Source organism: Hafnia paralvei ATCC 29927, from assembly GCF_001655005.1.
Taxonomy (GTDB): domain Bacteria; phylum Pseudomonadota; class Gammaproteobacteria; order Enterobacterales; family Enterobacteriaceae; genus Hafnia; species Hafnia paralvei.
This window is the reverse complement of record NZ_LXET01000051.1, coordinates 1-57,671: the sequence shown is the minus strand read 5'-3', so window position 1 is coordinate 57,671 and position 57,671 is coordinate 1. Positions and strand designations below refer to the sequence as shown.

50 protein-coding genes, 5 tRNA genes and 1 other annotated feature (1 of these 56 running past the window's edge) are annotated in these 57,671 nt (G+C 48.3%); of the genes, 42 read left to right on the top strand and 13 right to left on the bottom strand.

The window, feature by feature from the left end:
• Positions 1 to 621, top strand: the 3' end of a protein-coding gene (gene aas / locus M988_RS16295; protein ID WP_064574991.1) for a bifunctional acyl-ACP--phospholipid O-acyltransferase/long-chain-fatty-acid--ACP ligase. 1,548 nt of this gene lie to the left of the window's left edge; the window shows 621 of its 2,169 coding nt (coding positions 1,549–2,169); its start codon lies beyond the left edge, outside the window; the stop codon is at positions 619 to 621.
• Entirely contained in the window at positions 618 to 1,826 is a 1,209-nt protein-coding gene (gene lplT / locus M988_RS16290) for a lysophospholipid transporter LplT (protein ID WP_039185542.1), read from the top strand. The genes aas and lplT overlap by 4 nt, the downstream gene beginning before the upstream one ends.
• 49 nt (positions 1,827 to 1,875) lie before the next feature.
• On the opposite strand, the gene M988_RS16285 is transcribed toward lplT, so the two are convergent.
• Positions 1,876 to 2,916 (bottom strand): NADP(H)-dependent aldo-keto reductase, encoded by a 1,041-nt coding sequence (locus M988_RS16285; protein WP_008815135.1) that lies wholly within the window; start codon positions 2,914 to 2,916, stop codon positions 1,876 to 1,878.
• Positions 2,917 to 3,383: 467 nt separating this feature from the next.
• Here M988_RS16285 and phoA point away from each other — a divergent pair, with 467 nt between their 5' ends.
• Together phoA and M988_RS16275 are read left to right on the top strand one after the other, a co-directional pair.
• A complete protein-coding gene (gene phoA / locus M988_RS16280) occupies positions 3,384 to 4,763 on the top strand; it encodes an alkaline phosphatase (protein WP_051146189.1) in 1,380 nt (459 codons plus the stop codon).
• 209 nt (positions 4,764 to 4,972) lie between these two features.
• Positions 4,973 to 5,803 carry a hypothetical protein gene (locus M988_RS16275; protein WP_008815137.1) on the top strand — a complete coding sequence of 277 codons (831 nt, stop codon included), beginning with the start codon at positions 4,973 to 4,975 and terminating at the stop codon, positions 5,801 to 5,803.
• Between the two features lie 63 nt (positions 5,804 to 5,866).
• Here the strand turns inward: M988_RS16275 and M988_RS16270 are convergent, their stop codons facing one another.
• Together M988_RS16270 and mutH are read right to left on the bottom strand one after the other, a co-directional pair.
• Positions 5,867 to 6,583: a TerC family protein gene (locus M988_RS16270; RefSeq protein ID WP_008815138.1), complete on the bottom strand. Its 717-nt coding sequence runs from the start codon at positions 6,581 to 6,583 to the stop codon at positions 5,867 to 5,869.
• A gap of 101 nt (positions 6,584 to 6,684) precedes the next feature.
• Positions 6,685 to 7,371 (bottom strand): DNA mismatch repair endonuclease MutH, encoded by a 687-nt coding sequence (gene mutH / locus M988_RS16265; protein ID WP_105375310.1) that lies wholly within the window; start codon positions 7,369 to 7,371, stop codon positions 6,685 to 6,687.
• Positions 7,372 to 8,083: 712 nt separating this feature from the next.
• Here mutH and rppH point away from each other — a divergent pair.
• The 10 genes from rppH to rpoS all read left to right on the top strand — a co-directional run bounded on the left by rppH (position 8,084) and on the right by rpoS (position 17,712).
• Positions 8,084 to 8,617, top strand: coding sequence for an RNA pyrophosphohydrolase (gene rppH, locus M988_RS16260; RefSeq protein WP_004091644.1), 534 nt, complete (start codon positions 8,084 to 8,086; stop codon positions 8,615 to 8,617).
• Positions 8,618 to 8,629: 12 nt separating this feature from the next.
• Entirely contained in the window at positions 8,630 to 10,876 is a 2,247-nt protein-coding gene (gene ptsP, locus M988_RS16255) for a phosphoenolpyruvate--protein phosphotransferase (protein ID WP_008815140.1), read from the top strand.
• A gap of 176 nt (positions 10,877 to 11,052) precedes the next feature.
• Positions 11,053 to 11,397, top strand: coding sequence for a cell division protein FtsB (gene ftsB / locus M988_RS16250; RefSeq protein ID WP_004091640.1), 345 nt, complete (start codon positions 11,053 to 11,055; stop codon positions 11,395 to 11,397).
• A 129-nt stretch (positions 11,398 to 11,526) separates the two neighbouring features.
• Complete coding sequence (ispD, locus tag M988_RS16245; RefSeq protein WP_008815141.1) at positions 11,527 to 12,234, top strand: 2-C-methyl-D-erythritol 4-phosphate cytidylyltransferase; 708 nt, start codon at positions 11,527 to 11,529, stop codon at positions 12,232 to 12,234.
• 73 nt (positions 12,235 to 12,307) lie between these two features.
• Complete coding sequence (gene ispF / locus M988_RS16240) at positions 12,308 to 12,781, top strand: 2-C-methyl-D-erythritol 2,4-cyclodiphosphate synthase (RefSeq protein ID WP_008815142.1); 474 nt, start codon at positions 12,308 to 12,310, stop codon at positions 12,779 to 12,781.
• A gap of 3 nt (positions 12,782 to 12,784) precedes the next feature.
• The gene (gene truD, locus M988_RS16235) at positions 12,785 to 13,831 is read left to right on the top strand and encodes a tRNA pseudouridine(13) synthase TruD (protein WP_064574990.1); all 1,047 of its coding nucleotides are present in this window, start codon (positions 12,785 to 12,787) and stop codon (positions 13,829 to 13,831) included.
• Complete coding sequence (gene surE / locus M988_RS16230) at positions 13,812 to 14,573, top strand: 5'/3'-nucleotidase SurE (RefSeq protein ID WP_039185551.1); 762 nt, start codon at positions 13,812 to 13,814, stop codon at positions 14,571 to 14,573. The genes truD and surE overlap by 20 nt, the downstream gene beginning before the upstream one ends.
• Complete coding sequence (locus M988_RS16225) at positions 14,567 to 15,199, top strand: protein-L-isoaspartate(D-aspartate) O-methyltransferase (protein WP_039185553.1); 633 nt, start codon at positions 14,567 to 14,569, stop codon at positions 15,197 to 15,199. Before surE ends, M988_RS16225 begins: the two co-directional genes overlap by 7 nt.
• 496 nt (positions 15,200 to 15,695) lie before the next feature.
• Entirely contained in the window at positions 15,696 to 16,673 is a 978-nt protein-coding gene (gene nlpD / locus M988_RS16220) for a murein hydrolase activator NlpD (RefSeq protein ID WP_071603111.1), read from the top strand.
• Positions 16,674 to 16,725: 52 nt separating this feature from the next.
• Positions 16,726 to 17,712, top strand: a complete 987-nt coding sequence (rpoS, locus tag M988_RS16215; protein WP_008815147.1) for an RNA polymerase sigma factor RpoS — start codon at positions 16,726 to 16,728, stop codon at positions 17,710 to 17,712.
• A 104-nt stretch (positions 17,713 to 17,816) separates the two neighbouring features.
• Here rpoS and mutS read toward each other — a convergent pair whose 3' ends face one another.
• The gene (gene mutS, locus M988_RS16210) at positions 17,817 to 20,375 is read right to left on the bottom strand and encodes a DNA mismatch repair protein MutS (RefSeq protein ID WP_064574988.1); all 2,559 of its coding nucleotides are present in this window, start codon (positions 20,373 to 20,375) and stop codon (positions 17,817 to 17,819) included.
• A 321-nt stretch (positions 20,376 to 20,696) separates the two neighbouring features.
• Here mutS and mltB point away from each other — a divergent pair, with 321 nt between their 5' ends.
• The 18 genes from mltB to luxS all read left to right on the top strand — a co-directional run bounded on the left by mltB (position 20,697) and on the right by luxS (position 37,799).
• The gene (mltB, locus tag M988_RS16205) at positions 20,697 to 21,794 is read left to right on the top strand and encodes a lytic murein transglycosylase B (protein ID WP_008815149.1); all 1,098 of its coding nucleotides are present in this window, start codon (positions 20,697 to 20,699) and stop codon (positions 21,792 to 21,794) included.
• Positions 21,795 to 22,067: 273 nt separating this feature from the next.
• On the top strand, positions 22,068 to 22,829 hold the full coding sequence (locus M988_RS16200; RefSeq protein ID WP_039188295.1) for an AraC family transcriptional regulator: 762 nt from the start codon (positions 22,068 to 22,070) through the stop codon (positions 22,827 to 22,829).
• Positions 22,830 to 23,119: 290 nt separating this feature from the next.
• On the top strand, positions 23,120 to 24,307 hold the full coding sequence (locus M988_RS16195; RefSeq protein ID WP_064574987.1) for an efflux RND transporter periplasmic adaptor subunit: 1,188 nt from the start codon (positions 23,120 to 23,122) through the stop codon (positions 24,305 to 24,307).
• Between the two features lie 66 nt (positions 24,308 to 24,373).
• Complete coding sequence (locus M988_RS16190) at positions 24,374 to 27,484, top strand: efflux RND transporter permease subunit (RefSeq protein ID WP_064574986.1); 3,111 nt, start codon at positions 24,374 to 24,376, stop codon at positions 27,482 to 27,484.
• A gap of 188 nt (positions 27,485 to 27,672) precedes the next feature.
• Positions 27,673 to 28,161, top strand: coding sequence for a nicotinamide-nucleotide amidase (gene pncC, locus M988_RS16185; RefSeq protein WP_008815153.1), 489 nt, complete (start codon positions 27,673 to 27,675; stop codon positions 28,159 to 28,161).
• Between the two features lie 72 nt (positions 28,162 to 28,233).
• On the top strand, positions 28,234 to 29,286 hold the full coding sequence (recA, locus tag M988_RS16180) for a recombinase RecA (RefSeq protein WP_004091607.1): 1,053 nt from the start codon (positions 28,234 to 28,236) through the stop codon (positions 29,284 to 29,286).
• Between the two features lie 66 nt (positions 29,287 to 29,352).
• Positions 29,353 to 29,793: a recombination regulator RecX gene (gene recX / locus M988_RS16175; protein ID WP_008815154.1), complete on the top strand. Its 441-nt coding sequence runs from the start codon at positions 29,353 to 29,355 to the stop codon at positions 29,791 to 29,793.
• Between the two features lie 134 nt (positions 29,794 to 29,927).
• The gene (gene alaS, locus M988_RS16170; RefSeq protein ID WP_008815155.1) at positions 29,928 to 32,555 is read left to right on the top strand and encodes an alanine--tRNA ligase; all 2,628 of its coding nucleotides are present in this window, start codon (positions 29,928 to 29,930) and stop codon (positions 32,553 to 32,555) included.
• A gap of 253 nt (positions 32,556 to 32,808) precedes the next feature.
• The gene (gene csrA / locus M988_RS16165) at positions 32,809 to 32,994 is read left to right on the top strand and encodes a carbon storage regulator CsrA (RefSeq protein ID WP_004091602.1); all 186 of its coding nucleotides are present in this window, start codon (positions 32,809 to 32,811) and stop codon (positions 32,992 to 32,994) included.
• A gap of 361 nt (positions 32,995 to 33,355) precedes the next feature.
• Positions 33,356 to 33,448: transfer RNA gene (locus M988_RS16160), tRNA-Ser, on the top strand.
• A gap of 4 nt (positions 33,449 to 33,452) precedes the next feature.
• Positions 33,453 to 33,529, top strand: a tRNA-Arg gene (locus tag M988_RS16155).
• A gap of 54 nt (positions 33,530 to 33,583) precedes the next feature.
• Positions 33,584 to 33,660 (top strand) — tRNA-Arg (locus M988_RS16150).
• A 54-nt stretch (positions 33,661 to 33,714) separates the two neighbouring features.
• Positions 33,715 to 33,791: transfer RNA gene (locus M988_RS16145), tRNA-Arg, on the top strand.
• A 190-nt stretch (positions 33,792 to 33,981) separates the two neighbouring features.
• A tRNA-Arg gene (locus M988_RS16140) sits at positions 33,982 to 34,058 on the top strand.
• 432 nt (positions 34,059 to 34,490) lie between these two features.
• The gene (gene yqaB, locus M988_RS16135; RefSeq protein WP_064574984.1) at positions 34,491 to 35,057 is read left to right on the top strand and encodes a fructose-1-phosphate/6-phosphogluconate phosphatase; all 567 of its coding nucleotides are present in this window, start codon (positions 34,491 to 34,493) and stop codon (positions 35,055 to 35,057) included.
• Positions 35,057 to 35,485: a YqaA family protein gene (locus M988_RS16130; protein ID WP_008815157.1), complete on the top strand. Its 429-nt coding sequence runs from the start codon at positions 35,057 to 35,059 to the stop codon at positions 35,483 to 35,485. Before yqaB ends, M988_RS16130 begins: the two co-directional genes overlap by 1 nt.
• A 70-nt stretch (positions 35,486 to 35,555) precedes the next feature.
• Positions 35,556 to 37,127: a glutamate--cysteine ligase gene (gene gshA / locus M988_RS16125; protein WP_008815158.1), complete on the top strand. Its 1,572-nt coding sequence runs from the start codon at positions 35,556 to 35,558 to the stop codon at positions 37,125 to 37,127.
• A 156-nt stretch (positions 37,128 to 37,283) separates the two neighbouring features.
• Complete coding sequence (gene luxS / locus M988_RS16120; RefSeq protein WP_064574982.1) at positions 37,284 to 37,799, top strand: S-ribosylhomocysteine lyase; 516 nt, start codon at positions 37,284 to 37,286, stop codon at positions 37,797 to 37,799.
• Positions 37,800 to 37,865: 66 nt separating this feature from the next.
• On the opposite strand, the gene M988_RS16115 is transcribed toward luxS, so the two are convergent.
• Together M988_RS16115 and M988_RS16110 are read right to left on the bottom strand one after the other, a co-directional pair.
• On the bottom strand, positions 37,866 to 39,167 hold the full coding sequence (locus M988_RS16115; RefSeq protein ID WP_008815159.1) for an HlyC/CorC family transporter: 1,302 nt from the start codon (positions 39,165 to 39,167) through the stop codon (positions 37,866 to 37,868).
• Between the two features lie 69 nt (positions 39,168 to 39,236).
• On the bottom strand, positions 39,237 to 40,028 hold the full coding sequence (locus tag M988_RS16110; RefSeq protein ID WP_004090624.1) for a cytochrome C assembly family protein: 792 nt from the start codon (positions 40,026 to 40,028) through the stop codon (positions 39,237 to 39,239).
• 167 nt (positions 40,029 to 40,195) lie between these two features.
• Here M988_RS16110 and ffh point away from each other — a divergent pair, with 167 nt between their 5' ends.
• The 5 genes from ffh (at position 40,196) to rplS (ending at position 43,782) form a co-directional block, all read left to right on the top strand.
• A complete protein-coding gene (gene ffh / locus M988_RS16105; RefSeq protein WP_008815160.1) occupies positions 40,196 to 41,557 on the top strand; it encodes a signal recognition particle protein in 1,362 nt (453 codons plus the stop codon).
• 170 nt (positions 41,558 to 41,727) lie between these two features.
• The gene (gene rpsP, locus M988_RS16100) at positions 41,728 to 41,976 is read left to right on the top strand and encodes a 30S ribosomal protein S16 (RefSeq protein WP_008815161.1); all 249 of its coding nucleotides are present in this window, start codon (positions 41,728 to 41,730) and stop codon (positions 41,974 to 41,976) included.
• Between the two features lie 18 nt (positions 41,977 to 41,994).
• Complete coding sequence (gene rimM / locus M988_RS16095) at positions 41,995 to 42,528, top strand: ribosome maturation factor RimM (RefSeq protein WP_020303496.1); 534 nt, start codon at positions 41,995 to 41,997, stop codon at positions 42,526 to 42,528.
• A 66-nt stretch (positions 42,529 to 42,594) separates the two neighbouring features.
• Positions 42,595 to 43,362: a tRNA (guanosine(37)-N1)-methyltransferase TrmD gene (gene trmD / locus M988_RS16090; RefSeq protein ID WP_008815163.1), complete on the top strand. Its 768-nt coding sequence runs from the start codon at positions 42,595 to 42,597 to the stop codon at positions 43,360 to 43,362.
• Positions 43,363 to 43,425: 63 nt separating this feature from the next.
• Positions 43,426 to 43,782 carry a 50S ribosomal protein L19 gene (gene rplS, locus M988_RS16085; protein ID WP_004090612.1) on the top strand — a complete coding sequence of 119 codons (357 nt, stop codon included), beginning with the start codon at positions 43,426 to 43,428 and terminating at the stop codon, positions 43,780 to 43,782.
• Between the two features lie 131 nt (positions 43,783 to 43,913).
• Here the strand turns inward: rplS and M988_RS16080 are convergent, their stop codons facing one another.
• From M988_RS16080 to btsR, 4 genes are all read right to left on the bottom strand, one after another.
• A complete protein-coding gene (locus tag M988_RS16080) occupies positions 43,914 to 44,678 on the bottom strand; it encodes a DUF481 domain-containing protein (RefSeq protein ID WP_008815164.1) in 765 nt (254 codons plus the stop codon).
• A 194-nt stretch (positions 44,679 to 44,872) separates the two neighbouring features.
• Positions 44,873 to 46,216 carry an anaerobic C4-dicarboxylate transporter gene (locus tag M988_RS16075; protein ID WP_008815165.1) on the bottom strand — a complete coding sequence of 448 codons (1,344 nt, stop codon included), beginning with the start codon at positions 46,214 to 46,216 and terminating at the stop codon, positions 44,873 to 44,875.
• A 180-nt stretch (positions 46,217 to 46,396) separates the two neighbouring features.
• Positions 46,397 to 46,747 (bottom strand): DUF2799 domain-containing protein, encoded by a 351-nt coding sequence (locus M988_RS16070; RefSeq protein WP_008815166.1) that lies wholly within the window; start codon positions 46,745 to 46,747, stop codon positions 46,397 to 46,399.
• A 61-nt stretch (positions 46,748 to 46,808) separates the two neighbouring features.
• Positions 46,809 to 47,525 (bottom strand): two-component system response regulator BtsR, encoded by a 717-nt coding sequence (gene btsR, locus M988_RS16065; RefSeq protein WP_008815167.1) that lies wholly within the window; start codon positions 47,523 to 47,525, stop codon positions 46,809 to 46,811.
• A gap of 253 nt (positions 47,526 to 47,778) precedes the next feature.
• Here btsR and M988_RS16060 point away from each other — a divergent pair, with 253 nt between their 5' ends.
• Positions 47,779 to 48,855 carry a 3-deoxy-7-phosphoheptulonate synthase gene (locus M988_RS16060; protein ID WP_035502516.1) on the top strand — a complete coding sequence of 359 codons (1,077 nt, stop codon included), beginning with the start codon at positions 47,779 to 47,781 and terminating at the stop codon, positions 48,853 to 48,855.
• 5 nt (positions 48,856 to 48,860) lie between these two features.
• Positions 48,861 to 49,982: a bifunctional chorismate mutase/prephenate dehydrogenase gene (gene tyrA / locus M988_RS16055; protein WP_008815168.1), complete on the top strand. Its 1,122-nt coding sequence runs from the start codon at positions 48,861 to 48,863 to the stop codon at positions 49,980 to 49,982.
• Between the two features lie 65 nt (positions 49,983 to 50,047).
• Here the strand turns inward: tyrA and pheA are convergent, their stop codons facing one another.
• The 3 genes from pheA to bamD all read right to left on the bottom strand — a co-directional run bounded on the left by pheA (position 50,048) and on the right by bamD (position 52,907).
• On the bottom strand, positions 50,048 to 51,199 hold the full coding sequence (pheA, locus tag M988_RS16050) for a bifunctional chorismate mutase/prephenate dehydratase (RefSeq protein WP_039188320.1): 1,152 nt from the start codon (positions 51,197 to 51,199) through the stop codon (positions 50,048 to 50,050).
• A gap of 49 nt (positions 51,200 to 51,248) precedes the next feature.
• Positions 51,249 to 51,374 (bottom strand) — a sequence feature (Phe leader region).
• Positions 51,375 to 51,490: 116 nt separating this feature from the next.
• On the bottom strand, positions 51,491 to 51,844 hold the full coding sequence (gene raiA / locus M988_RS16045; protein ID WP_008815170.1) for a ribosome-associated translation inhibitor RaiA: 354 nt from the start codon (positions 51,842 to 51,844) through the stop codon (positions 51,491 to 51,493).
• A 325-nt stretch (positions 51,845 to 52,169) separates the two neighbouring features.
• Complete coding sequence (gene bamD, locus M988_RS16040) at positions 52,170 to 52,907, bottom strand: outer membrane protein assembly factor BamD (RefSeq protein ID WP_008815171.1); 738 nt, start codon at positions 52,905 to 52,907, stop codon at positions 52,170 to 52,172.
• Between the two features lie 131 nt (positions 52,908 to 53,038).
• Here bamD and rluD point away from each other — a divergent pair, with 131 nt between their 5' ends.
• From rluD to clpB, 3 genes are all read left to right on the top strand, one after another.
• Complete coding sequence (gene rluD / locus M988_RS16035) at positions 53,039 to 54,019, top strand: 23S rRNA pseudouridine(1911/1915/1917) synthase RluD (RefSeq protein ID WP_004090568.1); 981 nt, start codon at positions 53,039 to 53,041, stop codon at positions 54,017 to 54,019.
• On the top strand, positions 54,016 to 54,750 hold the full coding sequence (yfiH, locus tag M988_RS16030) for a purine nucleoside phosphorylase YfiH (RefSeq protein ID WP_008815172.1): 735 nt from the start codon (positions 54,016 to 54,018) through the stop codon (positions 54,748 to 54,750). The genes rluD and yfiH overlap by 4 nt, the downstream gene beginning before the upstream one ends.
• 176 nt (positions 54,751 to 54,926) lie before the next feature.
• Positions 54,927 to 57,500 (top strand): ATP-dependent chaperone ClpB, encoded by a 2,574-nt coding sequence (gene clpB / locus M988_RS16025; protein WP_008815173.1) that lies wholly within the window; start codon positions 54,927 to 54,929, stop codon positions 57,498 to 57,500.
• Positions 57,501 to 57,671: the final 171 nt, after the last annotated feature.

The window sequence follows — 57,671 nt, the reverse complement described above, 5'->3', positions numbered from 1 at the left end:
GCCCCCGTGGTGGCAATTAACGTGCCTATGTCAACCAAGGTCGGCAGCGTTGGACGCATTTTACCGTCGATGGAAGCACGTTTGATTAAGATGACCGGGATTGAGCAGGGCGGTCGTTTACAGCTGCGCGGGCCGAATATTATGAAAGGCTATCTGCGGGTTGAAAATCCAGGGGTACTGGAAATGCCGCAGGCTGAAAATGCCGACGGTGTGATGGAAGCGGGATGGTATGACACCGGTGATATCGTGACGCTAGATGATAAAGGCTATTGTGTTATTCGGGGTCGCGTTAAGCGTTTTGCTAAACTGGCTGGAGAAATGGTGTCTCTTGAAAGTGTGGAACAACTGGCGCTGAAGATTTCTCCCGATCATGAACACGCAGCGTCTTCACGTAGCGACAGCAGTAAAGGGGAAGCGTTGGTGCTGTTTACTACCGATCCTGAGCTTAGCCGCGATCGTTTGCTAAAACAGGCGCGCGAAAGCGGAGTACCGGAGCTTGCTGTACCTCGTGATATTCGTTTCTTGAAGCCACTGCCGTTACTAGGTAGCGGAAAAGTCGATTTTGTCACTCTGCGCCAACTGGCTGAAAACAAAGAAACTGCCGACGGAGAAACCGTATGACAGATGCAGCACACTCAACTGGGCCGTTATTAAACCGCAGCATGAAGGCGGTGATTCTGGCTCAGTTTTTTTCCGCATTTGGCGATAACGCGTTGTTGTTTGCCACCCTTGCGGTGATTAAACAACAGCTCTATCCCGACTGGAGCCAACCGGTTTTGCAGATGGCGTTTGTGGCGACTTATATTGTGCTCGCGCCGTTTGTCGGGCAGTTTGCCGATAGTTTTTCAAAGGGCCAAGTGATGATGGTCGCCAACTCGCTGAAACTGCTGGGGGCGCTGGCAATCTGCTTTGGTTTTAATCCTTTCTTGGGATATGCCTTGGTGGGGATTGGTGCTGCGGCTTACTCACCGGCTAAGTACGGGATCCTCGGCGAGATCACCAGCGGCGATCAGCTAGTAAAAGCAAATGGTTTGATGGAGGCCTCCACAATTGTCGCGATCCTCATTGGATCTGTGGCGGGTGGCATGATGGCTGACTTGAACGTGATTGCGGCGTTAGCCCTCTGTGTGCTGGTGTATGGGGCAGCGGTTGTGGCTAACGGGTTCATTCCGAAGTTAAACCCCGCACATCCCGCTCGCTCATGGAACCCGGTTCGCATGGTGTCTATTTTTGGCGATGCATGTCGTGTGCTTTGGAGCAATCAGGAAGCACGCTTCTCGCTGATCGGCACTAGCCTGTTTTGGGGCGCAGGTGTTACGTTGCGTTTCCTGCTGGTGCTGTGGGTGCCTGTGGTTCTGAATATTACGGATAACACTACGCCGACTCTGCTGAATGCGATGGTGGCCGTGGGGATTGTTATCGGCGCGGGTGCGGCGGCAAAACTGGTGACGTTAACGACGGTTAAACGTTGTTTACCGGCGGGCGTCTTAATCGGTGTCGTCGTAGCTTGGTTTGCGATGCAAAGCAGCCCATCGCTTTCCTATGTGTTGTTAGTACTGGTAGGCATTTGCGGCGGATTTTTTGTGGTGCCGCTTAATGCGCTCCTGCAAGAACGGGGTAAACACACCGTTGGTGCAGGTAATGCCATTGCCGTGCAGAATCTTGGTGAAAATACCGCGATGCTGTTGATGCTCGGACTCTACTCGCTGGTAGTCAAAGTCGGCGTGCCCGTAGTGGGGATTGGCGTGGGGTTTGGCGTGGTATTTGCCTTGGCCATTGTCGGTGTGTGGGGATGGGACGTTGTGCGCAGGAAGCGCAGCGCTTAAACCTTATTCGTTTCCCCTCCCAATATCGGGAGGGGACTTATTTTGGCTTTTACGGCGCCGGATAAGTGAAGCGACCATGGATCTCTTCAATCGCCTTCAGCACTTCTTCATCTAGCACTAGATTTCTGCTTTCGATATTACTTTTTAGCTGTTCAAGCGTTGTTGCGCCAAGCAGCGTGCTGGCTACAAACGGCTGTTGGCGCACGAAAGCCAGCGCCATTTGTGCCGGATCTAAAGCGTGTTTTTTCGCTAACTGAACATACTCCGCGACCGCCGCTTCGGTTTGTTTGCTGGTATAGCGCGTAAAGCGGCTAAACAGGGTATTGCGCGCGGTGGCGGGTTTGGCACCGTTCAGATACTTGCCGCTCAAGGTGCCAAAGCCTAAACAGGAATAGGCCAGCAGTTCCACCCCTTCATACTGGCTAATTTCAGCCAGACCTACCTCAAAGCTGCGGTTGAGCAAACTGTAGGGATTCTGAATCGAAACAATGCGCGGCAGATCGTGTTTCTCTGCTAGTTGGAGGTAACGCATCACGCCCCAAGGCGTTTCGTTGGAAACGCCGATGTAGCGAATTTTGCCCGCACGAACCTGTTCTGACAGCGCTTCCAGCGTTTCTAAAATAGTGACCACCGGTTTTTGCTCGGTATAGCGATAGCCCAACTGACCAAAACAGTTAGTCGGCCTCTGTGGCCAGTGAAGTTGATAGAGATCGATATAGTCAGTATTAAGCCGTTTTAAGCTGTCGTCCAATGCGGCTCGGATATTTTTGCGATCGAGAGCCTGATCGGGACGGATCCCACTGTCATTGTTGCGAACTGGCCCGGTGATTTTTGTGGCGAGGACGATTTTCTCACGATTGCCGCGTTTGGCTAACCAACTGCCAATGTAAGACTCGGTAAGCCCTTGAGTTTCGGGACGTGGGGGCACTGGATACATTTCGGCGGTATCAATCAGATTAATCCCGCTGGCGATGGCTAAATCGAGTTGCGCGTGGGCATCAGCTTCGCTGTTTTGTTCCCCGAACGTCATGGTTCCTAAACCCAGTTCGCTAACTTCCAGCGAGCTGTGCGGAATGCGGTGATATTGCATAGCTGAGTATCCTTTAATTAGAACGTATTCTTGTACTCTTCATCCTTCATGCTGTCTCTGCGTGGCTGCACTCGCTCACCCCAATCATGTATTTAGGTACGCGTCTGGGGATTTGCTCGCTTGCCGCCTTGATGCAACTTGAATGATTTTGCATATAGAGGATGGAACGTCACCCTCATTTTATTTCTGCTACGACTTTACCAAGATTACGCTGATTTGTGCTTGCGCTGAACTGTCATATTTCTAGAACAACTTTGTCACAGAACCGTCACTAAGGCTTCTTATACTTCCTGCAAGTTTGAAGTGAATTTTTATCCCCTAACTCGTTGAAGTTACGTTAAGTCTGCAGCGAACATAGCGAAAGCAGGCTCGCCATCAACGATGATGGGAATAAATAGAGTATTTATTTACAAGGAGATAGTGAAGTGGCCTCTAAGAAAATTTTCCCGTTGTCTTTGGTTAGTCTAATGATGCTGATGCCTCCGTCCCATGCGGCGAATCCACCGATTGCTGATTTATCGGCGCGTGCCGCTCAGGGGGATATCACCCAGTTCGGTGGCGCTCGCCGTATGACTCAGGATCAAACCACCGCGCTGATCGCTTCGCTTAGTAATAAAACGGCCAAGAATGTGATTTTGCTTATCGGTGACGGCATGGGTGATTCTGAAATTACCTCTGCGCGTAACTATGCCGAAGGTGCTGGTGGTCAATTCAAGGGCATAGACGCGTTGCCGCTGACGGGACAATATACGCATTATTCTCTGAATAAGAAGACGCATAAACCAGACTATGTCACGGATTCTGCCGCGTCTGCCACCGCGTGGAGCACTGGCGTCAAGACCTATAACGGTGCGTTGGGTGTAGATGTTAATGGCAAATCTCATCGCACTTTGCTGGAGATTGCTAAGGCGGCGGGTAAAGCAACTGGTAACGTTTCTACGGCTGAATTGCAGGATGCGACGCCGGCTGCGCAAGCATCACATGTGACTTCGCGTAAGTGTTATGGACCCAGTAAAACGTTGGAACTGTGCCCAGGCAATGCGCTTGAGAACGGCGGTGAGGGTTCTATCACCGAGCAGTTATTAAAGACACGTGCTGATGTTACGCTGGGCGGTGGCGCTAAAACTTTCTCTGAAACGGTAAACGCGGGTGATTGGAAAGGTAAAACCCTGATGCAGCAGGCCGAAGGGTCTGGCTATCAGGTGGTGACGGATTTGGACGGCCTGAATAAAATCAGTGTCGCAAATCAACAAAAACCGGTGTTAGGGCTGTTTGCTGATGGGAATATGCCGGTGCGATGGCAGGGGCCGAAAGCCACTTATCACGGTAATCTGGATAATCCACCGGTGAGCTGTACTGTCAATCCAGAGCGTAGCGCGTCAACTCCAACGCTGGCACAGATGACAGAAAAAGCGATCTCACTGTTGGAGAAGAACAAAAACGGTTTCTTCTTGCAAGTCGAAGGGGCATCTATTGATAAGCAGGATCATGCTGCCAATCCGTGTGGCCAATTTGGCGAAACGGTCGATTTAGATGAAGCAGTGCAAAAGGCGTTGGATTTTGCACGTAAAGATGGCAATACGTTAGTGATCGTCACCGCAGACCATGCGCATTCTAGCCAAATTATTGCGCCGGAGAGCAAAGCGCCGGGATTGACTCAGGCACTGACTACTAAAGATGGTGCAATCATGGCAATTAGCTACGGCAACTCCGAAGAAGAATCACAGGAGCACACGGGGTCACAGCTCCGTATTGCGGCCTATGGCCCACATGCGGGCAATGTCGTCGGGCTGACGGATCAAACCGATTTGTTCTTTACCATGCGTGATGCGATGGGGCTGAAGTGATGGAGTGTCCGCGGATATAGCTATCGCGATACGTGTTTAGCCATATGAGACAAAAAACCAGATGTTATCCACATCTGGTTTTTTTATGTGCAGTGCTTACCTAAAATAGGTAGGAATTTTTATAAAGTAACGCTGAGGTATTTATTCATTGCATGATATGTTTTAGCTCTTAGTATTTCCTAAATAGCGTTTGTATTCAGAATTATCACATGAAAGAAAATAGCCCAGTAGATGGAAAAGCCTATATTGAGGGTGACGTAGAAGAACATCTCCGCTTTTATCGGCTATGTGGAATTATGGCTGCAGCAACCGCCGTATTTATTACCTTACTCATGGTATTGCTTTTCCCTGAAAGCATGTATGAAGAATCCTATCGTATTGCCTGCATTGTGTTTGGCCCCGTTACGTTAGTGTTAATCCTTGGAATGTTTAAATATCCGGTGGCCTGTAGCTGGATATTATTTGTCACTTTTCATTCTATGCTGCTGTACGCCTTTTTTGATGGAACAACGTTTAACCTCGTTATTTCTACGTTGTTTTCCTTGTTCTTTTTATTAGGCGCAGTTGCGATGACCCAATTTTCTTTTGGGGCTGTACGACCGCTTTGGTTGGCACAAAGAGGTTGGAAACCGATAACGTCACTCTGTTTACTGTCGGTATTGGTGACGCTTATCAGCAGCGGCTATGCCCTGCGCTGGATAGAGTTGAAAAAAGAAGATCCTTTGCAGTGGATTGAGTATCGGCGCGAAATGTTAAATCGGTATGTGAATGCAGCGCCGCAAGACGACCTTCAAGACAGTACATTCAAATTACGCCGCGTCAGGCTGGAAGGAAAAACGCTGGTGTTTGTTTTTCGAGTATTGCCTCAACAAGACCAGATTGTTGAAGTGGCCTTAGCCGAACATACTAAAGAACATTTTGCATCTCATTGTCGTGAGAAAGGGATCCGCGAGTACAACATGAAGGTCATGTATGTTTATCACGTGGGGCAGTTAGAGCATATCTTTGTTAGGGATAAAAAAGATTGCGATAAGACCTGAATCGGCGATAGCAAAAAGGAGAACCGAGGTTCTCCTTTTCAATTTTAGATAATGACAGGGATATTATTCGCTGGTTTTCTCTTTCTTGCTACGCAGTAGGTTCAGGGCTTCTACCGTCATAGAGAAGAACATCGCAAAGTAGATATAGCCTTTCGGTACATGTATGCCAAAACTTTCTAAGATCAGCGTAAAGCCAACTAGGATGAGGAACGACAGTGCCAACATTTTGACCGATGGATGACGTGCGACAAACTCACCAATTGGGCGCGCCGCAAACATCATGACGCCAACCGCAATCACTACGGCCGCCATCATAATAAATAGATGATCAGATAGACCAACGGCGGTGATGACCGAATCCAGACTAAAGATAATATCCAGCAGCATAATTTGGACAATGGCGCCCAAAAATGAGTGAACGTTGCTGGTCATGTCCTCACCACCGCCTTCGATAGTTTCGTGGATCTCTTTTATTGCCTTGTAAATAAGGAACAGCCCACCGAGCAATAAGATGAGATCGCGGGTAGAAACTGGGTGATCAAGCAGGGTAAATAACGGATGAGTCAGACGAATTACCCAAGCAATAGAAGCCAATAGGCATAAACGCATTCCCATCGCTGCTAATAAACCGATTCGACGGGCTTTATTCTGTTGAGCTTTAGGAAGTTTAGCGACAACCAGAGACAAGAAAATGATGTTATCAATGCCGAGAACAATTTCTAGAATAGTCAGCGTTCCTAGGGCTAACCAGGCATTGGGATCCACAATCCATTCAAACATGACGAAATACTACCTAAATAAACGTTAAACGAAGATTATACGCCTTCTTGAGACTTCAGGGAGCCTTAGGACGTATTGAAATTCATTGCGAGCGGTCAGAATCAGAGTAGAAAGTGCCGTGCGAGAAGGGCTGCGGTGAAGTTTTTCTTCAGGTAAAAACCACGGGGTAAGGTGTGAATCGGTTCACCATGCTCGCCTGTGGCTTCGGTTAGCGCGCGGCTATTTGCCGCTTTCGGACGAATTTGCAGCACTTCGCCGTGGCGAGCGGTAATACGCTCAACTTTCCCCAGTACGATCATATCCATCAATTCTTCCCAATCGCGTTTAAGTTGCTCGTCTTCTTCTGGGCTGGGTGTCCAGAGTAGGGGGCTACCCACTCGGCGCTGTTCTAATGGAATTTGGCGTTCGCCTTCAACGGGGATCCACAACACACGCTGAAGCTTATGGCGTACGTGGCTGGACTCCCAGGTAATGCCGCTATTTCCCGTCAAGGGAGCGACACACACGAAAGTGGTTTCTAGCGGTTTTCCGCTTCTATCAATAGGGATGGTTTTTAACTCTACGCCGATTTCAGGAAAATCCTGCTCGGGTTTGCTGCCTGCGCTTGCGCCAAGGTAAAGCTCCAGCAGCATGCCGACCCATCCTTTGTCGCGTTTGAGATCGCGTGGAATAGCCACGGCTGCCTTGGATGCCAATTCGCCCAGAGTATAACCGGCCAATGACTGGGCTCGATTTAACAGTTGTTGCACATTTTCGGGAGCGGCAGTTGGCAGTTGAGGTGTTGTCATCATTGAAGTTTCATGCGTTTTGTACAGAACTCACTGCGTGGTTAAAAAACACACAGCTCGCTGTGGGTAAATATTGACGCGGATTGAATAACATCGAGCCAGAAATAATACCATGATTCATAAAAGAAAATATCTCAAAAATAGTTTTTACGGCAATTTCTAAAATTTGTTGTGCAAGACTAGACACCGACAATGAACAGGATCTTACACCTATTTATCCACAGATTTTTGGGATAACCCATTTATTTACCGATCACTGGTTTGATTTACAGGCTTGACGTAGGGGTTTTTTTGGGAAATTGACGCCTCAGTGTGCAAGTTTTGAGAATAAGCTGTGGATAAAATCGTCATTGGACGATCTTTAAACAAGCTAAGATCCAAAGCGTGCATAGATCACATTTCTACGCATCCGTGATAGGATTATCTATGTCTATTTGACTGATATATAAGATTAATGTCAGGATGTGTAAAGTTGGTGTTTTAGAGCTATCCAAAGGTTTACACCCTTTCCCCTGAAGTTCTACACAAATATATCCACAGAAAAAGTGAATAAAAACGACGTTGGGCACCGGGTAATGTTTATAACTATGGTTGAATCTGTGAGTTATCCCAATGTTATCCGTTTTTTACCCGATTTCATGCGGTGGTTTACCGCCACAGGGGAGTGTGAAACAATCACCCTATCTTGCGAATTTGCTATTGAGGTAGTCCAGTGATCGACGATGATGGCTACCGCCCAAACGTGGGTATCGTAATCTGTAATCGCCAGGGGCAAGTTCTTTGGGCCCGTCGCTTTGGTCAGAATTCTTGGCAGTTTCCTCAAGGGGGAATCAATCCCGGAGAAACCGCCGAGCAGGCGATGTACCGCGAACTGTTTGAGGAAGTAGGGTTGGGGCGAAAAGATGTCAAAATTCTTGCATCAACCCGCAACTGGTTACGCTATAAATTACCTAAACGTTTGGTGCGTTGGGATACGAAGCCGGTATGTATCGGCCAGAAGCAGCGTTGGTTTTTGTTACAGCTCATGTGCAATGAGTCTGAAATCAACATGCAAAGGAGTAGTACGCCTGAATTTGACGGCTGGCGCTGGGTCAGTTTTTGGTATCCGGTGCGTCAGGTTGTCTCATTTAAACGCGATGTATATCGTCGGGTGATGAAAGAATTCTCACCTGTGGTCATGCCATTGCAGGAAGTGACCCCGCCAACGGCGCGGACCTCTCCTGCTTATCGCCGTAAAAGAGGTTAAGTGGCTTTAATCATGCTCACGCGTTTGCGGGAAATAGTAGAGAAGGTGGCTGCGGCCGCAAGCTTAACTGACGCATTGGAAGTGCTCGTTAACGAAACCTGTCAGGCAATGGACACCGAAGTGTGTTCCATTTATTTGGCTGACAACGATCGTCAATGCTATTACCTGATGGCGACACGCGGTTTGAAAAAACCGCGTGGGCGTGTGGTTACGCTGGCTTTCGACGAAGGAATTGTCGGGCTAGTTGGGCGTTTGGCTGAGCCGATTAACTTGGCTGATGCGCCGAGCCATCCAAGTTTCAAATATGTGCCAAAGGTAAAAGAAGAGCGCTATCGTGCTTTTCTTGGTGTACCTATTATTTATCGCCGCCAACTGTTGGGCGTTCTTGCCGTGCAGCAACGTGAATCTCGTCAGTTCAATGAAACGGAAGAGTCGTTCTTAGTGACGCTCGCGACGCAGCTAGCAGGGATCCTCTCGCAGGCACAGCTTAATGGTCTGTTTGGCCGCCTACGGCAAAATAGGATCAGAGCGATCGCCGCATCGCCGGGGATCGCCGTTGGTGAAGGGTGGATGGATGTTAGTCAGCCGTCACTCGAGCAGGTTTTTCAAGCCTCCACGCTAGATAGCGCAAGTGAACGTGAGCGTATGACGCAGGCGTTGGAAGATGCTTCCGCCGAGTTTCGTCGCTTCAGCAAACGTTTTACGGCGAATTCCCAGAAAGATAGCGCAGCGATTTTCGATCTTTACTCTCACCTGATCAACGACGCTAGACTGAAACGCGAGTTGATGAATGAGATCGATGCCGGATCCGTCGCCGAGTGGGCCGTGAAGCAGGTCATCGAGCGTTTTGCTGAACAGTTCGCCAATCTACAAGATCCTTATATGCGCGAGCGTGCGAGCGATCTGCGTGCGCTGGGGCAACGTCTGCTCTTCCATCTCGATGATAATGCAACGGGCATCAACCAATGGCCTGAACGTTTCATCTTGGTTGCCGATGAACTCACGGCCACTATTCTGGCTGAGGTTCCTCAAGAACGTATGCTAGGCGTCGTAGTGCGTGACGGTGCGGCCAACTCGCATGCGGCGATTTTAGTGCGTGCGATGGGGGTGCCTACGGTAATGGGGGCTGATATTCAGCCGACGTTGCTGCATGAGCGTCAGCTGATTGTCGATGGTTACCGCGGCGAAGTGTTAGTCGCTCCCGATCCTGTATTGGTACATGAATATCAGCGCTTGGTGAATGAAGAGATTGTGCTAAGCAAGATGGCGGAGGACGACGCCGAAAAACCAGCGCAGTTGAAAAGTGGTGAACGCGTACAGGTGATGCTTAATGCTGGCCTCAGCGCCGAACATGAACAGCGTCAAGACAGCCGAGTGGATGGCGTTGGGCTGTACCGCACTGAAATTCCGTTCATGTTGCAAAGCGGTTTCCCTTCTGAAGAAGAGCAGGTGGCTCAGTATCAAGGAATGCTGCAGATCAATCCAAATAAGCCAGTAACGCTGCGAACTTTGGATATTGGTGCAGATAAGCAATTACCTTATATGCCGATCAGCGAAGAGAACCCAAGCCTTGGTTGGCGTGGTATTCGGATCACGCTCGATCAACCTGAGATCTTCTTGGTTCAAGTTCGAGCCATGTTGCGAGCCAACGCGGCAAGCGGCAACTTAAATATTCTTCTGCCAATGGTGACCAGCCTGAGCGAAGTGGATGAGGCGAAACGACTGATTGAACGCGCAGGGCGGGAAGTTGAAGAGATGATCGGCTATGCACTGCCCAAGCCGCGCATTGGCGTAATGCTGGAAGTGCCGTCGCTGATTTTCCTGCTGCCATTTTTGGCTGAGCGCGTGGATTTCATTTCCGTTGGGACGAACGATTTAACGCAGTACCTGTTAGCGGTCGATCGGAATAACACCCGCGTAGCTTCACTATACGACAGCTTACATCCCGCGATGCTGCGCGTATTGCAGCAGGTGGTTCAGGAGTGTGACCGCTTGAATCTACCGATTAGCGTATGTGGGGAAATGGCGGGAGATCCGATGGGGGCGCTATTGTTGGTGGGAATGGGATATCGCAATCTCAGCATGAACGGCCATAGCGTTCCACGTATTAAATACCTGCTGCGAACTATTGAACTCGAAGATGCAAGCTTCTTGGCTCAGCGTGTATTGGAAAGCCAAATGTCGACAGAGGTTCGTCATCTCACCGCCGCCTTTATGGAGCGCCGTGGGCTTGGCGGCTTAATTCGTGGTGGTTTGTAATTTTTTTGTTTTATTTTCCATCTCTTGATAATGATTAATCCTAAACTATTCACAATAAAGAGGTCTTGTTATCCGCATTTACTAAAGAGAAACCTGTATTACGCAGTAATTTTCCCTCTAGTGTGGAGTCTCATTAAAAGTTGTGGGATGATTGTGCGGTTTTTCAGGGGGCGTGAATGGGTAAATTAACGCTATTATTATTGATACTGTTAGGCTGGTTGCAATATTCATTGTGGATTGGCAAAAACGGTATCCATGATTATGTGCGCGTAAAAGAAGATGTTGCGGCTCAGCAAGCTAATAACGGCAAGCTGAAATCTCGCAACGATCAGCTATTTGCTGAAATTGATGATCTAAATGGTGGGCAAGAAGCCATTGAGGAACGCGCACGTAACGAACTTGGTATGATAAAACCTGGCGAAACATTCTATCGTCTGGTGCCTGATCAGTCGAAACGCAATGGTGGTACGACTCAGTCTTCGCCAATGCCTTCGTCCTCATCGTCTACAGCACGAAATTAGCCCCCGTCAGTAGTATCTGCCAATGGTGCCTGTCAGCGATAACGTTGAGCCTGATTTAATGCGTATGCGTTTCATGACAATGGCTTAAACAGTTCGAATCCTAATATTAATAACTACAAGCCAAAATGTATGAGTGCTCCTGACGAATCACCACTCTTTTCTGTCGTCGCCGTTGTGCCAGCCGCGGGTGTTGGCAGCCGGATGCGCTCGACTTGCCCAAAGCAATATTTGTCTATCGATGGTAAAACGATCCTCGAACATTCGGTGGCGGCGTTACTGCGTCATGCCGATGTTGAGCGGGTGGTTGTGTCCATTAGTCCTGATGACGGCTATTTCTACAATTTACCGCTGGCAAACGATCCGCGAGTACAGGTGGTATACGGCGGTGCGCAGCGTGCAGACTCGGTTTTTGCCGGTCTACAAGCGGCGACAGATGCGCATTGGGTGTTAGTGCATGATGCCGCCCGCCCCTGTCTGCATCAAGACGATCTCAGCAATTTGCTGGCCCTGCGGCACACATCTAAAGTTGGCGGGATCCTCGCGGCTCCCGTTCGCGATACCATGAAACGAGCGGAAGCGGGGATCAACAGCATTGCGCATACGGTCGATCGCGAAGCGCTGTGGCATGCATTAACTCCCCAGTTATTTCCTCGTGAGCTGCTGATGATGTGTCTGGCGCGTGCGCTTAATGAAGGCGCTAACGTGACGGATGAGGCATCGGCGTTGGAGTATTGCGGTTATCATCCCCTGTTGGTGTCTGGCCGTTCTGATAATATCAAGGTCACAAGGCCTGAAGATTTTGCGTTAGCTCAGTTTTACCTGTCGCAGCGCACGTAGTCTTTTCTGCGTTGATATACCCCTTTGTTTTACTCTTTTTCGTTTTAACACAGCCTCCAAAGGAGAATGCTTGATGAGAATTGGCCACGGTTTTGATGTTCATAAATTTGGTGGCGAAGGCCCTCTGATCATTGGCGGCGTGCGTATTCCTTACGAGTTTGGTTTGCTTGCGCATTCAGACGGTGACGTGGCGCTCCATGCGGCAACCGATGCGTTGTTAGGTGCTGCAGCTCTGGGCGATATTGGCAAACTGTTTCCCGATACCGATCCGGCGTTTAAAGGTGCTGACAGTCGTGCGTTGCTGCGCGAAGCTTATCGTCGCATCCGCGCCAAGGGATACCGCTTAGGTAACCTCGATATCACTATTATCGCTCAGGCACCGAAGATGGCTCCGCATATTCCTCAAATGCGCGTTAACTTAGCCGAAGATCTCGAGTGTCATATGGATGATGTTAACGTCAAAGCGACGACAACAGAGAAATTAGGCTTCACCGGTCGTGGCGAAGGTATTGCCTGCGAAGCGGTTGCATTGTTGATTAAGGAGTAACGCGTGGATTTTGATGCACTCCATTATCTGCATGGGCGTCCTCAGGGCACCGGTGTTCTGAAGGCTTTCCCAGAAGATTTCTTCGTCTCTGAAGATTTGGGTTTTGAACCCGATGGCGAAGGCGAACACCTCCTAGTGCGTATTCGCAAGGAAGGCTGCAATACACAGTTCGTCGCCGATAATCTCGCACGTTTCGCAAAAATTCCCCAACGTTCGGTCAGCTACGCTGGATTAAAAGACCGTCATGCGGTAACCGAACAGTGGTTCTGCCTGCATCTGCCAGGGAAAGAGTCACCCGACCTCAGCCAGTTTATTTTGGAAGGTTGCCAAGTGGTTCGCAGTGCGCGCCATTTGCGTAAACTGCGAATTGGTACGTTGAAAGGCAACACTTTCCGCTTGGTACTACGCCATATCACTGACCGCGACGACGTTGAGCAGCGCTTGCAGGCGATTGCGACAGAAGGCGCGCCAAACTATTTCGGTGCCCAGCGTTTTGGCCGTGGTGGTAATAACCTGATTCAGGCGGCCAAGTGGTCGCGTGGTGAAATTCAGGTCAGAGAGCGAGCCAAACGCAGTTTCTATCTTTCGGCTGCACGTAGCGCTATGTTCAATCAGATAACGAATATGCGTTTGGCGCAGGACTTGCAGCGTCAGGTGATGCTGGGCGATGCCATGCAACTGACTGGGCGCGGCAGTTGGTTTGTCGCCAATGCCGAGGAGTTAGAAAGTTTGCAGCAGCGAACTGACGGCGGCGAGCTACAGATTACGGCGGCGTTGCCAGGAGATAACGATCTCGGTACGCGCGATTTAGCGGCCCAATTTGAGCAGCAAGCTATCGCAGACTATGCCGATTTACTGGCATTGGTTAAGCGTGAGCGAGTGGAGTCTGCGCGCCGTGCAATGCTGGTGAAACCACAGGAGATGAGCTGGTCTTGGTGGGACGATGCGACGGTAGAAGTTGAATTCGCTCTTCCTGCAGGCAGTTTTGCGACCAGTATTGTGCGTGAGTTGTTCAATCAGGAAAACCCTAATGCGGATCTTGCTGAGTAACGACGACGGCGTAATGGCTCCGGGCATTCAAACGTTGGCGGTAGCGCTACGTGAGTTTGCTCAGGTACAGGTTGTGGCGCCTAATCGTAATCGCAGCGCCTCATCAAACTCGTTGACGCTTGAATCGCCATTGCGTATTGAGACACTGACGAATGGTGACATCAGTGTGATTGACGGTACGCCAACCGACTGTGTCTACCTTGGCGTTAACGCCCTGATGCGGCCGCATCCCGAAATTGTCGTTTCTGGCATTAATGCGGGGCCCAATTTGGGAGACGATGTGATTTACTCCGGTACCGTCGCGGCGGCAATGGAAGGACGTCACTTAGGTTTTCCTGCGCTGGCGGTTTCACTTGATGGTTTCCAGCACTATGATACTGCTGCACAGGTGACGTGCCGTTTGCTGAAAGCATTGGCACAATACCCGTTGCGTACGGGACGAATTTTGAATGTTAACGTTCCAGACTTACCTCTGGAACAGGTTAAAGGCATTAAAGTGACGCGTTGTGGTAGTCGACACCCTGCTGATAAGGTGATTCATCAGCAGGATCCACGTGGGCGAGATCTGTACTGGATTGGGCCTCCTGGGGAAAAACAGGATGCTGGGCCAGATACTGATTTTGCCGCCGTGGAGCAAGGCTATGTCTCGATAACACCTTTGCAGGTGGACTTAACGGCATATCACGCGCAGGATTTGCTTTCTTCGTGGCTTGAACAGACTAAGGTCGGTGAGGAATGGTAGATAGACGTGTGCTGACCTTATTGCAGCAGTTGATGCAGCAAGGGATCGGTGATGAGCGAGTGCTAAAGGCATTAGCCGAAGTACCGCGTGAAAAATTCATTGATGAGGCCATGTCTCACAAGGCCTACGATAATACGGCCTTACCTATAGGTTTGGGGCAGACTATTTCGCAACCTTATATGGTGGCGCGAATGACTGAGCTATTACGAGTGGGGCCAGAGGCTAAAGTGCTAGAGATTGGCACCGGATCGGGGTATCAAACCGCGGTGTTAGCACACCTTGTTCAACATGTTTTCTCGGTTGAGCGGATTAAAAGCCTGCAATGGCAGGCGAAAAGACGCCTCAAGCAGTTGGATTTACACAATGTTTCAACGCGTCACGGTGACGGCTGGCAGGGCTGGGCGTCGCGTGGACCGTTTGATGCGATTATTGTGACCGCGGCACCGCCTGAAATTCCAGAAGCATTGTTGGCGCAGTTGGCCGACGGTGGTCGTTTAGTTCTACCCGTCGGCGAGTTTGATAAAACCCAGCATCTGCGCTGTGTACAGCGCCGTGGTCATGATTTCTTGGTGGAGTCTATCGAACCGGTAAGATTTGTTCCTTTAGTTCAGGGAGAATTAGCCTGATTTTTCAGCTAACTGCTAAGCTGTATCCAAAATAACTGGCGTTGTACGACTGAAGATTCTGACTTTTTGAATAACGCTTGTGCTGTCTCTTCAGGGAATGTCCTTTAAATAGGGATAGTCCTAGAAATAGGGTGAATAGTGAGCGTAACCAGCGCCGATATAGCTTTAAGTATGAAGGGTATAATTCTGTAAAGGGATTATTCTTACTGATTCGTATTTGACCCGCACTCTGCTTTTAGTGTCCAATTCATTACTTCTTGTCGTATATGGCTGGAAACTAAATGCAGCAGGCGAGACTCTATAGAGGAGTCTTACCTGATTTTTATCTTATTTGATGTTTTTCGCTAACCCTATGGTTGGGTTAGTCGGTTCAGAGCACGTGATGCTCTTATTACTTGTGGCGGTTGCTCCTCGTAATGTAGACGTATAAGAGACTGAATATGTTGGATATCGCTGATTTTGCTGTTGTGGGGGAAGCATAAGCATGGGAAGCACGATGATGAAGTGGCGCCAAGTAGCGGCGTGTACTTTGATAACTTTGTGGTTAGCGGGTTGTACGTCAGACAATAGCTCTGCACCAATAAGCTCCGTAAATGGAGGTGGTAATGACCGCATGCTGTCGAACGCCGGAAATAATAATGGCGGGGCACAAACAGGCGACGGCGGTCGTATCATATACAATCGCAGTTATCAGAATATTCCGAAGGGAAGCTATAACGGCGGTACTTATACCGTAAAACGTGGTGATACATTATTTTATATCGCGTGGATTTCGGGGAACGATTTCCGCGATCTTGCAGAGAAAAACAACATTCCAGCCCCTTACAGCCTCAATGTTGGCCAAACTATTAAATTAGATGCCAATAGCAATAGTGGTGGAATGCTCGCAGCTAACGACGGAACCAGTGGAGTGCCAACTCAGCCGTCAAGTGGTCAAATTAAGAGCACAGGTGTTGATTCTCAATCAACCACAGCGTATTCTGATAATTCGGGTAAACAGAATGTTGGCAAAATGTTGCCTGCATCGACAGCGACGGCAACGACGACTGCCGCAGCAACCGTTCCGAACTCGTCAGCCAGTAGTGTAAGCAGCAGTGCTCCAGTTGGAACCTGGCGTTGGCCTACTGACGGTAAAATTATCGACAACTTCTCTTCTGCCGAAGGTGGAAACAAGGGGGTTGATATCGCGGGTTCACGCGGCCAGTCGGTGGTCGCCACGGCTGATGGCCGTGTGGTATACGCCGGCAACGCCCTGCGTGGTTACGGAAATCTGATCATCATTAAACACAATGATGACTACCTGAGCGCCTACGCCCATAACGACACGATGCTGGTCCGGGAACAACAAGAGGTTAAGGCGGGTCAAAAAATTGCAACCATGGGGAGCACCGGAACCAGCTCAGTAAGATTGCACTTTGAAATTCGTTACAAGGGGAAATCCGTAAACCCGCTGCGCTACTTGCCGCAGCGATAGTCGGGGCAGAATCGCCGTATTCTGCCCGCAATATCACGGGTAGGGTACAGCTATGAGCCAGAATACGCTGAAAGTTAACGAGTTAAATGAAGAAGTAGACTTCGATGAGAACGGGGAAGAAGCGTTTGACGAGAAGGTACTCGTTGAAGAACCCACCGAGGTTGACTCATCCGATGAATTGATGGCGCAGGCCGTTTCACAACGTGTTCTTGATGCTACTCAGCTTTATCTGGGTGAAATCGGTTACTCTCCGCTGCTCACTGCAGAAGAAGAAGTCTTTTTTGCACGACGGGCGCTGCGTGGTGACGACGCGTCTCGTCGTAGAATGATCGAAAGTAATCTGCGACTGGTCGTGAAAATTGCCCGTCGCTACAGCAATCGTGGTCTTGCACTACTAGATCTGATTGAAGAAGGCAATTTAGGTTTAATCCGTGCGGTTGAAAAGTTCGATCCTGAACGTGGATTCCGTTTTTCAACCTATGCCACATGGTGGATCCGCCAAACTATTGAGCGGGCTATCATGAATCAGACGCGAACCATCCGTTTGCCGATTCATATTGTCAAAGAGTTGAACGTTTATCTGCGTACCGCACGTGAGCTTTCACACAAACTGGATCATGAGCCGAGCGCGGAAGAGATTGCTGAACAGCTGGATCGTCCGGTCACAGACGTTAGCCGTATGCTACGTTTGAATGAACGCATCACCTCAGTGGACACTCCGCTGGGAGGCGATTCGGAAAAAGCCTTACTGGACATTCTCACCGATGAGAACGAAAGCGGCCCGGAAGACACCACGCAAAGCGATGACATGAAGCAGAGTATTGTTAAGTGGTTATTTGAGCTTAACGCCAAGCAGCGCGAAGTATTAGCGCGTCGTTTTGGTCTGCTGGGTTATGAAGCCGCTACGCTGGAAGACGTTGGGCGTGAAATAGGGTTAACCCGTGAGCGCGTGCGTCAAATTCAGGTTGAAGGCTTGCGCCGTCTACGCGAAATACTGCAAGCTCAAGGTCTTAGCATTGAGGCCCTGTTCAGAGAATAAAGGTTTTCATCATTATTCTTTGAATGAATCAGGTTTTCTAAAACGCGTAAAACAAAAAGGTGAAGCTTAGCGGCTTCACCTTTTTTACATCTACAGGCTAATGATTACATCATCCCTTTCAAACGATATAGCCAGTCCAATGCCTGACGAGGTGTCAGCGTATCAGGATCGAGCTCTTCTAATGCTTCCACTGCTGGTGAAGATTCTGGCTCAGCCAATAGCTGAAGCTGCGAACCATCAATTTGGCTATTGCCGGTTTGCGCCGACAGTGTTTCTAATTCTTTGAGCTTTTGGCGTGCTCGTTTAATCACATCGCGCGGCACACCGGCCAGTGCGGCAACGGCTAAGCCGTAACTTTTGCTGGCTGCACCATCTTGTACGCTGTGCATAAAGGCGATGGTATCGCCGTGCTCTAACGCATCCAGATGCACGTTGTATACACCTTCAAGTTTTTCTGGCAGCGTAGTTAACTCGAAGTAATGGGTGGCAAATAGCGTCATGGCTTTGATGCGGCTAGCCAGATTTTCAGCACAGGCCCACGCGAGCGATAATCCATCATAGGTTGATGTACCACGACCGATCTCATCCATTAACACCAAACTGTTTTCGGTGGCGTTATGCAGAATGTTGGCTGTTTCGGTCATTTCAACCATGAAGGTGGAACGGCCTGAGGCCAAGTCATCTGCTGCACCAACGCGGGTGAAGATGCGATCGACAGGGCCAATAACGGCTTTCTCTGCAGGGACAAAGCTACCAATATGCGCCATCAGCACAATGAGCGCAGCTTGGCGCATATAAGTACTTTTCCCCCCCATGTTTGGACCGGTGATGACCAACATGCGACGCTGCGGGGAGAGCGACAGCGGATTTGCGATGAAAGGCTCTTTCAGCACTTGCTCAACGACCGGATGGCGACCACCTACGATCTTGATTCCCGCTTTATCGCTCAGTTCTGGGCGTACGTAGTTGAGAGTGTCCGCACGCTCAGCCAAGTTACTCAGCACATCCAGCTCAGCCAGCGCAGTCGCGCTCTGTTGTAGGTCAGCCAGATGCGGCAACAGCAAGTCGAACAGCTCTTCATACAAACGTTTTTCTAACGCCAGCGCTTTGCCTTTAGAGGTCAGAACCTTATCTTCATACTCTTTTAGCTCGGGAATAATATAACGCTCGGCATTTTTTAGCGTTTGACGGCGCACGTAGTGAATGGGCACTAAATGGCTCTGGCCGCGACTGACCTGAATGTAATAACCATGCACGCCGTTGAAGCCAACTTTCAGCGTATCTAATCCCAGTTTTTCGCGCTCGCGAATTTCAAGTCGCTCCAAATAGTCGGTAGCGCCGTCGGCGAGTGCGCGCCACTCATCCAGTTCATCATTATATCCTGGCGCAATAACGCCACCGTCACGTACCAGTACTGGCGGAGTTTCAACGACCGCTCGCTCTAATAGTTCGCGCAGTTCTTCAAACTGACCAGCCTGTTCGGCCAGTTTTGCGATATGCGGTGTAGCATGGCCGCCGATAAGCGCCTGAATTTCAGGTAGCTGTTGGAACGCGTAACGCATGCGCGCCAGATCGCGTGGGCGGGCGGTTCGTAGAGCCAAGCGTGCAAGAATACGTTCAAGATCGCCGACTTGACGGAGAAGCGGCTGTAGATCGTCGACCAATGGCTGAAGTGCTTCAATTGCCTGCTGGCGATTATTCAGCGCTTTGTGGTCGCGACTGGGCATATGTACCCAGCGCTTTAGCATGCGGCTGCCCATCGGAGTTACGGTGCAGTCCAGAATGGCGGCTAGCGTATTTTCTACCCCGCCGGATAGATTCTGTGTGAGCTCTAAATTACGACGTGTGGCGGCATCCATGATGATACCGTCCTGCTGGCGCTCGATAGTAATACCGCGGATATGGGGGAGCGTTGTACGCTGCGTATCTTTGACATATTGCAGTAGACAACCAGCAGCACGCAGCGCCTGAGTTGCTTGCTCTACGCCAAAGCCGTTGAGGTCGCGGGTACCAAATTGCAGGTTAAGCTGCTGGCGAGCGGTATCGAGCTCAAACTCCCATAACGGCCGGCGGCGTAGACCACGACGATTTTCAATGAGCGCCATGGAGGCGAAATCTTCTGGGTACAGCAATTCTGCTGGGTTAGTTCGTTGCAGTTCGGCCGCCATTGTTTCAAGGTCGGCCGGTTCCGCAACGCGAAAACGCCCAGAGCTGATATCGAGTGTCGCAAACCCAAAGCCACGAGCGTCCTGCCAAATGGCAGCCAGTAGGTTGTCTTGACGTTCTTTGAGTAATGCTTCATCACTGATGGTGCCTGGTGTGACGATGCGGACAACCTTGCGCTCTACGGGACCTTTGGTGGTGGCTGGATCGCCAATCTGTTCACAGATCGCGACAGATTCACCAAGCTGCACCAGCTTAGCGAGATAGTTCTCCACTGCATGATGCGGAATACCCGCCATTGGAATGGGTTCACCGGCTGAAGCACCACGTTTGGTGAGAGAGATATCCATGAGCTGGGATGCTCGTTTGGCATCATCGTAAAAGAGCTCGTAGAAGTCGCCCATGCGGTAAAATAACAGGATATCTGGATGCTGAGCTTTCAGCTTAAGATACTGCTGCATCATGGGAGTATGTGAGTCTAGGTTTGTCATGTCGCTCATAGAATTTCTATATCTAATATGTTGAATTCAAAGATAGTCGTGGTTTTTTAGGTTCTGATTAAGCACCACGAAACCGTTCGGTTAACGGCTGCGTTTGGAACGGATTTTTATGCCGCTATACTAACGTAGCGACTTGCAAACTGACATAGCTAATATCTGGAAGTGCTTCGCAAATACGGCATGTATATATGCAGTGCTATACATGTATACGGCGAAAAGACGGGGACGTTTAATATGGTGACACCTGAGATTCCAGTTTGCACCCTCCAGACAACGCGCTAACATATTGATCACTTTTTCTTGCATTGCTATGGATATTCGATGCGTTATTTAACCGCGCTGCTGCCTATTGTTGTCTTGCTATCTGCTTGTAGTAGCAAACCCAAACCGTCTAACGACGTGACTGAAACCACCCCACCGACTGCCAAGGGGGGATTTTTACTCGAGCCTTCCCACTCTGGTCAGGTGCAACTGGGGGATTTTGCCTACGATCCAGCAATGAATCGTTTCGTCGACAAAATGGTCAGCGAGCATGGTTTTGACCGTCAGCAATTGCATGACGTATTGGCTCAGACCAAGCGTCTAGATTATGTATTGAATCTAATGGATCGTCAGGCACCGACCACACGCCCACCTGCGGGGCCAAACGGCGCATGGCTGCGTTATCGCGGTAAATTTATCACGCCTGATAACGTGCAAAATGGCGTAGTATTCTGGAATCAATACCAAAATGCGTTACAGCGTGCCCAACAAGTTTATGGCGTACCACCAGAAATCATTGTGGGTATCATTGGCGTCGAAACTCGCTGGGGCCGCGTTATGGGAAAAACCCGTATTATTGACGCTTTGGCGACGCTGTCGTTTGCCTATCCACGCCGTGCTGAATACTTCTCTGGTGAGCTGGAAACCTTTTTATTAATGGCGCGGGAAGAAGGCGATGATCCTCTTAGTCTAAAAGGGTCGTTTGCGGGCGCAATGGGATATGGGCAGTTTATGCCGTCTTCATTTAAAAGCTATGCGGTTGATTTCAATGGTGATGGACACATTAATCTGTGGGATCCGGAAGACGCTATTGGCAGCGTAGCAAATTACTTCAAAGCGCATGGCTGGCAGTCGGGTAAAAAAGTTGCAGTCCCAGCAAACGGTCAAGCTCCAACGTTAGAGAACGGTTTCAAAACCAACTATACGATTTCTGCATTGGCGGAAGCGGGGCTGAGCCCACAGAGTTCATTAGATGGCTATCAGCAGGCTAGTCTGCTGCGGCTTGATATGGGGACGGGCTACCAATATTGGTACGGTTTACCGAATTTCTATACGATCACTCGTTATAACCACAGCACTCATTATGCAATGGCAGTGTGGCAGTTAGGTGAGGCTGTAGGACAGGCTGCTCGTCAAGGTAGTGTATTCCAGAACTGATCCTTATTGTCTCTCCCTATGGGGAGAGACACCTTTCTTTCTTTGCTTGTACTTCTTAATAATAGACTTATTTCTATTATCATTATTTTAAATAAAGATTAGGATTTTTCTTTTCTCGGCGGCGAAGTGTTGATTTTAGCTATTTAAATATAAATAATAGCGCCCCCAAAAAATGACAACCATTACTAGCATCGCAATTGATAGTAAACCGATTTGAGTTTATATATCTGTTTATTATCAGCATAAACAATATCCATTTGATGGAGTTTATTTATGAAATTACGCTGCCAAGAATGCTGCGCAGTTGTGCTGACAACACAAAATACCGAAATCAGTATTAATAATGAAAAAATCACTGACGTTAAGGAAAATAGCCTTATTTTACTTTCCTGTAAAAATAATTCACTCGAAATTAATCACTTTGATAACCAATGTGTGGCGTACATTAGTCGAGAGACGATAAATAATTACCTCACCTTCCTGAAAAGAGATATTACTAAAGTTTGTCATGAGGCTAGGCGATCACCTGATTATTTCGTTGAGCCATGTCGTGCGCCTAAGATTTTTGCAGAAGCGGCGAGCCTGTCACAGCAAGAAGACTTAGATGATATTAGCCGAGTACGGAAAAACTCGCTGCTCTTCACTGTACTTTCCGTTTTTCTCGCTCATCGTCGCTTCCTGCCTTTTCTGATTAAAGTGAGTCAGAACGATGTGAGAACGCAGGTGTATACCATAATTCAGAGCAATATTTCTAAAGGATGGGCGCTTGGTTCGATTGCCAGTTCTTTATGTATGAGCGCTAGCGTTTTAAAAAAACGTTTGCGTGAGGAAAATACAAGCTATACCAAAATCATTACAGATTGTCGGATGCGTTTTGCCGCTGAGCAATTGACAATTTATCATCAGAGTATCGCTCAGGTATCGGCACAGTGTGGCTATAGCAGTGCGTCTTATTTTATTTCTGTGTTCAAAAAATACTACGGTACTACACCATTAAACTATATAAGAAAATATTCTTCTAAAATGCAAGGCTAGTCACTTAAGCTAATTTTTAACGATAATTATTCATCCCTTTGATTGTAAATCTATGTCTGTTTATCGAAGGGATTCTCTATTTTTATATTGAATGTAAATAACGCGCTGGATGTTTTTCAATAATGTCTAATACCTAAATATTAAGGTCTGTTACCTGCATTGTTTCATCATGATTAAATTATAATAACTTTTCATTAATTCTTAATTTATCCAATGAGACGAGTGGTTTTTTTATTCACGTATTTATCTTTGTTGGTACCTATCAACATTCATCCAGTTGAGCGTTCGCGATGTTTATCAAATCTCTATTTGTCAGGTCGATCTGTACCTCTCGTTATGCTTTTATTTTGGCGCTTTCAGCGGGTTTCCTGCTTGCTGGCTGTCGTGATGATAATAAGACCGCTGTATTGCCCGAAAGGCCCACCGTCGGGGTGGTGACGCTGAAAGACGCGCCGTTACAGATAACCACTGAACTTCCCGGTCGAACGGAAGCATTCCGTGTGGCAGAGGTCAGGCCACAGGTGGGCGGCATTATTCTTAAACGCCATTTTGTTGAAGGAAGCAATATTACCGCAGGGGCGTCGTTGTATCAGCTCGATCCTGCGCCTTATCACGCTAGCTATGATAGCGCCGCCGCCGATTTAGCGCAGGCAAAGGCCGCTGCACATATTGCACAGTTAACGGCTAACCGTGACCGTTCTCTGTGGGCGAAAAAATATATCAGTCAGCAACAGTTGGATAGTGCAGTCGCTGATATGCGCCAAGCGAATGCGACGGTAACCGCCGCTCAGGCTGCGTTGGAACTAGCTCGTATTAACTTGGCTTACACCAAGGTGATTGCGCCCATTTCTGGACGTATCGGTGGCTCTCGCGTAACCGAAGGGGCACTTGTTACGCCGGATCAAAGCCAAGCGTTAGCGGTGATTCAACAGTTGGATCCTATTTACGTTGACGTCACTCAGTCCAGCAATGATTTCTTACGCCTGAAACAAGAGTTGGCCAGTGGCTCATTGGCACAAACGGATGGCAAAGCGAGCGTCACGTTGCTTCTGGCCAACGGTAAAACGTATCCACTTACTGGAACCCTTGAGTTTTCAGATGTCACCGTTGATGAAAGTACGGGGTCTCTGACTCTCCGTGCCGTATTCCCTAATCCCCATGGTGATCTCTTGCCTGGTATGTTTGTGCGCGCTCGTTTGGATGAAGGCGTCCGCCCGCATGCGTTATTGGTCCCTCAGCAGGGTCTGACTCGCAATGCGCGCGGAGAGGCGACGGTTCTGGTGGTGGGCGTTGACGATAGGGTCGAAAACAAAATTGTGAATGCTGCACAGGCTATCGGGAGTCATTGGTTGGTGACTGGAGGATTAAGCGCAGGCGATAGGGTGATTGTGAGTGGTTTGCAGCGGATCCGACTGGGTATGCAAGTGGTGGCTCAGGAAGCACATTTGTCTGATACATGGGGCGAAAGCCATCAGTAAATCACGAGAAGACGTTTTTCGCTTCCGACCGCACTCATCCGTTTTTAATAAGGAGCCAGTTAGCAGATGGCTAAGTTTTTTATAGATAGGCCAATTTTCGCCTGGGTCATTGCCATTATTTTGATGATGGCTGGGGCACTCGCCATTTGGAATCTTCCCGTTGCACAATACCCCACTATTGCGCCGCCATCGGTGGTGATTTCGGCTAACTATCCCGGCGCGGATGCTAAAACCGTGCAGAATTCGGTGACGCAGATTATCGAACAGAATATGAACGGGATTGATAATCTGATGTATATGTCATCGACGAGCGACTCTTCCGGTAGCGCGTCGGTGACGCTGACTTTCCAATCAGGAACTGACCCTGATATTGCTCAGGTTCAGGTGCAAAACAAGCTTCAGTTAGCAATGCCACTTTTGCCTCAAGAAGTCCAGCAGCAGGGGATTAGCGTTGAAAAATCTAGCAGCAGTTTTTTAATGGTTGCCGGATTTATTTCTGAAGATAACACCATGTCTCAGTCTGATATCGCTGACTATGTCGCTTCTAATATTCAAGACCCACTCAGCCGTACTGAAGGGGTCGGAGACGTGCAACTGTTTGGTTCTCAGTATGCGATGCGTATTTGGCTCGACCCACATAAGCTGAATAACTTTCACCTAACGCCCTTGGATGTCATTGATCAAATCAAAGTACAAAACAATCAGATTGCCGCTGGGCAGTTGGGTGGGATGCCCGCGGTTGCAGGACAGGAGCTGAATGCCTCTATTATCGCGCAAACTCGCCTTCAATCGCCGCAGGAATTTGGCAAGATTTTGCTTAAGGTTCAGCCAGATGGCTCACGGGTGCTATTACGTGATGTGGCAAAAGTTGAGCTAGGGAGTGAAAACTACAGCACGCAGGCTCGCTTTAATGGTAAACCGGCGGCTGGGCTGGGGATTAAGCTTGCGACCGGCGCGAATGCGCTGGATGTGGCGAATAATATCAAGGCTGAATTAGTGAAGCTGCAGCCTTTTTTCCCGCAGGGGCTGAAAGTGGTGTATCCCTACGATACAACGCCTTTCGTGAAAATTTCCATCAATGAAGTGGTTAAAACATTATTGGAAGCGGTGGTTTTAGTCTTTTTAGTGATGTATCTGTTTTTGCAAAATCTACGCGCAACGCTTATTCCTACCATTGCGGTGCCGGTGGTGTTGCTCGGGACTTTCGCCATTCTTGATGTGTTTGGTTATTCGATCAATACCTTGACGATGTTTGCAATGGTGTTGGCCATTGGTCTGCTGGTGGATGACGCTATCGTTGTTGTCGAAAACGTTGAGCGTGTGCTGGAAGAAGAGGGGCTCTCTGCCAAAGAAGCGACCAAGAAATCGATGGTTCAAATTCAAAGTGCTCTCGTGGGTATTGCTTTGGTTTTGTCAGCCGTATTTGTTCCGATGGCCTTTTTCGGTGGTGCAACCGGTGCAATTTACCGTCAATTCTCTGTCACGATTGTTTCGGCGATGGTGTTGTCGATTCTCGTGGCGATTATTTTAACTCCGGCGCTGTGTGCCACTATTCTTAAGCCGGTTACCCCTGGAACCTCACACAACAAAGGCGGGTTCTTTGGCTGGTTTAACCGCCTGTTCAATAAATTTACCCATCACTACACCGATAGTGTTGACCATATGCTGGTGAAAACCGGCCGCTATATGGCGATTTACCTCTTGGTCGTGGTGGGGATGGGCGTGCTCTTCATTCAACTGCCAACCGGATTTATTCCTGAAGAGGATCAAGGTATTGCGTTGACATCGGTGCAGTTGCCCGCAGGGGCGACTCAGCAGCGAACTGATAAGGTGCTGGCGCAGGTGACCGATTATTTCCTAAAGAAAGAGCAGCGAGACGTGGAGTCGGTGTTTACGGTTAGTGGCTTTGGCTTCAGTGGGCAGGGGCAAAATAACGGTTTAGCTTTTGTCAGCCTTAAGCCTTGGAGTGAGCGTCAAGGCGAAGAGAATCGGGTGACGGCAATTCTCGCCCGTGCGGCTGTGGCTTTTGGTCAGATAAAGGATGCGCTGGTATTTCCTTTTAATCTGCCGGCTATTTCTGGACTTGGCACTTCTACCGGTTTTGATTTTGAACTGATCGATCAGGGCAATTTAGGGCATGAAAAACTGACTGAAGCTCGTAATGAACTGCTGGGCATGGCTGCGCAGCATCCTGAAATGCTCACCGGTGTTCGTCCTAACGGTATGGAGGATACGCCGCAATTTAAAGTGACTATTGATCAGGAAAAAGCTTTAGCGCAGGGTGTTTCGTTGGCAGATATTAATCAAACGCTGTCATCGGCCTTTGGCGGCACCTATGTGAATGACTTTATTGATAATGAGCGGGTAAAGAAGGTTTATGTGCAGGCTCAGGCGCCTTATCGCATGCTGCCGGAAAATATCGATAGCTGGTATGTACGCAGCGCGTCTGGCCAGATGGTACCGTTCTCCTCTTTTGCGTCTGCTCATTGGGAGTATGGTTCTCCACGATTGGAACGCTATAACGGTTTGCCGTCAATGGAGATTCTTGGCGAAGCGACCCGTGGTAAAAGCAGCGGTGAGGCCATGGCGATGATGGAGGCGCTAGCTGCAAAACTGCCGAACGGGGTGGGCTATGATTGGACTGGAATGTCCTATCAGGAAAGACTATCGGGAAATCAAGCTCCTGCGCTGTATGCGATTTCACTGGTGGTCGTGTTCCTGAGTCTGGCCGCGCTTTATGAAAGCTGGTCGATTCCGTTCTCGGTGATGTTGGTGGTGCCGCTGGGAATTATTGGCGCGCTTTTAGCCGTCACACTACGCAGTATGAATAACGACGTCTATTTCCAAGTCGGTTTACTGACAACGATTGGTTTATCGGTGAAAAACGCGATTTTGATCGTTGAATTCGCCAAAGATCTTATCGACAGGGAAGGCAAAAATGTTCATGAGGCAACGCTTGAAGCGGTGCGTATGCGCTTACGTCCAATACTGATGACGTCACTGGCCTTTATCCTTGGGGTTTTACCGATGGCGATAAGCACGGGAGCGGGCTCAGCGGCACAAAATGCTGTGGGGACCGGAGTTATTGGCGGGATGATCTCAGCCACTGCGCTAACGATTTTCTTAGTTCCGGTCTTCTTTGTGGTCATAGAGCGTCGGTTTGCCAGACGATCTTAGCGATCTCATCGTGTTTCTGGTTTTCAATGAATTGCCTTCTCCTCTAATGGAGGAGGCAATATTTTCTTATTATTGGTAAATGGAATCCTCTACGCATTTTCAGTTTTCCCCACCGCACATCTGAGCACATTGTTTGAAGGAAAGTGCTAACATCAAAAACCGATTCTCACCGTACAAAGGAATAATACATGACGGACGATGTGTTACTTGAATTGAGCGTGACGCTGGGGGAGCGCCTAAAGGGAATCGGTGCTACGTTGACCTGCGCCGAGTCTTGTACCGGCGGATTAATCGCCAAAGCGATTACGGATATCAGCGGCAGTTCTTCCTATTTTGAGCGCGGTTACGTCACCTACAGTAATGAGGCTAAGCACGAGATGCTGGGCGTCACTCATGAATCATTACAGCTTTATGGTGCGGTCAGTGAGGCCGTGGTGAATGAGATGGCGCAGGGGGCATTGAAAGTGGCCCATGCCGACTTTGCTGTTTCTGTCAGCGGAATTGCGGGCCCTGACGGTGGTTCGGTGGCTAAGCCTGTGGGAACCGTTTGGTTCGGTTTTGCGGCTAAAGACGGGCGCGCTTATGCTATTCGTCAATATTTCCCTGGGGGACGTTTACAAGTACGTCAGCTGGCGGCAGAGTTTGCTCTTCGTGTGTTAATTGAAAAATTTCTTTAATCACACTTGATACTGTATGACTATACAGTATAATCAACACCAATTTCAGGTTCGCTATGCATGGAGTAACAGATGGACGAGAACAAACAAAGGGCTCTAGCCGCTGCGTTAGGCCAGATTGAAAAGCAGTTTGGTAAAGGTTCTATTATGCGTCTTGGTGATACCCAGACGTTGGATATTGATTCTGTATCTACAGGTTCTCTGAGTCTGGACGTTGCTCTGGGCATTGGCGGTTTGCCGATGGGGCGTGTGGTTGAAATCTTTGGGCCAGAATCCTCCGGTAAAACGACGCTGACTCTGTCTGTGATCGCTAGCGCTCAGGCTGCCGGTAAAACCTGTGCGTTTATCGATGCCGAGCATGCGTTAGACCCAATCTACGCAGGCAAATTAGGGGTTCAAGTAGACGATCTTCTGATCTCTCAGCCAGATACCGGTGAGCAAGCGTTAGAAATTTGTGACGCTCTGGTTCGTTCTGGCGCGGTTGATGTCATCGTCGTTGACTCCGTAGCTGCGCTGACGCCTAAAGCAGAAATCGAAGGCGAGATGGGCGACTCTCACGTTGGTTTGCAGGCGCGTTTGATGTCTCAGGCGCTGCGTAAACTGACCGCTAACATCAAGAATGCAAACTGCTTGGTGATTTTCATCAACCAGATCCGTATGAAGATCGGTGTGATGTTCGGTAACCCAGAAACTACCACTGGTGGTAATGCACTGAAGTTTTACTCTTCTGTTCGTTTGGATATCCGTCGTATCGGCGCGATTAAAGACGGCGATGAAGTTGTGGGTAATGAAACCCGTGTGAAAGTGGTAAAAAACAAGGTAGCACCTCCATTCCGTCAGGCTGAGTTCCAGATCCTTTACGGTGCTGGTATCTCTAAAGAAAGCGAGCTGATCGATCTGGGCGTTAAACACAAGCTGGTAGATAAATCCGGTGCTTGGTATGCCTACAACGGTGACAAGATTGGTCAGGGTAAATCAAACTCCATGAAGTACCTGCAGGAAAACCCTGCAATTCGTGCCGAGTTAGATACTAAACTGCGTGAACTGTTGTTGAGTCATGCAGCGGCAGAGAATGCTAACCACAAGCCTTCTGCTGATGAAGAGCTACTGGAAGACGACGCATAATCACGTGTTGTTTGAGAGAATATGCCGCACTCAACGGCATAAAGAACCGCTTCGAGGAACGAATTAGTGACTGAAACACTGAATCGGGCGATGCGGTTACTTGCTCAACGTGACCATAGCGAAACTGAATTGCGCCGCAAACTTGCGGCGCAAGACGTTTCTGAAGAAGACGTTGAACAAGCTATCGCCTATTGCCACGAACATCATTGGCTGGACGATCGCCGTTTTGCTGAACGTTATCTTGTGATGCGTAGCCAAAAAGGGTACGGAGTACAAAGAATTCAGCAAGAGCTAGGAATGAAAGGTATTGCTCGCGAGCTTATCCATGATGCTTTTGCGTCGTCAGATATCGACTGGTGTGCATTGGCGAAACAAACTGCGCATCGTAAGTTTGGTCAAACTCTCCCCCAAGAATGGAAAGAAAAAGCAAAGGTGCAGCGATTTTTATTGTACCGAGGCTTCTTTCAGGAAGAAATTTACGCTGTTTTCTCCAATTTGTCGGATTGAATGCACGCGGGATTTTACTTCGCAGTGAAGAAAATTTATCTTATTCCCACTTTATGTTTGTGTGCGACCGACTTGCAGTCAATTGCGAGAGGGTCTGTTCACTACAGTTCTTTTAGCCTGACTCCGGGACAATTATGAGCAAGAGTACCGCTGAGATCCGTCAAGCGTTTCTCGATTTCTACCATAGTAAAGGGCACCAGATAGTAGAGAGTAGCTCTCTGGTTCCGAACAACGACCCAACGTTGTTGTTCACTAACGCAGGTATGAATCAATTCAAGGATGTATTCCTCGGCATCGATAAACGCAGCTACAGCCGCGCGACAACGTCTCAACGTTGTGTTCGTGCGGGTGGTAAACATAACGATTTGGAAAACGTCGGGTATACCGCGCGTCACCATACTTTCTTCGAAATGCTGGGTAACTTCAGCTTCGGCGATTATTTCAAGCATGATGCAATTCAGTTTGCATGGGAATTGCTGACCGGTGAAAACTGGTTCAATTTGCCGAAAGAAAAACTGTGGGTGACCGTTTACGAAACCGACGACGAAGCCTTCAATATCTGGGCTGACGAAGTGGGTGTTCCACGCGAACGTATTATTCGTATCGGTGATAACAAAGGCGCACCGTTTGCTTCAGATAACTTCTGGCAGATGGGGGATACCGGTCCTTGTGGTCCATGCACTGAGATTTTCTACGATCACGGTGACCATATCTGGGGTGGGCCTCCTGGTAGCGCTGAAGAAGATGGCGATCGCTACATTGAGATCTGGAACATCGTCTTCATGCAGTTCAACCGCCAGTCAGATGGCACAATGTTGCCACTGCCTAAGCCGTCAGTTGATACCGGCATGGGATTGGAGCGTATTGCTGCTGTGCTGCAACACGTTAATTCCAACTATGATATCGACTTGTTCCGCACGCTGATTGCCGCTACGGCAAAAGTGACCGGTGCTACCGATCTGTCTAGCAAATCGTTGCGCGTCATTGCCGACCATATTCGCTCCTGCGCGTTCTTGGTTTCTGACGGCGTACTGCCTTCTAACGAAGGCCGCGGTTATGTGCTACGTCGTATCATCCGCCGCGCTGTGCGCCACGGTAATATGGTGGGTGCAAAAGAGACCTTCTTCTACAAGCTGGTTGCACCGCTAATCGAAGTGATGGGGCCAGCCGCCGATGAGTTGAAACGCCAGCAGTCAATGGTTGAACAGGTTCTGAAAACTGAGGAAGAGCAGTTTGCTCGTACTCTGGAGCGTGGTTTGGCGCTGTTGGACGATGAACTGTCCAAACTGAGCGGCGATACGCTGGATGGAGAAACGGCTTTCCGTCTGTATGACACCTATGGTTTCCCTCTGGATTTGACCGCTGACGTATGCCGTGAGCGTAATCTGAAAGTGGATGAAATTGGCTTTGAGCGTGCAATGGAAGAGCAACGTCGTCGTGCGCGTGAGTCTAGCGGTTTTGGCGCTGACTATAACAGCATGATCCGTGTCGATGGTGCCTCTAAGTTCTCTGGTTACGATCATAACCAGCAGCATTCGAGCGTTACCGCACTGTTCCGCGATGGTCAGGCCGTTGACGTTCTGAATGCAGGCGAAGAAGGCGTAGTTGTTCTGAACGAAACGCCATTCTATGCAGAATCAGGCGGTCAGGTTGGCGATAAAGGCGAATTGACTGCACAGGGCGTAAGTTTTGTTGTGACCGACACTCAAAAATACGGTCAAGCAATTGGTCATCAGGGCAAAGTTGCACAGGGCTCTGTGAAGGTGGGAGATAGCGTTGAGGCCACTATCGATGAAGCTCGTCGTAGTCGCATCCGTTTGAACCACTCAGCGACTCATTTGCTGCACGCTGCGCTGCGTCAGGTACTGGGCGATCATGTCTCGCAAAAAGGCTCTCTGGTGAGCGATCGCAACCTGCGTTTCGACTTCTCTCATTTTGAAGCGATGAAACCTGAGCAAATTCGTCAAGTAGAAGATATCGTCAACGCGCAAATTCGTCGTAATTTGCCAATCGAAACTAACATCATGGATCTCGAAGACGCGAAAGCGAAGGGGGCTATGGCGTTGTTCGGTGAGAAATACGATGAAAGCGTTCGCGTGCTGAGTATGGGTGATTTCTCAACTGAGCTTTGTGGCGGTACTCATGCGCGTCAGACCGGCGATATTGGCCTGTTCCGTATCACGTCTGAAGCGGGTACTGCGGCTGGCGTGCGTCGTATCGAAGCCGTCACTGGCGAAGGTGCGATTGCCGTTATGCATCAGGATGCTGATGCTTTGCGTGAAGCGGCATCGTTAGTGAAGAGCGATGCTCATAGCGTCGCGGAAAAAATCCGTGCAGTGATGGATAAAACACGTCAGTTGGAAAAAGAGCTACAGCAGCTTAAAGATCAGCAGGCTGCACAGGAGAGTGCTTCACTTTCTAGCAAAGCCGTTGATGTTAAGGGCGTGAAGCTGTTAGTGAGCCAACTGGACAACGTTGAAGCCAAAATGCTGCGTACCATGGTCGATGACCTGAAGAACCAGCTTGGCTCAGGCGTGGTGGTTCTGGCGACGACTGCGGAAGGTAAAGTGAGCTTGGTTGCAGGTGTGACCAAGGATCTGACTGATAAGGTGAAAGCTGGCGAGCTGATCGGTATGGTTGCTCAGCAGGTCGGTGGTAAGGGCGGTGGACGTCCTGATATGGCGATGGCGGGTGGTAGTGATGCTACTGCATTACCTCAGGCTCTGGCTGGCGTCGAAGCTTGGGTTGCCGATAAGCTGTAATTTAGAATAGCTTGATAAACAAACGCCATATCTTATTGTCAGGTATGGCGTTTTTTGTTTTTTAGTTAACATGCTTGTTATAAAAATTACTACGGTGTATACCATTTGGACTAAACTTGTACATACAGTGTGGTTCAGCCTAATCTGCTTACACATTATGAACTTGTTATAGGTTACGTTTTCACAATAGATGATGGATAATGGCGGGGAAACTGAGAGACCCGACTCTAATTAATCTTTCAAGGAGCAAAGAATGCTAATTTTGACTCGTCGAGTGGGTGAAACCCTCATGATTGGTGATGAGGTAACGGTCACTGTATTAGGTGTTAAAGGAAACCAAGTTCGCATCGGGGTGAATGCTCCGAAAGAGGTTTCTGTCCATCGTGAAGAGATTTACCAACGTATTCAGGCTGAAAAGTCTCAACAGACGACTTACTAATCCTAGTGTAGCGTCCCGTGTTTATACGGGGCGCTAACGCTACCCCGACTATTCTTCGCAGTAAACTCTGTCTCTCTTCATATTTTTTTTCCCCTCTTTCTGTTTTGCCACTGCCAGATTCGCTCACGTTTACTTTTTTCTGTCGATACCATGACTGGATTTTGTGGTTTTACATACCCATTTCGTGATTATTAAATCAACAGCTTGCCTTAAAATCGTGCTTTTTGACTGTGTTTTACACAAACGAATCAGAGTCTCGAAAAAATGTTTGACTTATAAACCCCAGAAAGTAATATGTGCGCCACGCAGTGCCGATGAGCTTAAACAAAGTTAGTCAGCACGCATCGAAAGATATGCGTAAGGTGAGGTGGCCGAGAGGCTGAAGGCGCTCCCCTGCTAAGGGAGTATGCGGTCAAAAGCTGCATCCGGGGTTCGAATCCCCGCCTCACCGCCATTTTGCACCCATAGCTCAGCTGGATAGAGTACTCGGCTACGAACCGAGCGGTCGGAAGTTCGAATCTTCCTGGGTGCACCATATTTTGTTGTGATGCGATGATTTATTAGCGTCACGATATCAGTAGTATCCTGTGCACCCATAGCTCAGCTGGATAGAGTACTCGGCTACGAACCGAGCGGTCGGAAGTTCGAATCTTCCTGGGTGCACCATATTTTGTTGTGATGCGGTGATTTCTCAGTGTCACGATATCAGTAGTATCCTGTGCACCCATAGCTCAGCTGGATAGAGTACTCGGCTACGAACCGAGCGGTCGGAAGTTCGAATCTTCCTGGGTGCACCATATTTCACAATGCTTATCGCGAATGCAGGATTGCATGGTGGTTAGGTGTTGTCGGTAGCACAAGGGAAGATAACGTTGCTTTAGCAACGGCCCGTAGGGCGAGACGCTAGCGTCGAGTCATCTTCCTGGGTGCACCTATTTTGTTGTGATGCGATGATTTCTCAGTGTCACGATATCAGTAGTATTCTGTGCACCCATAGCTCAGCTGGATAGAGTACTCGGCTACGAACCGAGCGGTCGGAAGTTCGAATCTTCCTGGGTGCACCATATTTCACAATGCTTGTCGCGAGTGCAGAATTGCACAGTGGTTAAGTATTGCCGGTAGCACAAGGGAAGATAACGTTGCTTAGCAACGGCCCGAAGGGCGAGACGCTAGCGTCGAGTCATCTTCCTGGGTGCACCATATTTGGTTTCTTTGACGGGTTATGCTTTGTTGCATGACGGTGAGAGAAACTGATGACACTAAGAGAGTGAGGCGCTTGCGCCGAATAACCTCCCAGATATGTCATCTTAAGACCTCGTCATTGACGAGGTTTTTTTTTATCCGAAATCTGTTCTGTATGTCCTTTTCTTCCTGTTTTTTCCTTATATTCGTTGGCTTTTCAATTAATTCACCTTGAAACTCTCAGAGCGACAACGTAATAGCTTTGCGTTAAAGTAACTTTCCATATATTCACCATCGTTACGGAGTGGCAATCAATGTACGATCGCTTTCAAGGACTGATTTTTGATATGGATGGCACTCTGCTCGACACGGAGCCGACGCACCGTCGGGCTTGGCGGCAGGTTCTTGGTCAATATGGGATGACCTACGATGAAAATGCGATGGTAGCACTGAATGGGTCTCCTACCTGGCGTATTGCCCAGATAATTATTGAGAACAATCAAGCTGATATGGATCCTCATCATCTTGCAGCATTGAAAACTGCCGCGGTAGAAAGCATGTTGTTGGATAGCGTGAAGCCGCTTCCGCTGATTGACGTTGTGCTGGCCTATAAAGGCAAAAAACCAATGGCGGTGGGTACCGGTAGTGAGCATCGGATGGCGGATGCCTTACTGCGCCATTTAGGGCTGCATAACTGTTTTCAGGCTATTGTTGGTGCCGATGATGTGACTCGGCATAAGCCTGAGCCGGATACTTTTTTACGTTGCGCTGAGCTGATTGGCGTTTCGCCTAAAGACTGTGTCGTATTTGAAGATGCAGATTTTGGTATTCAGGCAGCCCAACGCGCAAATATGGCGTGGGTGGATGTGCGCAAGCTGTAATGAATTCTTTCCTGACATTGGGCGCAATGTTTGCCAGTAGTTTTACTAGTGCAACGCTATTGCCAGGAAATTCAGAAATTGTTTTAACTGCCTTTCTATTAGCTGGGCAGGTTTCTCCGTGGTGGTTAGTGCTGACAGCGATCGTTGGCAATATTCTGGGCGGATTAACAAATGTCATCATTGGTCGTCTGCTGCCGGACGTGAAACCGCAGCGGGGGGTACAGCTGTCGCTACGCTGGTTACAACGCTATGGCGCGGTTACCTTGCTGCTCAGTTGGGTGCCTATCATTGGTGATTTACTCTGTGTGTTAGCAGGTTGGCTGCGAATGCCGTGGGTACCTGTAGCGTTTTATCTCAGTATTGGGAAAGCGGTACGTTATGTTGCGTTGGCATGGCTGACGCTGCAAGGTATGTCATGGTGGTCATAAGCGAAGGCGGAAACGCTCAGCGGCAGAACATAAATGCTGGCAGTTATTATTTGATTAGCGGGAGGTCGACTTGATCCCGGACGTATCTAAAGCCCTGACTTGGCTGGAATCACATCCAGATGCCCTTAACGGAATTCGACGCGGTATTGAGCGTGAAACGCTCCGCGTAACCCCAGAGGGCCAATTGGCTGCCTCTGGTCATCCAGAAGCGCTGGGTAAGGCGCTAACTCACCCATGGATTACCACTGACTTTGCCGAGTCTTTGCTGGAGTTTATTACTCCGGTGGATGCCAGCATCGATCACATGCTTTCCTTCCTCACCGATATTCATCGCTATGTGGCGAGAAATCTGGGGTCAGAACGCATGTGGCCAATGAGTATGCCGTGCTTTATCAGCAAGGAAGAAGATATCGTGCTAGCGCAGTACGGTACCTCTAACGTAGGTCAATTTAAGACCTTGTACCGTGAAGGTTTGAAAAATCGCTACGGTGCGCTGATGCAGACGATCTCTGGCGTGCATTATAATTTCTCTCTGCCGATAGAGTTCTGGCGTGAGTGGGCGGGCGTAGAAGATGCTGAAAGCGGCAAAGAGCAGATATCTGCAGGCTATTTCCGCTTAATCCGCAACTATTATCGCTTTGGTTGGGTGATTCCTTATTTATTTGGGGCTTCGCCGGCCATCTGTTCTTCATTTTTGAACGGTCGTGAAACCAATATCCCATTCGAACAGAACGGGCATATGCTGTATTTGCCTTATGCAACCTCATTGCGTCTGAGTGATTTAGGTTATACCAATAAATCACAAAACGATTTAGGGATTACCTTTAATAATCTGCCGGATTATGTGACGGCACTGAAAAAGGCAATCCATACCCCGTCTGCTGAGTTTGCTAAGCTTGGTGTAAAAGTGGATGGTCGCTATCGTCAACTGAATGCGAATGTATTGCAGATCGAAAATGAGCTGTATGCGCCGATTAGGCCTAAACGCGTCACCAAAGGCGATGAGTCGCCATCCGATGCATTACTTCGCGGTGGGATTGAATATATTGAAGTGCGCTCATTAGATATCAATCCGTTTACCGCGATTGGTGTGAATGCGGATCAGTCCCGTTTCTTGGATCTTTTCCTGATCTGGTGTGTGCTGGCTGATGCGCCAGAGATGAGCAGCGATGAGCTACTGTGTACTCGTAAGAATTGGAACCGCGTGATCCTTGAAGGACGTAAGCCGGGACAAACGATCGGTATCGGCTGTAATGATCAACGCCAGCCACTGGCAAAAGTTGGCAAAGAGCTCTTTGCTGATTTGCAGCGCGTTGCAGAAGTATTAGATAGCATTAATGGGAATAAGCAATATCAGCAAGTTTGCACTAAGCTGGTAGCCGGTTTTGATGATGCATCGTTGACATATTCTGCTCAGGTGCTGGAGCAGATGATGGAAAAAGGCGTTGGTGGTTTTGGGCGAGAACTGTCGGAGCGTTATCGGCAGGAGCTCAGTTCACAGCCTTTGGAAGTCTTGAGCGAAGCACAGCTTCATCAGCAGGTAGAAGAGTCGATTAAACGTCAGGCTCAGATGGAAGCTCAGGATTCGATGCCGGGTGCGATGGGGTTTGAAGAGTATCTGCATCTTCACGCTGGGCGCTAGAAAAGAAAAAGGCCACAATACCTGTGGCCAAAATAGCATCTCTGTAGCAGGGATGATGATAACAAATGCGCGTCTTTCATATATTCAGACTCGCTGAGTTAGAAAAGGTTTCATAAAACCGAAAAAAAAATCATTTTTTTATGAGGAGGTGACGAAATGCCACTACTGGATAGCTTTACTGTAGACCATACGCGTATGGCGGCACCTGCGGTGCGTGTTGCAAAGAACATGAAAACTCCGCACGGCGATAACATCACAGTTTTCGATTTACGTTTCTGTCATCCGAACCAAGAGATCCTACCTGAGCGTGGTATCCATACTCTGGAGCACCTGTTTGCAGGCTTCATGCGCGATCATCTGAACGGTAACGGCGTTGAGATCATCGACATTTCGCCAATGGGCTGTCGTACTGGTTTTTACATGAGCCTGATTGGTACGCCTGAAGAATCTCGCGTTGCGGATGCTTGGAAAGCGGCAATGGAAGACGTGTTGAAAGTCACCGATCAGCGTAAGATCCCTGAACTTAATAAATACCAGTGCGGTACTTTCTCTATGCATTCGTTGCAAGAGGCACATGACATTGCTCGTCATATCTTAGAGAAAGGTGTTGGGGTTAATCACAACGACGATCTGGCTCTGCCAAAAGAAAAATTGGCTGAATTGCATATCTAGTTTTGTTTTCTCTCAGTGTACGATACGAAAAAGGCGCGTTCAGCGCCTTTTTTCAATCTGGTTTTATCACGAACTATAGCGTTCGCTCTCTTCGTCTGCTTTCTTGCGCTTTACGGAAGAAACGCGCACCTGTTTGATCATATTGTCCTGCACATCGAGGATTTGAATATGATAAGGGCCTATGTTGACGTGGGCGCCGGGCAGCGGAATATCTTCCAGTTCTTCAAGCAGCATACCGTTCATGGTGCGTGGGCCATCGGCGGGTAGCGTCCAGTTAAACGCTTTATTAAGTTCGCGAATATTTGCGGTGCCATCAACCAATACGGAGCCATCGCTTTGCGGCATGACTTCTTCGGCGAGCGAAGGTGACATTGAGGTCGTGAAATCACCGACGATCTCTTCCAGAATATCTTCTACTGAAACTAATCCTTTGATATCGCCATATTCGTCAACCACGATCCCCATTTTTTCTTTGTTGCGCTGAAACTTGAGGAGCTGGACGCTGAGATGAGTACTTTCGGGGATGTAATAAATTTCATCGGCAGCGCGTAGCAAATTTTCTTTATTGAACTCTTTTTTCTCGATCATTAATCGATAGGCTTCTCGCACGCGCAGCATACCAATGGAGTCATCCAAAGAACCACGATAAAGCACAATACGCCCATGTGGTGAGTGGGTGAGCTGGCGCAGGATTGATTTCCAGTCATCGTTGATATCAATGCCGACAATTTCATTACGCGGCACCATGATGTCATCTACGGTCACTTTTTCGAGATCGAGTACCGATATCAACATGTCCTGATTACGGCGCGATATCTGGGAGTTTGATTCATTTACGATGGAACGTAGCTCATCTTTGCTAACTGCGTCGCTAGGGTGTGCGGTAGAGCGAATTCCACATAGTCGTAGCAAAATACGTGTGATGCCATTGAGCAGCCATACTAGCGGCATCATGATTTTTTGTAGCGGCAGCAATAGCACACTGCTAGGGAAGGCAACACGCTCAGGGTAAAGCGCAGCAAATGTTTTTGGCAGTACTTCGGCAAACACCAGAACAATAAAGGTTAGCACACCGGTCGCTATGGCTACGCCTGCATCGCCATATAAGCGGATACCTACCACGGTGGCTAGTGCTGACGCCAAAATATTGACGAGATTATTACCAATTAGCACTAGGCTAATCAGGCGGTCAGGATGCTTCAGCAGTTTTTCAACACGACGAGCGGAACGTAATCCCTGCTTAGAGAGATGGCGGAGACGGTAGCGGTTGAGTGTCATCATCCCCGTTTCTGAGGCAGAGAAATAGGCTGAGACGATGACCATAATGACCAGAATCGTAATTAGTGTACCCGTAGAGACGTGCTCCAAGGAGGTGTTCCTTATAACAATTTAACGGTTCGCCCCGCACTGTGCGGAGCGAGTGAAAGGAGAGGGGAGTTAGCTTACCATGACTTCTTGTAGTAGACGGCTGCCAAAATAGGCCATTGTCAGTAAAAATGCGCCAAGCAGGCTGAACCATACGACGCGGCGGCCACGCCAGCCTTCACGGAAGTGTCCCCACAACAGTAAAACATAGACAAACCAAGCCAGAATCGAAAGTACGGCTTTGTGCACGTTTTCTTTGCTGAATAGATTGTCCATATACAACATGCCTGTACACAGCGTTAGCGTCAGCAGAACGACACCAACCTGAGTAATATGAAACATTTTACGTTCGATGCTCATTAGCGGAGGCATATCGGCAGTAAATGTCAGCTTTTTGTTTTTCAGCAAGTAGTCCAACAACGCCAACTGCAGAGCATAAAGTGCGGCAATAATCAGCGTGGCGTAGGAGAATAACGCCAAACCAATATGGAGCATCAGCGACGGCGTAGTTTCCAAATGGGTGATGAACTCGCCGGGGACGAAGCTGGCCAGCCCCAAATTTATTAGGGCAAAGCTGTAGACGATCGGCAATAAAAACCAGCCACGGTCGCGTGAGGCCACGACAGTCATCACAAAACAGATCATTAGGCTGACGATCGAGCCGATGTTCAGTAGGCTGAGATTTTGACCCGTGCTGACATCAAAAATACGCGCTTGAAGTGCAACCGCGTGGCTGATGAGCGCAATTCCGGCGAACAAAAGCGCCAGACGGCGGTAGGCCCGGTTATTTTGTACCAGACTCGGAATAATCAATCCGAGGCTGAGTAAGTAGGCAATCATGGCCAATATGGCAAATGCAGGCATGGTGAATTTGGCATTAGCTAGGTGAATTATGTGGCCAGTATAGCGTTAGCAGCGTCACGCTCCAACCAATCCGCGCAGCAAGGAGGAGAAAGGTGGCATCTTCGTGTTATACTCGCCGTCATCTACGTCGTCGCCTTGACGGCCAGTCTTAACGTTGAGCAGAAACAATGTTTGAAAATTTAAGCGATCGATTGTCGCGCTCATTGCGCAACATCAGCGGCCGCGGGCGGCTGACCGAAGAAAATATCAAAGACACGCTGCGTGAAGTTCGCATGGCATTACTGGAAGCCGATGTCGCGCTGCCGGTAGTTCGTGACTTCATTAATCGTGTTAAAGAAAGTGCCGTCGGGCACGAAGTGAACAAAAGCCTGACCCCTGGGCAAGAATTCGTCAAAATCGTTAAAAACGAGCTGACGAACGCGATGGGTGAGGTGAACACCGAGCTGAATTTGGCTGCGCAGCCGCCAGCCGTGGTCTTGATGGCCGGCTTGCAAGGTGCGGGTAAAACCACCAGCGTGGGTAAGCTTGGCAAGTTCCTTAAAGAAAAGCATAAGAAGAAAGTGCTAGTGGTTTCCGCTGACGTTTATCGCCCTGCGGCGATCAAACAGCTAGAAACCTTGGCTCAGGGAGTGGGAATTGATTTCTTCCCGTCCGATGTCAAAGAGAAGCCAATCGAGATTGTTAGCCGTGCATTGCAGCACGCTAAGCAGAAATTTTATGATGTTTTGATCGTCGATACCGCGGGTCGATTGCACGTTGACGAAGCGATGATGGACGAAATCAAACAGGTTCATGCCGCGATTAATCCGGTTGAAACGCTGTTTGTCGTCGATGCGATGACCGGTCAAGATGCGGCGAACACCGCCAAGGCGTTTAACGAAGCGTTGCCGTTAACCGGTGTGGTGCTGACTAAAGTCGACGGTGATGCGCGCGGCGGTGCGGCTTTGTCTATCCGCCATATCACTGGAAAGCCAATCAAATTCTTAGGTGTCGGTGAAAAAACGGAAGCCTTGGAGCCGTTCTATCCCGATCGTGTTGCTTCTCGTATTTTGGGGATGGGTGATGTTCTATCACTTATCGAAGATATTGAGAGTAAAGTTGACCGTGCACAAGCTGAAAAACTGGCACAGAAGCTGAAGAAAGGTGACGGCTTCGATCTGACCGATTTTATGGATCAGCTCAAGCAAATGCGTAATATGGGCGGTATGACCTCGATGTTGGCGAAAATGCCAGGTATGGGGCAGCTGCCAGAAAATGTTAAATCTCAGATGGATGACAAACTCTTGGTGCGCATGGAAGCAATTATCAGCTCCATGACGTTAAAAGAGCGTGCCAACCCAGAAATTATCAAGGGCTCGCGCAAGCGTCGTATTGCGCAGGGTTCTGGTATGCAAGTGCAGGACGTCAACCGTTTACTTAAACAGTTTGATGAAATGCAGCGTATGATGAAGAAAATGAAGAAAGGCGGCTTGTCGAAAATGATGCGTGGCATGAAAGGTATGATGCCCCCCGGATTCCCTGGTCGTTAATTCCCCCGTTTGCCTATTTTAGCAACTGCAACCGAGGCGTAAGTACGCTTTCGGTTGCTTTTCGCGCCAAAGTGAGTAAAATTTTCGGGCTTTTATGTTCGTTAAGAACAACAGACACCGGACTCCGTTCCTCGATGGGGTCTGGTGTTCTATTAACTAATGAGGATGTTATGGTAACAATTCGTTTAGCACGTGGCGGCGCTAAAAAGCGTCCGTTTTATCAAGTAGTAGTAACTGACAGCCGTAATGCACGTGACGGCCGTTTCATCGAGCGCGTTGGCTTCTTCAACCCGCTGGCAGCAGGTCAGGCAGAAGCTCTGCGTCTGGATCTGGATCGCGTAAGCCACTGGGTTGGTTTAGGCGCTACTGTTTCTGATCGCGTTGCTGCGCTGATCAAAGAAGCTAAGAAAGCTGCTTAATCCGTTGCGGTGGTCACAATGAGCAAACAACTTACTAATCCCGTAGTGCTCGGGAAACTGGGTTCTTCTTATGGTATTCGCGGTTGGCTCAGAGTGTTTTCATCCACCGAAGACGCCGAAAGCATTTTTGAATATCAGCCGTGGTTCATCCAGCAGGCTGGTCAGTGGCAGCATGTCGAGCTAGAAAGCTGGAAGCGCCACAATCAGGATTTGGTTATCAAAATCAAAGGTGTTGATGACCGAGATGCGGCAAATGCACTAACGAATCGCGAGATCGTAGTGGAAGAGTCGCAGTTGCCAGAACTGGAAGATGGCGACTATTACTGGAAAGACCTTATGGGTTGCCAGGTAGTCACTACCGCCGGTTATGAACTGGGCAAGATCATCGATATGATGGAAACCGGTTCTAACGACGTTATGGTCGTTAAAGCAAACCTGAAAGATGCATTCGGTATCAAGGAGCGGTTGATTCCGTTCCTCGACGGGCAGGTAATCAAGAAAGTCGATCTCGCTACTCACATTGTTGAAGTAGATTGGGATCCTGGTTTTTGACCTCCAATTATTGGAAGGCGTGTAGCATCCGTTGTTGAAAGGGTATGGCGCTATGTGGATTGAGTTATGTGGATCGGTATAGTTAGCCTGTTTCCTGAGATGTTCCGCGCAATCACTGATTACGGGGTAACTAGCCGGGCTGTTAAAAATGGCCTGCTAAGCGTGCAGTGCTGGAGTCCTCGCGATTTCACGCACGATCGACATCGTACCGTTGACGATCGCCCTTACGGCGGAGGTCCGGGAATGTTGATGATGGTGCAACCTTTACGGGAAGCTATCCACGCTGCAAAAGCAGCGGCAGGCGAAGGGGCGAAAGTGATCTATCTCTCGCCGCAGGGTCGCAAACTTGACCAGCAAGGGGTTTGCGAACTGGCAACAAATGAGAAGTTGATTCTAGTTTGTGGCCGGTATGAAGGTATTGATGAGCGCGTGATTCAAACCGAAATTGATGAAGAATGGTCAATCGGCGATTACGTACTCAGCGGCGGTGAGCTTCCTGCCATGACGCTGATTGATTCTGTCTCACGGTTTATTCCGGGAGTTCTGGGTCATCAAGCTTCAGCAGAGGAAGATTCATTCGCTGACGGGCTTCTGGATTGTCCGCACTTTACCCGCCCTGAAGTGTTAGAAGGCATGGCGGTACCGCCAGTTTTACTGTCGGGAAATCATGCAGAGATTCGTCGCTGGCGCTTGAAGCAGTCGCTGGGCCGTACCTGGCTTAGAAGACCTGAACTTCTAGAAAGCCTAGCTCTGACTGACGAGCAAGCGAAGCTGTTAGCCGAGTTCCGTAAGGAATATCGTCTAGAACAGCAAGACCATGAAGGGAACGTTTAAGAGACTTGTTTAACAAGGCTGAACGACCCGATATATCAGTTTACCTAGGGTAAGAGACATATTATGAGCAACATTATTAAACAGATCGAACAAGAGCAGATGAAGCAAGACGTACCTGCATTCCGTCCAGGTGATTCTCTGGAAGTTAAGGTATGGGTCGTTGAAGGTTCTAAAAAACGTCTGCAGGCATTCGAGGGCGTGGTTATCGCTATCCGTAACCGCGGTCTGCACTCTGCATTCACTGTTCGTAAGATTTCTAACGGCGAAGGTGTTGAGCGTGTATTCCAGACTCATTCACCAGTAATCGACAGCATTACTGTTAAACGTCGTGGTGCCGTTCGTAAAGCTAAACTGTACTACCTGCGTGAGCGTACCGGTAAATCAGCTCGTATCAAAGAGCGTCTGGGCGCTAAAGCGTAAGCAACATCCAAACGTTATTAGTTTTAAAGGGGTTAGCTCAATGCTAACCCCTTTTTTTGTCTTGTTTTTGCAAGGCGAATACAAAAAAGCCCGCACTTAGCGGGCTTATCTATAGCTTAAACGAGCTGATTCTACAGGTTATATTGCAGAGTGATCGCCGTTGATGTATCAGTCTTCTTCGGCGCACTGGCTGGCGGTTCAGTGTTGTAAACCATGTTATATGACAGTCTCAAAGAGAAGTCGTCATTGATGCCTACGTTTAGCGCAGTCTCTGAGTTAACCGTGGTGTCATCGTTGGCCATCACGGAGACGCCTTGGGTGAACTGAGTGTTTTTGGTGAGCTGATAGGCATAGTTACCGGCAGCATAGGCTAACGCTTGCGTCTCACGCCCACCGCCGTGGTATTCATCGTGGCGAACGCCAGGACCAAATTCTACACGTAAGTTTTGTGACGGCGTCGCTAACATTTGGCGGCCATAGCCTAAGGTGCCGGTAGAACGCGAGTCATAGCCAGCATAGCGGTCATTAAGCCAGCTACCCTGACCGAACATGTAGTTATCAGGGCTAAGGTTATAGCGTGAGCGAGCACCCGCTTGGTATTTTTCAGAGGAGCGAGTATCGCCTGATTTGGTGTTATTCGCGGTACCCCACAGGCTATAGGCCGTTTCAGGGTTAAACCAGGTCATCGTTGTATTCGCTAACAGATTCGAACTCTCGGAGTTACCTGACTGAGAGTTGTAACCCGCCTGAACGTTGCCATCAAAGCTTTTTTTCGCAGTTGAAGGGTCATCCATCGCCGTGAATAGCGAGGTATCGGCGAAAGCTGCTGAGCTAGTTAAAGCTGACAGAATAGACAGGCACAGGGGCATTGCGCGGTATGCGCGTGTAGAAAGCATGATGGTTCCAGTAACGAGATAATGCCAAAGTTGACAAGCGTCACATTATAGCGGGTCGTCTGCAGGCTCAGAACTGGTTCATTTAGCTTATTTTTTATGTTTTCGCCACTAAGTTATGCACTTTATTTATATGCGATTGAGTGAATAAAAAAGCCAGCGCCTGAGGGACCAAGCGCTGGCTGGCAAACCAATTTTTACATGAAAGAGGTCACGAGCGCGTAGCCCACGATGCAGGACGTGATTACGCCAATAAAGCCTGGGATGATGAAGCTATGGTTGATGATAAATTTGCCGATGCGCGTTGTGCCTGAGCGGTCAAAACCGATACAGGCCAAATCGCTTGGATACGTTGGCAGTACAAAATAACCATAGGCTGCTGGGAAGAATGCAATCAGCATTTTAGGATCAACGCCGAGCTGTAACCCCATCGGAGCAATAGCCGTTAATGCTGCTGCTTGGCTGTTCACTAATTTGGAAACTAAAAAGAGCACAATAGCGTAAGTCCAAGGCTGCGATTTAACCACATCTTCCAGAACGACTTTTAAGTCCTGCATATGCGCTTGGAAGAAAGTATCGCTCATCCATGCAACACCGAAGACGGAGAATATCGCCACCATACCGGCTTTGAAAACTGCGCCGCTGGAGATATCCGCAGGCTTAACCTTGCAAGCCATCAATATGATGGCACCTGCGATCAACATCATCATCTGGATAACCAGATTCATTGATAGAGGTTTCATCACGCCTTTGATTTCATAAGACGGACGCAGATCGGAGAATGCCCCCAGCAGCACAACCACCAGAATCGCGGCGAAGAAAATCCAGGTAGACCAATAAGCATGCTTGGAAAATTTCTGATTTAGTAAGGTTTCGCTATTTCCATAGATGAATTCGCGCTGTTTAGGGTCACTGACTTTTGCCTGAAATTCAGGGTCTTTATCCAGATCTTTGCCGCGGCGTAGGCTCCAAAGCGCGGCTACAATGACGCCGCATAGTGAGGCGGGAACAGAGATAGCTAAGATTTCGAGAATGCTATAGGCGTGACCAATTCCATGGGCAGCTCCCAAAATAGAAACTAGAGAGACGACTGCAACGGAAACGGGTGATGCGGTGATTGCCATCTGTGAAGCAACGGATGCAACAGCCATCGGACGCTCAGGGCGAATACCTTTTTTAAGCGCGATATCAGAAATGATAGGGAACATGGTGTAAACCACGTGTCCTGTGCCACATAAGAAGGTCAGCGTCCATGTGGTTAGCGGTGCCAAAATAGTGATGTGCTGCGGGTGTTTACGCAACAGGCGTTCGGCAAACTGCATCATGACGTTCAAACCACCGGCGGTTTGTAACACAGAGGCACAGCCGATCACGGCCAGAATGGTAAGAATAACTTCTACAGGTGGTTTCCCCGGCTCTAAGCCGAAAATAAAGGTGAGGCAGAAAAGACCAATCCCACTGATGAGGCCAAGTCCCATCCCGCCGTAACGCGTCCCTAATAACAAACAAAGTATAATTATCGCAAACTGTAGCGTTATCATAAGATCCCTTTTTAATATTAACCCAAAAGTATTAGGGGTTAATATCCATGAGCTTTATGTGCTGTTCTGCGAATGCGATCTCTGTTTATAAAAACATATAAAGTAATTTCAAATAAAATTGATCTAAATAAACATAGTGGTACATATTTAAAAATGCATATTGATTTTTAGTATGTATCCCTATCTTGGAAAGGTTTTGTTTAATCCTTGCTGCCATTTAAGGCGTAATTCGGCAATGTTCACGGCGCTATCACAGCTGGCGGGGAAAGGCTTTCCTTGGGCACCCCATTGTTCAATGACAGAACCTTGGCATAAGCGGTGAGCACCGTGGTTATAGCCGTCAAGATAGGCTGCGCGGTCAACTTCTGGATCCCCATACCATTCTGTCAGAGCGTCGTTATCGCGTACTACTTTTCCCGAGCTCGCATCATCAAAACCGGCGTTGAACCACACTGAGCCTTTATCAATTCTGCCGGGATATTGGCTACAGGATGCAAGAACAAGGCATGAAATCAGCAAATATTTATTCATTATTTCTCCTTGCGTCAAATTAAGAATTAAATAGCCACCTATCTATAGTAAAGAACATTTGCTAAGTAATGCCTAAACGCTCTTTTAAGTTTTTTAGATAGCGTCGGCTGACAGGGATCTTTTTCCCCGTATGCGTGATAACTTCAGCGGAGCCATTATCTAACAGTTGGATCTCACGCAGTTGATCGGCGTTAACCATATATTGGCGATGGCAGCGTACAAACGGTGTTTTTTCCTCCAATGTTTTCAGCGTTAGCTGCGTATACCCACTTTGGTTTATACCAACCACGTGGATTCCACTGAGCTCAGAGGAGAGGTACTCAACTTCTTCTAGCTTAAGTAGAAAAATACGATTCAATCCATGACACGGAATGTGCTTTAGCGGAGGTTCGCTAAATGGGTGTAAGTTTTGCTTTACGATCGCACCTTTCTGTAGACGTTCAAGTGTCTTATTTAACCGACTGCTATCAATGGGCTTTAGTAGGTAGTCGAAGGCATGTTTCTCAAATGCCTGAATAGCATACTCGTCAAAAGCGGTGACAAAAACGATGTAAGGCATGGTGTCAGGATCAAGCATTGAAACTAATTCTAGGCCACTGATCCTTGGCATCTGGATATCGAGAAAGATCACATCAGGCTGCAATTTGTGGATAGCTGGAATGGCTTCCAAGGCGTTCCCGCACTGTGCTATCACTTCAATACCCGGCTTGTTCGATAGCAGTTCGTTAAGCTCGTCTCGTGCGGGTTGTTCGTCGTCAACAATGATGACTTTAAGCATGTGTCCTCCATGATGTAATGCACATTTTACCATGCTTAAACTCGGGCACTTCAGGGTAATGGCAAAACTGCGTGTCGCCTCAAATTTTGTTTAAAAGTGTAGTGTAAAGTTTACGGTAATTATTTCTTTACACTAACGGGTTGAAAAGTTTACATGGCATGATATGGTGGTTCTCAGACGCACTCACGCTAGCAGTAAAGATTAAAACCATCACGAGCGTCATCACTAAAAAAGGGCAGGTACTATCATGATTATGCAAAAAGACGCACTGAATAATGTGCACATTAGCGGCGAACAAATACTGATTACACCAGAAGAATTAAAAAATCGCTTCCCATTGAGCACGCAGTTGCAAGAGCAAATTGCAGCCTCACGTCAGGACATTGCGAATATTCTGGAAGGTAAAGATCATCGTTTGCTGGTTGTCTGTGGACCATGCTCTATTCATGATACTGATGCTGCACTTGATTATGCCCGTCGTTTGCAGTCTATCTCAGCTGAGTTGCGTGACCAGCTATATATCGTGATGCGTGTGTACTTTGAAAAACCAAGAACCACCGTGGGTTGGAAGGGATTGATTAATGATCCACACATGGATGGCTCATTTGATGTAGAGACCGGTTTTATTAAAGCTCGCGAACTTCTTTTGAGCTTGGTTGAAATGGGGTTGCCGTTAGCAACTGAAGCGTTAGATCCGAATTCTCCACAGTTCTTGGGCGATCTGTTTAGCTGGTCTGCGATTGGTGCGCGTACTACCGAATCTCAAACACACCGTGAAATGGCTTCGGGTTTATCAATGCCCGTTGGCTTTAAGAATGGTACAGACGGCAGTTTGGGCACCGCTATTAATGCGATGAAAGCAGCATCAATGGCCCATCGCTTTGTCGGTATCAACCAATCTGGGCAAGTTTGTTTGTTGCAAACTCAAGGAAACCCACACGGTCACGTTATTCTCCGTGGTGGAAAAACGCCAAACTACTCAGCTGAGCATGTCGCTGAATGTGAAGCCCAAATGCAAAAAGCGGGTTTGCGTCCAGCGCTGATGATCGACTGTAGCCACGCCAACTCGAATAAGGATTTCCGCCGTCAATCTGCGGTTGCTGAGTCCGTTATCGAACAGATTAGTGCAGGTAATCAGTCTATTATTGGTATTATGCTTGAAAGTAATATTTTTGAAGGTAACCAGAGTTCAGAGCAACCACGCAGCGAAATGAAATACGGTGTTTCAGTCACTGACGCCTGTATCGATTGGGGAACAACCGATCACCTGCTGCGTGATATGCATCAGAAATTAGGTGCCACACTACGCAGCCGTAGCGCAGGAGAATAAGTATCATGGTGGCGGAACTCACCGCATTGCGGGATCAGATCGATGAAGTGGATAAGGGGTTGCTGGATCTATTGGCGCGCCGTCTGCAACTCGTGGCTGAAGTTGGCGAAGTTAAAAGTCGATATGGATTGCCGATTTATGTTCCTGAACGTGAAGCGTCGATGCTGGCTTCTCGCCGTAAAGAGGCGGAACTGCTAGGAGTACCGCCGGATCTGATCGAGGACGTTTTGCGTCGAGTCATGCGTGAGTCTTACTCCAGTGAGAATGACAAAGGTTTTAAAAGCCTGAAGCCGGACTTGCGTCCGGTCGTCATTGTTGGTGGGCACGGACAGATGGGGCGCTTATTTGAGAAGCTATTACAGCTCTCTGGCTATGAGGTTCGCATTCTTGAACAGGAAGATTGGCCTCAAGCGGAATCGTTATGTGCGGATGCGGGTATGGTTATCGTTAGTGTGCCAATTCATCTAACTGAACAGGTGATTGACCGTCTACCGCAGCTCCCTCATGATTGCGTACTCGTAGATTTAGCCTCGGTAAAAAATAAGCCGCTGCAGGCCATGTTAGCTGCACACCAAGGACCGGTGCTGGGCCTGCATCCGATGTTTGGCCCTGATGTTGGTAGCTTGGCTAAGCAGGTTGTCGTGTATTGCGATGGTCGTCAGCCTGAGGCTTATCAATGGTTGTTAGAACAGCTGCAGGTTTGGGGGGCGAGACTGCATCGTATTAGCGCCGTTGAGCACGATCAGAATATGGCGTTTATTCAGGCGCTGCGCCACTTCGCAACGTTTGCTTATGGTTTGCATTTGGCTGAAGAGAACGTACAGCTCGAACAGCTGCTTGCGTTGTCATCTCCAATTTATCGATTGGAACTGGTGATGGTTGGCCGCTTATTTGCGCAAGATCCGCAGTTATACGCAGATATCATTATGTCGTCGGAAAATAATCTAGCTCTTATAAAACGCTACTATAAGCGGTTTGGGGAAGCGATAGCCCTATTAGAAAGCCACGATAAAGCCGCGTTTATCGATAGCTTTAAAAAAGTAGAGCACTGGTTTGGCGATTATGCCCAGCACTTCCAAGCAGAAAGTCGTTCGCTATTGCGTCAGGCCAATGATAGCCGTAAATAAGTATTAAATACTTGAAATAAAAAGGCCCGCAGATGCGGGCTTTGTTATTTTGAACCAAGCGTAGATTAAACTGGAACCACGTTTTCGCTTGGGTAACATCCCAGTATTTTTTGCGAACGCGTAATTGCCTGTAGGTCTTTCAATGCTGCTTTCATAGCTGCATCGTTCATATTGGCCTGCACATCCAGATAAAACATCTCTTCCCACGGGTTACCGTTGATCGGGCGAGACTCCAGCTTAGTAATGACGATACTGTGGTCACGGAATACCAGTAACGCCTCAACCAGTGCACCTGATTGCTGGCCGGTAGCCATGATCAATGTTGTTTTAGCTGGAACCTGAGAGGTGACTTCAATCGCTTTGCGCGCTAGAACGATGAAACGAGTGATGTTTTGTTGTTGATTCGCCAGATTCTGTTCCAACGGTTGAAGTCCATACAATGAGCCGCCTGCTTCGCTACCGAGCGCTGCGGCGTGCGGCGAATTAAGTGCAGCAACTTTCTCCATTGCGGCTGCAGTGCTTTCACAGTACTCAATTTTCCAGTTTGGATACGCGTTCAGAAATTGGCTGCACTGTTGGAATGGCTGTGGATGGCTATAAACTGTTTTAATATCAATAAGATGTGTATCACCAGCCACGAGAATACAGTGATCGATCGGTATCGTTAATTCACCAACGATCGATAGACTAGTATGTTGCAACAGATCATAAACTTCATTTATCGAGCCTGAACTGGTGTTTTCAATCGGCAATACGGCGAAGTCCGCCTGACCAGTTTCAACATGGTTAAAGATATCTTGAAAACGGTGGCATCCACATTCAATCAACTGCTCGAAATGACGAGCTGCATACTGGCGAGCCGCGAGGTGAGAGTAGGAGCCTTTTGGACCAAGAAAAGCAATTCGTGCTGACTTTTGTGTGGTGTGATTGTATTGATGCTGTAACAGCGCCTGCTGAGTTAACACGGAATCTTCGATAATGAGTTGAAACAGACGAGTGATGTAATGGCTGTCAAGATTGAGCGCCTTACCTTGTTCTGTCAGCGAATTGAGTAACTCACGCTCACGCTCTTTATCTCTAATGGGGCGATGGCTTTTTTGTTTGGCTCGGGCGACCGCTGCTGCGAGTTCTCGGCGTTCGCTCAATAGCGCGAGTAGTTTGCTATCGACGGTGCTGATCTGCTCACGTATTGCCAATAATGGATTATCTGTAGTCATATCGAGCCTTTCTTATATTGGATCTGGTTGTATGTTGTATAGGATGAAAATGAAAAAAGCCTCCCAGTTGGGAGGCTTTTCTGTTTTTCTTCGCATGCTTTCTTTATACGGAAAAACGCCTCCCAATCAGGGGAAGGTAAAAAGGAATGCGAAGAGAAACAAAGATTGAGTCATGCAGGGCACCATAATTTGCTATGAAGTCATTAGTTAACTTACCTGTGTTACTTTTCTGCTGTCAACAAAAAACGCGCCTCCTGGCGCGTTTAGTCGATAAGTCACTGGATGATGGATTTATTCTACGTCTTCTTCCGCTAAATTAGCCTCTTCTAGGTTAGCGTCTTTAACACTGGCACTAGCGCGACGTGCTTCACCTTTGTGTTGTACCTTATTGAGCTGACGTTCGAGCTTAGCAATCAGTTCGTTGATGGCGGCGTACATATCTTCATGTTTCGCGCTGGCAATCAACTGTCCGTTAGGCGTATTAATTGTGGCATCGGCAACATACAGTTTTGGCTCTTTAGACAAAATGATATGTGGATTGATCAGATGCGTTTGCCATTTTTCCAGTTTACTTAGACGGTCCTCGACATGTTGACGAATGGCAGTGGTGATTTCCATTTGTTTACTGGTGATACTAATAGTCATATACATACCTCTCAGTCTTTTCCGTCTTGGTAATTTTAGAATAACGCCGTTTTCAACAAAGTGTGAGACTAAAATCACGAATTTTTGTCACTTTTTGCAAAGATAAGTCGATTTGTGATTTTTGATAAGTCTAAGCGATTTAGAGCTTGAGTCAGGCAAGAAGAGCCCGCATAGTGGGGAAATCGGGACAGAGAAAACGGCTAGGCTCCGGCTTTGCTACGGCCTAAAGATCACTTGGTTGGTCTCTCGTTTTTTCAATTGCATCTCGCAGATACAAAAAAGGCAGCCACTGGCTGCCTTTTTACTATTCAACTAATCTGACCTACTACGCTTTTGCTGGGTTCTCAGCAATAATTTTGGCGACTTTGTCGGCCTGAGCAGTCAGGTTCATCTGCTTGTACGCATTTTCCATCAACGGCAGCGCATCACGCGTTGCTTGAGTATCAGGATAGTTACGCAGCATATTTTCTACACGGTTAACAACAGCGACGTAGGCACCGCGTTTAGTGTAGTATTGTGCAACGGACAGCTCATATTTTGCCAAACGATCTTTCAGATAGACGAGGCGTTTGGTGGCATCTGCGCTGTACTGACTATTTGGATAGCGCTGAACCAACTGACTAAAATCACGGAATGCCTGACGGGCATGCTCCGGATCGCGGTCAGAACGGTCAATACCGAAGAATCCCTGAAGCGCACTGTCATCCAACGCCATATCAGTTAGGCCGCGCATGTACAGGACATAATCAATATTAGGATGTGTTGGATTCAAACGCATGAAGCGGTCGATAGACGCCTGTGCCATCGGCAAATCAGCCGATTTGTAATAGGCGTAGATCAGATCCAACTGAACCTGCTGAGAATAAGGCCCGAACGGATAGCGGTTGTCTAACGCTTCCAGTTGCGTAATTGCGGCTTTAAAGTTACCGTCCTGCAACTTTTGCTGAGCGGTAGCATAAATTTCTGAAGGCGGATTATCAGGTACCGCATCTTTGGAACTGGAGCAACCTGCCAGCGCCAGGCTCAACGTGGCGGCAGCCACCAGATATTTCATACGCGTCATGACGTTTTGATTACCCTTTTTGTGTTGTTCCGGGAGACTCTCCGTTAAGCTCCCGACAAAGACCAGCTACAATAGCACATTATTTTAAACGGCAACGCCGAGAAAACCCAACGTTAACGAAAGAAACCCATATGGCACAACAAGTAGAACTAACCGCAACGGTGACGGAATCACAGCTTGGTCATCGTTTAGATCAGGCTTTGGCCGAATTGTTCCCTGATTATTCACGATCTCGTATAAAAGAGTGGATCCTTGATGATCGTGTCAAGGTTAACGGGAAAATTATCAACAAGCCAAAAGAAAAAGTGCTGGGTGGCGAAGAAATCGCTATTGATGCGCTAATTGAAGAAGAAGCACGCTGGGAACCGCAGAATATTCCATTAGATATCGTTTATGAAGATAGTGATATTTTGGTGATCAATAAGCCGCGCGATTTAGTTGTTCACCCAGGAGCCGGTAATCCTGATGGAACTATCCTTAACGCGTTGCTGTATTACTATCCGGAAATTGTTGATGTGCCGCGTGCGGGTATAGTTCATCGATTGGATAAAGATACCACCGGCTTGATGGTGGTTGCTAAAACAGTTCCCGCACAGACTCGTTTAGTTGAGGCGCTACAAGCGCGTGAAATTACGCGTGAATATGAAGCGGTGGCGATTGGCACGATGACGGCAGGTGGGACGGTAGAAGAGCCTATTTCTCGTCATCCAACCAAACGCACACATATGGCCGTGCACCCGATGGGTAAACCAGCGGTAACGCATTATCGCATTATGGAACATTTCCGTGCGCATACGCGTTTACGCTTACGTCTAGAAACGGGACGTACTCACCAAATCCGTGTGCATATGGCCCATATCAGTCACCCGCTGGTGGGCGATCCTTTATATGGCGGCCGTCCTCGTCCACCTAAAGGCGCATCTGAAGAGTTCATCACCATTTTGCGCGGTTTTGATCGTCAGGCTCTGCACGCAACAATGTTACGTTTGTATCACCCTATCAGCGGTATTCAAATGGAATGGCATGCGCCATTACCTCAGGATATGGTTGATTTAATCACGGCGTTGCAGGCTGATACTGAAGAGTTCAAAGACGAAATGGATTGGTTATGAGTTCGCTGATCGTTCCTACTTGGTCTGCGCCTGAAAATGTCGTCGCGTTTAACACCTCCCGCAAGGGGGGTGTCAGCTTTCCCCCGTATGATGGTTTAAATCTGGGGACTCATGTTGGCGATGATGCGGTGATTGTTGCTGAAAACCGTCGCTTATTGACTGAAATGTCTGGCGCGCCATCTGAACCTTTTTGGCTAGAACAGGTACACGGCGTTCGTGTTTTGCGCCTGAATGCAGACAGCGATCGTACGGACAATCAGGCAGATGCCTCCTATACTGATGTGGCGGGGCAAGTTTGCACCGTGATGACGGCGGATTGTTTGCCGGTTTTATTTTGTAATCGACAGGGAACAGAAGTTGCCGCAGCACATGCGGGTTGGCGTGGTTTATGCCAGGGTGTCTTAGAGCAAACTCTTGCCTGTTTTCGCTCTGCACCTGAAGATATTATTGCATGGTTTGGCCCTGCTATCGGTCCCGAAATGTTTGAGGTTGGCGCTGAAGTGCGTGAAGCATTCATGTTGCAGGATGCCGATGCTGAACAAGCCTTTGTGGCTAGGGAGGACAAATATCTAGCCGATATTTATCAATTAGCGCGTTTGCGTTTGCACCGAGCGGGCGTACACGAGATTTCTGGCGGTGATTTATGTACCGTGAGCGATAAGTCCCGCTTTTTCTCATATCGCCGAGAGCCAGTCACTGGGCGAATGGCTGCACTGATTTGGTTTCGATAGCGTTATTCTTTAACGCTTTTTTTCTTCATTCACATTCTCTTTCCAAAAACTGTACTTAATGTTTGCCACTTGACTCATAACAAAAAGTAGTCATTTTCGTGCTAATTGACCTTGAAAAGTGTTGAGTAGACCTTATTTATTCTTCAGTAGAAACTTTGACACGTCTTGGAGGAATTATGCGTCTGGATCGCTTAACAAGTAAGTTCCAGCTTGCCCTCGCTGACGCCCAGTCACTCGCACTTGGGCGCGACAACCAATTTATAGAACCGGTACATCTGATGAGTGCATTGCTCAATCAGGAAGGGGGCACGGTTCGACCTTTATTAACGTCTGCGGGTGTGAATACCGCAAACCTGCGTCAGGAGCTTGAACAAGCTATCTCTCGTTTGCCGCAGGTAGAGGGGGCTGGTGGGGATGTTCAGCCATCAAATGAATTAATTCGCGTGCTGAATCTTTGCGACAAGCTGGCGCAAAAACGTAATGACACCTTCATTTCTTCTGAGCTGTTTGTATTGGCAGCATTAGAAGACCGGGGAAACCTTGGCGATATATTAAAAGCAGCGGGTGCCACAACACAAAAAGTCAGTACCGCCATTGAACAAATGCGTGGAGGCGAGAAAGTGGATGATGCAAATGCCGAAGACCAACGTCAGGCATTGAAAAAATATACTGTTGATTTAACTGAGCGTGCCGAACAGGGCAAACTTGACCCAGTGATTGGCCGTGATGAAGAAATTCGTCGAACTATTCAGGTCTTACAGCGCCGTACCAAAAACAACCCAGTGCTGATTGGTGAGCCGGGTGTGGGTAAAACCGCAATTGTTGAAGGTTTGGCACAGCGTATTGTTAACGGTGAAGTTCCTGAAGGTCTAAAGAATAAACGTGTTCTGTCTCTGGATATGGGCTCGTTAATTGCCGGTGCCAAATTCCGTGGTGAGTTTGAAGAGCGTTTGAAAGCCGTATTGAATGATTTGTCTAAACAGGAAGGCAGCGTCATTCTGTTTATCGACGAACTACACACTATGGTGGGGGCAGGTAAAGGCGATGGCGCAATGGATGCGGGTAATATGCTTAAACCTGCGTTGGCCCGCGGCGAATTACACTGCGTCGGTGCTACCACGCTGGACGAGTATCGCCAGTATATTGAGAAAGATGCCGCGCTTGAGCGTCGTTTCCAAAAAGTGTTTGTTGCTGAACCAACGGTAGAAGATACCATCGCGATTCTGCGTGGTTTGAAAGAACGTTATGAATTGCACCATCATGTACAAATTACTGATCCTGCTATTGTTGCGGCGGCAAACTTATCGCACCGTTATATTGCCGATCGTCAACTGCCGGATAAAGCAATTGACTTGATTGACGAAGCAGCATCAAGCATTCGTATGCAGATGGATTCTAAGCCTGAATCGCTGGATCGCTTAGAACGACGCATTATTCAGCTCAAACTGGAACAGCAGGCGCTGAATAAAGAATCTGATGACGCGAGTAAAAAACGCCTCGAGATGCTCAACGAAGAGTTAGAGCATAAAGAGCGGGAATACTCAGAGCTGGAAGAAGAGTGGAAAGCAGAAAAGGCGTCTCTGAGCGGTACTCAAAACATCAAAGCTGAAATCGAGCAGGCGAAGATCTCACTTGAGCAGGCTCGCCGAGTGGGTGATTTGGCTAAGATGTCTGAAATTCAGTACGGTAAGTTGCCTGACTTAGAAAAACAGCTAGAAGCTGCGACTCAGTCTGAAGGCAAGACAATGAAGCTGCTGCGTAACAAAGTGACTGATGTAGAAATCGCCGAGGTGCTAGCACGCTGGACAGGGATCCCTGTGTCACGCATGTTGGAAAGTGAACGTGCAAAACTATTGCGCATGGAAGATGATCTCCATGAACGCGTGATTGGTCAGAATGAAGCTGTTGAAGCGGTTTCGAATGCGATCCGTCGTAGCCGTGCTGGTTTGTCAGACCCAAATCGCCCAATAGGTTCTTTCTTGTTCTTGGGGCCTACTGGGGTGGGTAAAACTGAGCTGTGCAAAGCGCTGGCAAACTTCCTGTTTGATAGCGATGACGCAATGGTTCGTATCGACATGTCCGAATTCATGGAAAAACACTCGGTGTCACGCTTAGTGGGTGCACCTCCGGGATATGTTGGCTATGAAGAAGGTGGATATCTGACGGAGGCCGTACGCCGTCGTCCTTATTCTGTCATCTTATTAGATGAAGTAGAAAAAGCGCATCCCGATGTTTTCAACATCTTGCTACAGGTATTAGACGATGGACGCCTGACCGATGGGCAGGGGAGAACTGTCGATTTCCGCAACACTGTGGTTATTATGACGTCTAACCTTGGCTCTGATTTGATTCAGGATCGTTTCGGTCAGCTTGATTACGGTGAAATGAAAGAGTTGGTCATGAGTGTGGTATCACACCATTTCCGCCCTGAATTCATTAACCGTATAGATGAAACCGTTGTGTTCCATCCGTTGGATCAGAAAAACATCAAGGCAATTGCACGTATCCAGTTGGAACGTCTGTATCAACGTTTGGAAGAGAAAGGCTACAGCGTAACGATCACCGATGCCGCATTAGAACAGCTTTCAAAAGCGGGCTTCGATCCGGTATATGGTGCGCGTCCGCTCAAACGTGCGATCCAGCAAGAAATCGAGAACCCGCTGGCTCAGCAGATCCTGTCTGGCAAATTAATACCGGGCAAAGCGATTACGCTAGATGTGGATGGCGATCAGATTATTGCTAAGCAGTAATAGGTCGTTAAGGCGTCATTAGGACGCATTGAAAAGGCAGCCAAACAGGCTGCCTTTTTGTTATTGGTGAATATAAAAACAAAACATGTGTAAAAATTCTGCTTAATATCATTTTTTGTGTGAATTTTGCGCGGTTGAAAAAAATTTTATAATTAGGGGTTGTCAGCCGCT

Bases quoted from the DNA above. Each gene is read 5' to 3' on its own strand.
- lplT (WP_039185542.1), top strand. From the start codon at position 618: ATGACAGATGCAGCACACTCAACTGGGCCGTTATTAAACCGCAGCATG.
- M988_RS16285 (WP_008815135.1), bottom strand. From the start codon at position 2,916: ATGCAATATCACCGCATTCCGCACAGCTCGCTGGAAGTTAGCGAACTG.
- phoA (WP_051146189.1), top strand. From the start codon at position 3,384: ATGATGCTGATGCCTCCGTCCCATGCGGCGAATCCACCGATTGCTGAT.
- M988_RS16275 (WP_008815137.1), top strand. From the start codon at position 4,973: ATGAAAGAAAATAGCCCAGTAGATGGAAAAGCCTATATTGAGGGTGAC.
- M988_RS16270 (WP_008815138.1), bottom strand. From the start codon at position 6,583: ATGTTTGAATGGATTGTGGATCCCAATGCCTGGTTAGCCCTAGGAACG.
- mutH (WP_105375310.1), bottom strand. From the start codon at position 7,371: ATGACAACACCTCAACTGCCAACTGCCGCTCCCGAAAATGTGCAACAA.
- ptsP (WP_008815140.1), top strand. From the start codon at position 8,630: ATGCTCACGCGTTTGCGGGAAATAGTAGAGAAGGTGGCTGCGGCCGCA.
- ftsB (WP_004091640.1), top strand. From the start codon at position 11,053: ATGGGTAAATTAACGCTATTATTATTGATACTGTTAGGCTGGTTGCAA.
- ispD (WP_008815141.1), top strand. From the start codon at position 11,527: ATGAGTGCTCCTGACGAATCACCACTCTTTTCTGTCGTCGCCGTTGTG.
- ispF (WP_008815142.1), top strand. From the start codon at position 12,308: ATGAGAATTGGCCACGGTTTTGATGTTCATAAATTTGGTGGCGAAGGC.
- surE (WP_039185551.1), top strand. From the start codon at position 13,812: ATGCGGATCTTGCTGAGTAACGACGACGGCGTAATGGCTCCGGGCATT.
- M988_RS16225 (WP_039185553.1), top strand. From the start codon at position 14,567: ATGGTAGATAGACGTGTGCTGACCTTATTGCAGCAGTTGATGCAGCAA.
- nlpD (WP_071603111.1), top strand. From the start codon at position 15,696: ATGATGAAGTGGCGCCAAGTAGCGGCGTGTACTTTGATAACTTTGTGG.
- rpoS (WP_008815147.1), top strand. From the start codon at position 16,726: ATGAGCCAGAATACGCTGAAAGTTAACGAGTTAAATGAAGAAGTAGAC.
- mutS (WP_064574988.1), bottom strand. From the start codon at position 20,375: ATGAGCGACATGACAAACCTAGACTCACATACTCCCATGATGCAGCAG.
- mltB (WP_008815149.1), top strand. From the start codon at position 20,697: ATGCGTTATTTAACCGCGCTGCTGCCTATTGTTGTCTTGCTATCTGCT.
- M988_RS16200 (WP_039188295.1), top strand. From the start codon at position 22,068: ATGAAATTACGCTGCCAAGAATGCTGCGCAGTTGTGCTGACAACACAA.
- M988_RS16195 (WP_064574987.1), top strand. From the start codon at position 23,120: ATGTTTATCAAATCTCTATTTGTCAGGTCGATCTGTACCTCTCGTTAT.
- M988_RS16190 (WP_064574986.1), top strand. From the start codon at position 24,374: ATGGCTAAGTTTTTTATAGATAGGCCAATTTTCGCCTGGGTCATTGCC.
- pncC (WP_008815153.1), top strand. From the start codon at position 27,673: ATGACGGACGATGTGTTACTTGAATTGAGCGTGACGCTGGGGGAGCGC.
- recA (WP_004091607.1), top strand. From the start codon at position 28,234: ATGGACGAGAACAAACAAAGGGCTCTAGCCGCTGCGTTAGGCCAGATT.
- alaS (WP_008815155.1), top strand. From the start codon at position 29,928: ATGAGCAAGAGTACCGCTGAGATCCGTCAAGCGTTTCTCGATTTCTAC.
- csrA (WP_004091602.1), top strand. From the start codon at position 32,809: ATGCTAATTTTGACTCGTCGAGTGGGTGAAACCCTCATGATTGGTGAT.
- yqaB (WP_064574984.1), top strand. From the start codon at position 34,491: ATGTACGATCGCTTTCAAGGACTGATTTTTGATATGGATGGCACTCTG.
- M988_RS16130 (WP_008815157.1), top strand. From the start codon at position 35,057: ATGAATTCTTTCCTGACATTGGGCGCAATGTTTGCCAGTAGTTTTACT.
- luxS (WP_064574982.1), top strand. From the start codon at position 37,284: ATGCCACTACTGGATAGCTTTACTGTAGACCATACGCGTATGGCGGCA.
- M988_RS16110 (WP_004090624.1), bottom strand. From the start codon at position 40,028: ATGCCTGCATTTGCCATATTGGCCATGATTGCCTACTTACTCAGCCTC.
- ffh (WP_008815160.1), top strand. From the start codon at position 40,196: ATGTTTGAAAATTTAAGCGATCGATTGTCGCGCTCATTGCGCAACATC.
- rpsP (WP_008815161.1), top strand. From the start codon at position 41,728: ATGGTAACAATTCGTTTAGCACGTGGCGGCGCTAAAAAGCGTCCGTTT.
- rimM (WP_020303496.1), top strand. From the start codon at position 41,995: ATGAGCAAACAACTTACTAATCCCGTAGTGCTCGGGAAACTGGGTTCT.
- trmD (WP_008815163.1), top strand. From the start codon at position 42,595: ATGTGGATCGGTATAGTTAGCCTGTTTCCTGAGATGTTCCGCGCAATC.
- rplS (WP_004090612.1), top strand. From the start codon at position 43,426: ATGAGCAACATTATTAAACAGATCGAACAAGAGCAGATGAAGCAAGAC.
- M988_RS16080 (WP_008815164.1), bottom strand. From the start codon at position 44,678: ATGCTTTCTACACGCGCATACCGCGCAATGCCCCTGTGCCTGTCTATT.
- M988_RS16075 (WP_008815165.1), bottom strand. From the start codon at position 46,216: ATGATAACGCTACAGTTTGCGATAATTATACTTTGTTTGTTATTAGGG.
- M988_RS16070 (WP_008815166.1), bottom strand. From the start codon at position 46,747: ATGAATAAATATTTGCTGATTTCATGCCTTGTTCTTGCATCCTGTAGC.
- btsR (WP_008815167.1), bottom strand. From the start codon at position 47,525: ATGCTTAAAGTCATCATTGTTGACGACGAACAACCCGCACGAGACGAG.
- M988_RS16060 (WP_035502516.1), top strand. From the start codon at position 47,779: ATGCAAAAAGACGCACTGAATAATGTGCACATTAGCGGCGAACAAATA.
- tyrA (WP_008815168.1), top strand. From the start codon at position 48,861: ATGGTGGCGGAACTCACCGCATTGCGGGATCAGATCGATGAAGTGGAT.
- pheA (WP_039188320.1), bottom strand. From the start codon at position 51,199: ATGACTACAGATAATCCATTATTGGCAATACGTGAGCAGATCAGCACC.
- raiA (WP_008815170.1), bottom strand. From the start codon at position 51,844: ATGACTATTAGTATCACCAGTAAACAAATGGAAATCACCACTGCCATT.
- bamD (WP_008815171.1), bottom strand. From the start codon at position 52,907: ATGACGCGTATGAAATATCTGGTGGCTGCCGCCACGTTGAGCCTGGCG.
- rluD (WP_004090568.1), top strand. From the start codon at position 53,039: ATGGCACAACAAGTAGAACTAACCGCAACGGTGACGGAATCACAGCTT.
- yfiH (WP_008815172.1), top strand. From the start codon at position 54,016: ATGAGTTCGCTGATCGTTCCTACTTGGTCTGCGCCTGAAAATGTCGTC.
- clpB (WP_008815173.1), top strand. From the start codon at position 54,927: ATGCGTCTGGATCGCTTAACAAGTAAGTTCCAGCTTGCCCTCGCTGAC.